The sequence below is a fragment of the Eubacterium oxidoreducens genome, from assembly GCF_900104415.1.
Classification (GTDB): Bacteria; Bacillota; Clostridia; order Lachnospirales; family Lachnospiraceae; genus Eubacterium_C; species Eubacterium_C oxidoreducens.
This window is the reverse complement of sequence record NZ_FMXR01000021.1, coordinates 1-40,887: the sequence shown is the minus strand read 5'-3', so window position 1 is coordinate 40,887 and position 40,887 is coordinate 1. Positions and strand designations below refer to the sequence as shown.

Sequence of the window (40,887 nt, the reverse complement as noted above, 5' to 3'; positions counted from 1 at the left end):
TAGCAAGCATGAAGAACAACATAGACGAAATCAATGGATGGCTCTATCACAGAATACGTATGTGTATATGGAAACAATGGAAGAAGCCCAAGACAAAGGTGCGAAATCTGATTAAGATGGGTGTGCCTAAGGACTTGGCACATATGGCTGGCAACAGTCGGCGTGGATATTGGTTTACCACACATACAGTCGCAGTCAACATGGCGATGACAAAAGATAGACTGATAAACAGTGGCTTCTATGATTTAGCCACAGCCTATCAGTCTGTGCACGTCAACTATTGAAAACGCCGTATACCGAACGGTACGTACGGTGTTATGAGAGGACGGGAGCTAGTCACTCCCTCCTACTCGATTTTGCAATGTATTCATAACCATCGGGTAATCATTATGCTTGTCCTGAGATCAGCCAAGGTACAGGCTGAGTCTCGAAGACGTTTTTATGATTCAGTTTTGAGATGGCAATCTGTACGACTTCCATATCCTGAATGTTGTATTTTTTAAACAGTTCCGGAATGGAACTTAAGATATCAAGTTCTAAGGTATAGATGACAAACTGCATCTTTGGATTGATTTCAAGAAGATTTTTGATTTCATTTTCCAGATTCTGCGTTGCCACGATAAAAGCCAGTGATGGAGCAGGATGTTCCTTTAATGTAGCAACTTCACAGTCGGAGATAATCTCGACGTTGTGAAGTCCGAACCTGGATAAGTTGTCTTCCATGGTCTCGCGATCACCCCTAGCATATTCAACGGCAATGATAGTTCCTTCGTTGGCAATCATAGCAGCTTCAACGGCAATACTTTCACCGCTGATGATACAGATGGTATCGTTCTCATCGATGTGTAATTCGCCCATGATGACGGTACGAATCTCATGGCCGACATAACGAATTGGACCGTTGGAGAAACTGTCATTATCCAGACCGATCTTATAGACACTTTTGGCATTGTCATTTCGAATCAGCATGACGCAAGGTCCGTCAATCTCGGTATTGATGCAGTCGCCGAGTTTTTCACAAGTACATCCCTCCATGGTCGGCTGAGCAGAAGCTTTTAGCCAGATGGTACAATCCCCAAGTCCCGCAGACCACAAATCATAAAAGAAGTTCTTATGGATTTCGTTTGCTAAAATCAGCACAAAACGCTTGGATTCCACGGTTGGAATGATGTTTCGTTTTTTCTTGCTGATATCGAGAATCTTTACCTTCTCAAGATTTACGTCGGTTTCCCGGGAAAAGTAACTAAGCCAGCTTAATATAATATCATTCGTAAAGATAGAAGTGTTATCAGACATTGTAAAATACCTCCTCTAGTAAATTTAATTAAGTATAGCATGAAATACAGGAAATGAAAATGTAACGGTTGACAGGAAAAGCAGGTTTCGTGCAATATAAAAATGTCAACCTACGACAACCGAAAGGATTTATTTATGAATTGGTTATTACAAGGACAGGTTTATAAGGGAAAAAGGTTTCAGGGGTTTTCCGCTTCGGTATTGAAACTTTTTGCAATAATATGTATGCTGCTGGATCATATAGGTGCCTCTTATATCGAGGAAGGCATCTATTCGATTAGTGATACGCTTTCGCAGCAGCAGTTGGAACATTGGATTATGCTAGATAGCATGCTTCGAATTATTGGACGCGTGACATTTCCGATAATGGCTTTTTTTATTGTGGAGGGATTGTTTAAGACAAGAAACGTGAGAAACTATATTCTTCGGCTGGGAGTCTTTGCGTTTATTTCAGAGATTCCATTTGATTTGGCAATCGAGAACAGTTTGCTTGACTTCGAACATCAAAATATCTTCTTTACCCTGGTGATTGGGCTGATGGCGATTGCCATTGCACAAAAGCTGTCACAAGAACTTTTCCTGGCAAGGCTTGTACCGATTGTGATAGCAATGATAGTTGCCTATGCATTAAAGACGGATTATGGAGCGGAAGGAATTGCAGTGATTGCGCTGATGTATGCCTTCTATCAGATCCGATTGTCCAAAGAGGCGATTGGAGCGATTTATATTGCAACGGAGATTGCAAGGCCACAAATCGCCGTGGGGTCGGCAATCTATGCAGTACTTATGTTTTTCTATAATGGCAAACGCGGATTTAACATGAAATATTTATTTTATGTCTTCTATCCGGCACATCTGTTAATACTGGGTATGATACTAAGGGTCAAATTCTAAATCCAGCCACCGTCAAATCGTATGATCTGGCCGGTTAGATAAGAATTGGCGGTTGCGACAGAATAAATCATCTCGGCGGCGCTTTTTGCAGATGCAAAGCGACCGGCCGGGATTTCTTCTTTTAGAGCCTCTCGTTCTTCCTTAGAAAAGCAATGGTTCATTCGGGTGTCAATGACACCGAGTGAGACGGCATTGACAGGGATGTTGGATGGTGCAAGTTCCTTGGCCAGCGCTTTTGTCAGAGCGTTGACCCCGCCTTTTGAAGCACTGTAGACAGCTTCGCAGGAGGCACCGACTTCTCCCCAGACGGAGGTGACATTGACAATGCGTCCACTGCCCTGCGAAAGCATTTTGGGAATCGCCTTTTGACAGCAGGAAAAAACGCCTCCAAGGTTGGTGTTCATCACCCGGGCGTAGTCTTCATAGCTCATATCCTGCATAAGACCTATGTAGGATACGCCGGCATTGTTAATCAGTACATCAATCCGGTCAATCAGAAAAAACATTTCTTCGACCTGCTTAGGATCACTAATGTCATAAAGAAGTGGTGTGGCATGAAGCGTATTGCAGACATCACAGAGCGCGCTGGCATCGTGCGCACCGTTTAGGTATAGCTTATAACCTTCTTGTGAAAATTTTTCTGCAAGTGCTTTACCAATGCCATGGGAAGCTCCTGTGATGAGTACTGATTTTTGCATATTGTGACCTCCTGCTATTTTGTGTACATTTTACAATGCATCCAAAATTCTTGCAAATTTACTTTCCTAACATTTGCGTAAATGGTATAATGGTATCAGGTGATAGCGAACGCTTTTACCAATATATCGTAAAGGGGCTGATTTTTATGCAAATCACAATTACAGGAAGAAACATCGACTTAACAGAAGGTCTGAAAGCAGCCGTTGAAGAACGCCTTGTTAAGCTTGAGAGATATTTATCTGCGGATACACAGGTGAATGTTACTCTTGATTCTCAAAAAGGTCGTAACAAGATGGAGGTTACGATTCCGATGAAAGGAACCATTCTTCGTACAGAGCAAGTCAGCGATGATATGTATGTAACCATTGAGTTAGCAACAGAAGTATTGGAAAGACAACTTATTAAATATAAGAATAAGATGGTAACTCATTATCAAAGTGGAGCAAATCTTAAGCAGGAGTTTATTGATTCTGATACAGAAGATGATGAGATTAAGATTGTTCGTACCAAGAGATTTGGAATGAAACCAATGTTTGCTGAGGATGCATGTGTGCAGATGGAATTATTAGGACATGAGTTCTTTGTATTTCGCAATGCAGATACCGATGAAGTTAACGTGGTTTATAAGAGAAAAGATGGTGCATATGGTTTGATTGAGCCGGAATGCTAGATTGAACCTTAAGCAAAGCATGAAATCAAAAGCTGTCGCAATAACTGCGGCAGCTTTTTTGTTGTCAAATCATTTCCATGATATGAAAGGCCATCAGCAGCCTTAAGCGCACGTCTAATCTGGATAAATCAATCTTTAAGATATCAGAGACTTTTCCCAGTTTGTAATTAACCGTATTGCGGTGTACATATAATTGATCGGCTGCTTCTTTTACACTTCCGTTGTGATCCAGGTAGCACTTTAAGACTTCACACAGGTCGCCGTCGTTAGCGCGGTCGTAGGCAATTAGCGGCTCTAGAGTCTGATCTAAATAGTCGTGTAAGATGTCGCGATTTTCAATGCCGAGCAGCAGCTGGTAGATGCCAAGCTGCGGGTAAAAGAAGACATTCTTATCCAGTTTTTTATTCTTTTGCAGGTTCTGAATCGAACAAGCCTGCATGTAGCTCTTGTTCAGGCAACGAATTGACTTGGTCAGCCGTCCGACGCCGAGCGTGAGCTCTTCGTCCGGAAGCAGCAGGCTACGAGCTCTTTCGTACATATCCTGAATAAAATGAATCAGTTCGTCCTGTGTGTAATTTCCAACGACGATTAACAGCTCCTCGCCTTTGGTAAAGACAGAAAAACGTTCATAGTGCTCATGCCTGGCATGGTGGTCGAGAGCCTGTACAAGACGCTCTAGGCGGTAGGTGAGATTTTGCTCCTTGCTATTGGAAGACAACGTCATCACACTGACCGCATATTTCCAGTCGGGATTAAAGTTCCTTTGCGAGAGCGGAACAAGATACAGCTCCTCCTGGTCAGGGAAGAACATCGCATTTTTAAATGCAGATGCCGATTCAAGGTTTCGCTGGTCTTCTTTTGTAATGCTAAAGCAGATCAGCCGCATAATCTCGGCGAGATGCACCTTCCAAGGCACTGTAAACAGGGGAAGGTCATGTTCATCGCAAAAGTCTAACACTACTTGCGGAACTTCTTCAATAAACGGCCCGATGTTCACGATAATGCCGGCCGCATCATGTTTGTGAATCTCCGTAATCAGCGCGAGCAGCTGGTTTTCGTCGTCGCAGACCCCAAGACCTGTGATGATGGAGATTTCGCCGCCTTCCAGGAAAGTAGACGCTTCGAGCGTTTCAATCATGTGCACCCAGCTGACAAGGTGGTTTAGTCCTTTCTCGCCGGCGCGAAGCGTAATATCCATGTGTTGTATTTTCTTCATCAATCGATCCAATTCTAATGCCATATACCATCAACTTCTTTCCATATAATAAAAAAAGACAAAGCGTCGGATGACGTCTTTGTCTCATACTAGAGGCATTCTATCATAAATAGATACGAAAGACAATTTGTTTTTGTATAATAGACCAAACTTATTTGGGCCATGATTTATTGTTCCAAAAGCGCGGAAAAATATACTAGGTAGTAGGACAAGAAAAAAGGAGGACGTTATTATGACACCAAATGAGATAAAAGAAAATGCAAAAAAATACGTACTGCAGTCATGGAGTAAGCAAAAGGATCTAAATCCGATTCCGATTGAAAAGGCAGAAGGAATCTACTTCTATGACTATGATGGAAATCGATATACCGACATGTCATCACAGCTTGTGAACTTAAATGTCGGATTTGGAAATGAGCAGATTAATGAAGCAATTAAAGAGCAGGTAGACAAGTACTGCTTCGTCGGCCCGGCTTATGCGGCAGAGCCGAGAGTAAAACTTGCGAAGATGATTATCGACAGACTGCCGGAAGAATTCGGCAAAGTTTTCTTCACCAATGCCGGAGCCGATGCCAATGAGAATGCAATTAAAATCGCGCGTATGTATACGGGAAGAAAGAAGGTATTTTCCAGATATCGAAGTTATCATGGATCATCCTTTGGAGCCGGCAACTTAACCGGAGAGCCAAGACGCTATCCGCTTGAGCCAGGCATTCCGGGATTCGTTAAATTCTTTGATCCATATCTTTATAGAGAAGGAATTGAATTTGAATCAGAAGAAGCGGCAAGCAAGTATTACATCGGAAAATTAAGAGAGCAGATTATCTATGAAGGCGCTGACAATGTAGCGGCAATCGTGGTAGAGACGATAACAGGGTCTAATGGAATCATCCTTCCGCCAAAGGGCTACCTTCCGGGTATCCGCAAGATCTGCGATGAGTTTGGAATTATGATGATCTGCGATGAAGTTATGGCAGGATGGGGCAGAACCGGTAAGCTGTTTGCATTTGAAAATTATGATGTGGTACCGGATATTGTGACATTTGCCAAAGGCGTAACCTGCGGATATGTACAGCTTGGAGGCGTAGCGGTTCGTTCTAAGATTGCAGAGTATTTTGATGATCATCTGTTATCCTGCGGCCTGACATATTCCGGACATCCGCTGGCTTGTGCGGCAGGTGTTGCCTGTGTACAATACTATGAGGATGCTAAGATTTTGGAGAATGTTAATACAGTCGGCGCAGCCCTGGCAAAAGAGCTTGATTCTTATAAAGAAACCTATCGCTGCGTGGGTGATGTTCGTCACATCGGCTTATTCTCCTGTATCGAACTTGTAAAAGATAAAGAGACGAAAGAGCCAATCGTTCCGTATGGAAAGGACGAACATAAGACGATGCCAAAGATTATCGGCATGCTGAAAGAACGCCGCTTTATGACCTATTCACATGAAAATATGATTTTCATCTGTCCACCACTGATCATCACAAAGGAGCAGCTTTTAGAAGAACTTGAGAAGATGAAAGAGGTATTATCAATTGTGGATGAGACGATGCTAGATTAAAGAAAGAAGGAAGATATCATGTCGCATTTTTTTATACCGAATCACGTATTTACCGGAGAAGACGCTTTACAACAGGCGCTTCCTTATATGAAACAACTTGGAGAAAAAGCGCTGATTGTAACAGGACCGCACGTCGGAAAATCACCGATGGTAGAAAAGCTAAGAGAGGGACTTGAAGAGATCAACATTGCTTATAAGCAGTTTGATGAAATCAGCACAGAGCCGGACGACACAATGATTCAAAAGGGCGTGGCCATCTATCAAAAGGAAAAGGCGCAGTTTGTGATTGGAATTGGCGGAGGTAGTCCGTTAGATGCGGCAAAGGCGATTGCTGCTATGAGCGTCTTAGGCGGTGAGATTGCAGATTATATGGGAAAGGAAATTGAAGGAGAGATTCCGGGAATTGTGGCAATCCCGACAACGGCCGGAACCGGGTCTGAGGCAACAAGATTTACTGTAATAACAGATTCGAAAAAAGACGTAAAGATGCTGCTTAAGGGCGATAAGCTGATTCCGGATATTGCGGTACTGTGCGGGGAGAATACACATGACATGTCAAGAAAAGTGACGGCGATGACCGGCATGGATGCCTTGACACATGCGGTGGAAGCGTATACCTCAAGATGTGCCTCGCCGCTTACCGATGTGTATGCCAAAAGCGCGGTGAAACGAATAATGAAGTATCTGCCGATTGCCTATCAAAACGGGTATAACGCGAAAGCGAGAGAGCAGATGACACTGGCAGCATATGAAGCCGGTGTGTGTATCAATAATTCATCGGTAACGCTGGTACATGGAATGTCGAGACCAATCGGCGCACTCTTTCATGTGCCACATGGCATGAGTAATGCCATGCTGCTGGATGCATGTTTAAACTGGGCCATGGACGGAGCGACGATGCGGTTTGCCCGGCTTGGCGAAGAGATTGGCCTAAAAGAAGAGTCGGATGAGAAACTGGCGCAGGCATTTTTAGCACAGATAAAAGAGCTGGTTTTACTTCTTCAGATTCCAACGCCAAAAGAGTATGGAATTAAGCAGGAAGACTGGGAAGCTGTCATAGATAAGATGGCGACGGATGCAATCGCATCCGGTTCACCGGCAAATACAAGAAAAGAAATAACGAAGGAAGATTGCATCAAAATCTATCAGTCTCTATACGATTTGTAATCAACGCACAATTTTCTTTGTGCCGCGATGTATAGAAGCACAAAGAAAAGCAAGATATACTTCTACGTAGAAAAAGAAACACAGCAACGGCGCTGATACGCCTAAGCTGTGTTTTTTTATGATCTGGATGGAGGAATGAATATGGTTACAGGAAAGAATACAGCAATTGAGATAAAAGATTTAAATGTTACATTTCAAGATAATTCCGGAAATGATGTCAGAGCTTTAAAGGAAATTAACCTGGATATTGAAGAAGGCGAATTCGTGGCACTGCTTGGTCCTTCCGGATGTGGAAAGACAACGCTTCTTAGAACAGTAGCGAACCTGCAAGAGCCAACAGACGGCAAGGTCAGAGTTCTTGGTAAGACGCCAAAGGAAGTACGATTGGAAAAGAAATTTGGATTCGTCTTTCAGGCACCGGTATTGCTGGACTGGAGAACCGTTTCTAAGAATATCGAGCTTCCGATGGAAATTATGTCGTATGAAAAGGAAGAGCGCAAGCGAAGAACCAAAGAGATGTTAGAGCTTGTTGGGCTGGGAGAATTTGCACAGCATTTCCCGCGTCAGTTATCAGGAGGAATGCAGCAGCGTGTCAATATTGCAAGAGCATTTGGTCTCAGACCGGAAATCTTGTTAATGGATGAGCCGTTTTCAGCTCTGGATGAATTTACCAAGGAAAAGCTTCACATCGATTTGCTGAGAATCTGGGAGCAGACGAATAAAACGATTTTATTTGTCACACATAACATCCAGGAAGCCGTATTTTTATCCACCAAGGTATGCGTGTTATCACCGCATCCCGGAAGATTATCGGCAGTCGTCGACATTGACTTACCAAAAAGAAGAGAACTTGAGATGAGAGAAACCCCTCATTTTAATGAACTGGTTACCAAGGTAAGAAACAGTTTTGAAGGAGGAAGTTATTAATGCGGAAATTCAAAGGATTATTAGAAAAGAAATGGTTTTCGACCATCTTCTGGATTATCCTTCTTGCCGCTGGATGGGAGATCGCCGCGGTATATGTGGGATACGTAAAAAGAACACCGGAAAATATATTGCCTCATCTGTATCAGATTGTGGCGGCTGCGATTTCCAAAGATCCGGTATCCGCGGATATGACAGCAACCGGCCTTGTGCTTAGCGCAGCGGCGGCCACCATCCTTCGGGCAGTAGTTGGTTATGTAATCGGAATGATAGTCGGATTTATCCTGGCAGTGCTGATGAAGATGTCAGGAATTATCGAGAAGATGTTCTTCCCGTATCTGATGCTGATATTACTGATTCCGGTTCTTGGTATGGCACCGATTGTGCTTGCCGTAACCGGAGATATTGATAAGAGCCGTATTATCATTGCGGCAATCCTTAGCTTTTATCCGGTGGCAACGAATACTTTGGCAGGACTTAAGTCTGTGCCAAAGGAGCAGCTGGATCTGATGTTCATCTACGCGGCAAAACCGATTGAAGTATATAAAAAGGTGCTACTGCCAACGGCAGTTCCGTATATCTTCTCCGGACTTAAGATTGCCGCACCGATGGCAATCACCGCATCCATACTGGTGGATACGTTGCAAGGAGATGGCGGACTTGGCTGTATCTTATCGCAGTCATTAAAACATGCCATGAGTATCTATGTATTCTGGCTGATTGTGTTTTTCAGTGCATTTATCGGAATCGGAAGTACCTATCTGCTTGGTGGAATAGAACAATTCATGTTGCCGGAGAACCGTAATAAGAGAAAAATCAAAAGGAAGGTGATGAAAGATGAGCGCAGAAGTCTACAAGAAAAAGAAGAGCTTATATGCCAGAGCAAAATCTAGTAAGAAGGCACAGGCAGCAGGAACCATCATCTTTCCGGCAATCTTAGGAGCGGTGATCTTCATCCTGTGGCAGAGCCAGGGCTTACATAAGATTTTAAACACGGATTTGTTCATCCTGCCACTGCCAACGAAGATTATCTCCTTAATCGGAAGCAACTTCGCAGACATCATGGTCAACGTAAAGACCACTCTCATAGAGGTAATTGGTGGATTGGTGTTCGGATGTCTGTTGGGATATCTGGTGGCAATCGCGGCGGCGAGCAAGCCAAATATCGGCAAGGGAGGACTCGCAGTGCTTGGTGCATTTGCCTCTGTGCCGGTCGTGGCACTGGCTCCGGTTATGAATAACTGGACCAAGGATGTGTCAAGTGAAGCCGAAGTTCGAAGCATGGTAGCCAAGATTATTGTAATCGCACTGATAACGGGAGCGAACATGTGCCTGAATTCCTATCGGGGGCTGATAAACCTGCCGCCGTATGCAGAGGATCTGATGGCAACCTATGCGGCGAAAAAGAAGTGGGTACTCTTAAAACTTCGCATTCCAAACTCGCTTCCATATGTATTTGTGGCACTTAAGATTGCAGTTCCATCCGCGATTATGACAGCCATTGTTAGTGAGTATTTTGCAGAATACATATCGGGAGTTGGAAGAGAGATTCGGGAAAATATCGTACTTGCCCAGTATACAACAGCCTGGGCGTATATCATGATTGCCTGCGTAATCGGCGTAGGCGCATACATATTACTAATGGTTCTAAGTAAAGCAGTGCTTAAGAATTATCCAAAACAAGGTTAAACCGGGAATCCCGTTTGACAATATAGAAAAAAGTAGGAGGACAAACGTATGAAAAGAAGAATGAAAAGAATTGTAAGTTTGGCATCGGTTGTAGTGATGGGCGCATCAGTATTTACAGGATGCGGATCAAGTAAGGAAGAGACAACGCAGACAGGAAGTTCTGCGGAGCAGTCATCTGCAGCAGAACTTTCCAGTGAAGATATTATTAAGGCAGCAGCGGAAAATGGAAGCGTCGGTAACTGGGGACTTGGCAATGAATACGAAGTACTTGCCTTGTTATCCAAGTATGATCTTGGAAGCGATTATCTAAGCCAGGACTTTACGATGGATGGTTTTGATGATGACTCAATCACACTGGCATCTGCTATGACTTATAACGAGCTTGGCCTTGTAAAAAATGATTACGACGGCGGATACGGATATGGAGACAGCGTTGAGTATATCGACATGAACGATGAAGGCGTGGCAATGCTTGAAGACAATATCTTCTGTACCGAAGATTTTGCGAAGGAGAATCCAAATACAGTGGCAGCATTCTTATATGCTTCCTTAAAGGGCTGGGAGTATGCAGTGGAAAATCCGGAAGAAGCAGCTGAAATCTGCTACACCTATGGTTCTTCCGTATCTGCTGAACACCAGGCGTATATGGCAGAAGAAGTTGCCAAACTGGTTACCACAGATACACAGGGAGAGACCGTAACAGATATCGGTAATATGGACGAGGATGCTATGCAGCAGACACTCGATATTGCCAAGGAATACATTTCCCTGGATGATTCGGATGCAGATGCAGCGCTTCAGTCATTAACACTAGATGACATCCGGGATAGCTCTTATCTGGAAGCAGCCAAGTCTTCTGATGGCACATTTGACGTAGAAAAATCCGAAGTATCCATTCAGCTTAAATGGCTTCCGGATGCACAGTTTATGGGCTACTACGTAGCACTTGATAAAGGATATTACAAAGAAGTCGGCTTAGATGTAGAGATCGTTGCAGGTGGCGGAGATATCGCAGAGACAACTGCTGTTAACAACGGCACGGTAGACTTTGGTGTAACCTGGGTATCAAATCTTGCTTCGGCCAATGCAGGTGGAATGAATCTCGTTGAGGTTGCACAGATTTTCCAAAGATCAGGACTTGTACTGGTATATAAGCCGGAGAACTTTGAATAAACAGTAAAGAGGTGAAAAGACATGGACATGATATTAAAAGGTGGCCGCGTGATCACCGCATCAGACAGTTTTATAGCAGATGTAGCCGTGAAGGATGGCAAGATTGTGGCAATCGGAAAGGAGCTATCCGATACCGCAGATAAGGTGGTAGATGTTACCGGGAAGTATGTACTTCCCGGAGCCATCGATGCACATACGCATATGGCGATGCCATTTGGCGGAACGGTGTCTTCTGATAGCTACCTGTCCGGAACGAGAGCTGCGGTATGCGGCGGTGTAACAACCATCTTCGACTATCCGGTTCAGCATAAGGGTGAGACGATACTCGGACTGTGCGGCTCAAAGGATGAAGTCTTAAAAGAAGAAGCATGCTGTGACTACGCATTTCACTGCTGTATTACCGATTTAAATGACGGGGATATCTTAAATGAGATGGAGCAAGCTGTGGAAAAAGGCATCACCAGTTTTAAGTGCTTTTTGGTTTATAAAAAAGAAGGCATGATGGTTGATGATGGAACGTTGGCAAGACTTTTACTTCGTGCCAAAGAGCTTGGCGCTATGATTAATGTTCATGCCGAGAATCCGGATCTTATCGATCTTCGAACAGAGCAGTTTCTAAGAGAAGGTAAGACTAGTGCCTGGTATCATTATCTGTCCCGTCCGGAATTTGTAGAGGCGGAGGCAGATAAAAGAGTTGTGCATCTGGCAAGTCATCTTGATACGCCGGTTTATATTGTTCATATGGCGGATGAAGAAGGACTTGAAGCTTGCATAGAAGCAAAGAAAAAAGGGCATGATATTTATGTTGAGACTTGTCCGCAGTATCTTGAATTTACCTGTGATGTTTACAAAAGAGAAGACGGACGAAACTTTGTATGCTCACCGCCAATGAAAGGGCAGGCATCTCAGGATGCTCTTTGGAGAGCCATTAAGGCAGGTTTGATTGATACAGTGGCAACGGATCACTGTCCATTTCAAAGTTACGAAAAGGATTGGGGCAAGGATGATTTCACCAAGATTCCAAACGGCTGCGCGGGCGTAGAAAACCTGTATCCGTATATGCTTAGTGCGGCAAATGAAGGGAAGTTGTCATTTGAAAAAGTGGTAGAGCTGTGTGCTACAAATGTTGCGAAGATCTTTGGATGCACAGATAAGGGTTCTATTGCAGTCGGGAAAGATGCGGATCTTGTGGTCTATGACCCGGAAAAAGAATTTACCATCAGCGCAAGCAACATGCATTCGGATTGTGATCATACCATCTGGGAAGGCAAGAAGTTACATGGTTATCCGGTGCAGACCTATCTTAGAGGTCAGCTGGTGTATGACAACGGTGAGTTTGTCGGAACACCGGGCATCGGAAGATATATAAAACGCGCAAAGTATTCTAAGAAATAAAACGAAAACGGAGGAGATTAGTATGGCATATGAAAACATAAAGATTAGGGAGGAAGCCGGTCGATGTTTGCTTTGCCATGAGCCGGCCTGTACAAAAGCATGTGATGGGAAGGTAGCGGTGGATGAAATTGTTCGCTCGCTTCGATTTGAAAATGAAATCGGCGCTTACCGCAAGTTGAAGGCATCCGGATATGACAAGGACGGTATTCAAAAAGCGATGGCGGCCTGCACAAGAGGAAAAATCGATCGTCCGGTTGACCTTAAGATGATATTTGAGTCATTAGAGTCCAGGCAGGAAGATGTTAAGACGGATGGCGTTGATTTATCGATCGACTTTTGCGGGATTCCCTGTGAAAATCCATTTTTCTTATCCTCCTCTGTTGTCGGTAGTAATTATGAGATGGTGGCAAAGGCATTTGACATGGGCTGGGCCGGCGTTGCCTTTAAGACTATTGGATTTTTTAAGCCGGATGAAGTGTCGCCGAGATTTGCAGCGCTTACAAAGGAACAGACACCATTTGTCGGATTTAAGAACTTAGAGCAAATTTCAGACCACTCATTGGAGGAGAATCTGTCTTATCTTCGTCAATTGAAACGGGATTATCCGACCAAGATTATTGTGGCATCCATTATGGGGCGCAATGAGGAAGAATGGGCGAAGCTGGCAAGCAGGATGGAAGAAGTTGGAGCTGACATTATTGAGTGTAACTTCTCTTGCCCACAGATGGTGGGAGACGGTGTCGGAAGCGATGTCGGAACGAATGAGGAATTGGTTCGAAAGTATACCGCGGCGGTTAAGTCGGCTTGTTCCATTCCGGTCCTTGCCAAGATGACACCGAATATTACCTGCATGGAAGATGCGGCTTATGCTGCTGTGCAAGGAGGCGCAGACGGAATTGCAGCTATCAATACCATCAAAAGCATTATGAATGTGCATCTTGAGAGCGGGATGTCAGAACCGGTAGTGTCCGGTAAGACTTCAGTCGGCGGCTATTCGGGAAAGGCCGTCAAACCAATTGCATTAAGGTTCATCTATGAGATGAAACGGGATGAGAGAATTAAGAAGATTCCCATCAGCGGAATGGGCGGTATAGAATCGTGGCGTGATGCGATGGAATTTTTAGCTCTGGGATGCGAGAACCTGCAGATTACCACATCGGTTATGCAGTACGGATATCGAATTATTGAGGATCTAAAAGAAGGGCTTAGCCTGTATCTTGCCAAGAACCGGATAAAGCGCGTGCAGGACATTGTAGGATGCGGACTTTCCTCCATTGTTCCAACGGAAGAACTAGACCGAAAAACCATTGAATATCCAAAGTTTGATAGAGATACCTGCATCGGATGTGGAAGATGTTACATTTCCTGCTATGACGGTGGACATCAGGCACTTGAGTTTGAAGCTTCAAAAGGGCCGAGACTTTTACCGCATAAGTGCGTTGGATGTCAGCTGTGCAAACTGGTCTGTCCGGTCGGGGCAATCACGAGTGGAACCAGAGTAAAGAAGAAGGAGTGATAGATATGTATACATGTAGTATAGAAAGAATGAAAGACAAGATTGAGACATTTTCCAAATACGGGGACGCCGGACATGGTGGTATTACAAGATATTCCCTTTCGGAGGATGCTTTAAAGGCTCGAAAGGAATTTGAAAAAAGAATGACAGCCATTGGCGCGATCATAGAAGTGGATGATGTAGCCAATATCTATGCAACACTTCCGGGTAGCGATCCGGATGCCAAAAGAATCGTTATGGGTTCTCATTGTGATTCCGTGAAAAATGGTGGAAATTATGATGGAATTTTAGGCGTCATCTCTGCGATGGAAGTGTTAGAGACGGTACATGAACATAACATTCCTCACAAGCATCCGCTGACAGCCATGATCTGGACCAATGAGGAAGGCTCGTTATATCCGCCGGCTATGATGTGTTCCGGAATTGTCTGCTATGATTACTTGCCGGAGGACATCAGAAGTAAGTTCTGCTATGACGATATGATGGTTTCGAAAAGCGTACTTGATGGAACAAAGACGTTTGGAGAGGCACTTGAGAAATCCGGCTACAAGGGAGAGAAAAAGTATCGTCTCTCACCGGACAATTACGAGTGCATGTTTGAGACGCATATTGAGCAGGGACCAATTCTTGAAGATGCCGGCAATTCCGTTGGCATTGTAGACTGTGTGCTTGGAATGTTCAACTATCGAATTCGCTTCTTTGGTCAGACAACACATGCGGGTACATTTCCAATGCCTAAGAGACGAGATGCGCTCCTGGCTGCTTCACAGGCACTTGTTTATCTACATGAAGAGATTGATAAGCTTGGATATTCGGATTTAGTATATACGACCGGTGAAATTGTGTGTCATCCGTGTGTACATACTTGCGTGCCGGATTACGTGGATGTTTCCTTTGATGCGCGTCATGAAGATCCAAAGGTGCTTGCCAAGGTAATGGAAATCTTAAAGTCTTGCACCACAAAGACCTGGGCAGGCTGCAGCTGTGAGATTGAAAAGGCATGGAACCGTGATACCGTCTATTGGGATAAGGAACTTGTCGGTTATGTAAAGGAAGCGGCTGAGGAGATTGGAGTATCGCATCAGTATATTCACTCCGGCGCCGGACATGACGCACAGTTTTGTGCATATATGCTGCCGACAACGATGATCTTCGTACAGTCCAAAGAAGGTCTGTCTCATTGTGAAGATGAATATTCAACACCTGAGGATTGTACGAACGGAGCAAGCGTTATGCTTCATGCAGTGCTGAAAAAAGACAAACAGTAGAAATGGGGGCTGCGATGTGGAGAACTATGTGATTACAATTGCCAGAGGATTTGGAAGTGGCGGTAAAGAAATCGGTATGATGCTTAGCGAGATGCTGAATATCCCTTGCTATGAAAGGCAGATTCTGACAATGGCTTCCGATTTTAGCGGGATTGAGGAAAGCGTATTCGTGGAAACCGATGAGAAGCTTCGCGGCAAATATATTGCCAATGCGCTCAGAAAGATGCCGCTTTCTAACGTCTTAGAGCCCTGGGAAAAAGGCTTTATGTCAGACATTAACGTATTTAATGTGCAGGCCGAAATTATTCGTTCCCTTGCAAGAACGCAAAGCTGTATTATTGTAGGAAAGTGTGCCGATGATATTCTAAAGGATTATCAGAATGTAGTGAGTGTCTACATAGAAGCGCCGCGGCGATTCTGCGTCAACAACATCCGAAGTAAGCTCCATGTATCGGTGGAGCGTGCTAATCAGATGATCAGTAGTACCGACCGCAACCGCGCAAAATATTACAGCTATTATACGGGCGGAAAGGAATGGACCAATCCGGTCAATTACGATCTGGTGCTTAACACGGAGCGAGTCGGAAAGCAGCGATGCGCACAGATGATTGCACAATATGTAAAATTAAAATTTGCGTAAAGAAATGGACACATGGACATAGATTTTGTTCATGTGTTTTTTTTCGACTATCGAACCCTCGTCAGAAGCGAAAGCAACACTTTTGGGGAAGACATTTAAAGTGCTAATCTTTTCTTAAAATTAGATAAATTGGAACTAGGCATAGACTTTCCGAAAAAAATTTCCTATAATAAGACGTATTATTGCGAAAATATGATATGGATGTCCGCGACAGAAAAACAATTGACCGCGGAATAAGGAAGGGTGAAACCAGTGAAAGAAACAATTGAAATCAGATGGCATGGCCGAGGAGGTCAGGGTGCTAAGACAGCAGCCTTGCTCTTGGCGGATGTAGCCTTTGAGACAGGAAAGTATGTACAGGGTTTCCCGGAGTATGGTCCGGAGAGAATGGGTGCGCCGATTACAGCGTATAACCGTATTAGTGATAAAGAGATTCGCATGCATGCGAATATTTATGAGCCGGATTATGTGGTCGTCGTTGACGAGACATTGTTAGAGGCTGTTGATGTTACGAAAGGGCTTAGCGAAGAAGGTGCAATTGTTATTAACACGGCTAAGAAGATGGATGAGATTACGCCGCATTTGAAAGGGTATAAAGGAAACGTATACTTGATCGATGCGAGACGTATTTCTATAGAAGCATTAGGAAAATATTTTCCTAATACACCAATGCTTGCAGCAATTGTGAAAGTCTGCGGCGTGATGGATGAGAAACGTTTTATAGAAGAAATGGAGAAATCATTTTCACATAAGTTTGCTTCTAAACCAGAAGTCATTGAAGGAAATATGAAAGCACTTAAGTTGGCGCTTTCGGAGGTGTAAAATGGCAACAGATATTTCAAAGTTACATGAAAAGGTTCGATATCAGGATTTGACGGAAGGAATGGGAATTGCAGGTTCCGGGAATTCCGTTCAGTTTAACACCGGTGAGTGGAGAACGATTGATCCGATTTATTATGCAGATAAGTGCAGACAGTGTCTCTTATGTATTCCGGTCTGTCCGGATTCGTCAATTCCGGTAATAGATGGTAAGAGAACGGATTTTGATTTTGAACATTGTAAAGGATGCGGAATCTGCGCAAAAGTATGTCCGTTTGGAGCAATTGAGATGGGAGGCGAGAAGTAATGGCAAAAAAAGACAGAATGTCAGGAAATGAAGCAGTTGCACTCGCGTTAAGACAGATTAATCCGGATGTTATGGCCGCGTTCCCAATTACACCATCTACAGAAATTCCACAATATTTTTGTGATTTTGTGGCAAATGGACAGGTGGATACCGAGTTTATTCCGGTAGAGTCGGAGCATAGTTCTATGAGTGCTTGTATCGGTGCAAGTGCAGCAGGAGCAAGAGCCGTTACAGCAACTTCTTCTTGCGGACTTGCCTTTATGTGGGAGTTGTTATATGTGGCAGCATCGGATCGACTTCCAATTGCAATGGCGGTAGTAAACAGAGCGCTCACAGGACCAATTAATATTAATGCAGATCATTCCGACAGTATGGGTGCAAGGGATTCCGGTTGGATTCAGATATATTCCGAAAATAATCAGGAAGCCTATGACAACTTTGTACAGGCTTATCGGATCAGTGAGCATAAAGATGTAAAACTGCCGATTATGATTTGTCAGGATGGATTTATCACATCGCATGCAATTGAAAATATTGTGGTCTTAGAAGATGATGTGGTTAAGAATTTCGTGGGTGAGTATGAACCTGGAAATTATTTGTTAAATGAACAAGACCCATATGCGGTAGGACCATATGCGACGGCGCCATATTATTTCGAAGCAAAAAGAGCACAGGCAGAAGCAATGAGCCATGTAAAGGACGTCGTTTTAGAAGTCGCAAAGGAATATGAAAAGATTTCCGGTCGTTCGTATGGACTGTTTGAGGAGTATCGCATGGAAGATGCAGAGTATGCGTTTGTTATTATTTCCTCAGCAGCAGGAACGGTAAAGGAACTGGTTGATCGCATGCGGGATAAAGGAATCAAAGCCGGCGTAGTGAAGGTAAGATTGTTCCGTCCGTTCCCGGGAAAAGAATTGGCACAGGCATTAGCAAAGGTAAAGGCCATTGCGGTAATGGATCGTGCAGAAAGTTTTTCGGATATGGGAGGCCCGCTTGGGGCAGAACTTCGAAGTGCCCTTTATACGCAGCGTCTTAATATTCCGGCAATGAATTATATCTATGGTCTTGGCGGAAGAGATCTATTAGAAGAACATATAGAGCAGATTTTAAGCGAACTTGCACAGCTCGCACAAAGTGACGAGCCAATCGACGGATATCGTTTCGTTGGAGCAAGAGATTAAGGAGGTAGGCGAGATGGCATATAATTTTCGAGAGACGATGAGTAAGCCGGAACGTTTGGCTCCGGGACATAGAATGTGTGCGGGTTGTGGAGGATCGATAGCAGTGCGTAACGTGCTTCGAGGACTTCATGACGAGGATCATGCAGTGATAGGAAATGCAACAAGCTGTTTGGAAGTATCAACATTTATTTATCCCTATACTTCCTATGCAGACAGTTATATTCACAGTGCATTTGAAAATGCAGGCGCAACCATGAGTGGTGTTGAGACGGCATATAAAGCACTGAAGAAAAAAGGTAAGATCAAGGGCGATTATAAGTTCATTACATTTGGCGGTGATGGCGGAACCTATGATATCGGTTTGCAGTCATTGTCCGGGGCGGTTGAACGCGGACATGATTTTACTTATGTGTGTTATGATAACGGGGCTTATATGAATACCGGTATCCAAAGATCTTCTGCAACACCAATGTATGCAGATACAACCACAACACCGGTAGGAAGCGAATCGGCAGGTAAGCCACAGTATCGAAAGGATCTTGCAGAGATTCTTTCGGCACATCATATTCCATATGTGGCGCAAACAACATTTGTGCAGAATTTTAAAGATTTGCATATGAAATCAGAAAGAGCGATTTATACGGAAGGTCCGGCGTTTTTAAATATCATGGCACCATGTCCAAGAGGTTGGCGTTATGATACACCGGATATTATGGATATCTGTAAGGCAGCAGTTGAGACCTGCTACTGGCCGCTTTTTGAAGTAGTCGATGGAAAGTGGATATTGAGTTATGAGCCGAAGAAAAAGCTTCCGATTGAGGAATTTTTAAAGTCACAGGGAAGATTTAAACATCTGTTTAAGAAGGAAAATGAACATCTTATTGAAGCTTTCCAAAAAGAAGTGGATCGAAGATGGGAACAACTTCTTGCACGATGTGATGACTAGGCTTGATTGGAGGATAATGAGGCGATGAATATAGTAGTGTTGGCCGGAGGATTGAGTACAGAAAGAGATGTATCATTAATCTCCGGAACAAATATAGCAAAAGCATTAAGACGTAATGGACATAATGCGTTGTTGCTGGATGTGTTTTTGGGCATTCAGGCAACCGAGGAAGAACTTGAACATATTTTTGAAAAAAGTGAAGAAGTATCTGCAGATGCCGGGAAGATTAAAGAACAGTCTCCGGATATTCGTGCAGTCCGCCAAATGCGTTCGCAGGACGATGGCGGCGATGGTTTCTTTGGCCCAAATGTGCTTTCTCTTTGTAAGAGAGCCGATCTTGTATTTATGGGACTTCATGGAGAAGATGGAGAAAATGGTAAGATTCAGGCTTGTTTTGATCTTTTGGAGATTCCATACACAGGAAGCGGCTATATGGCCTGTGCACTTGCGATGGACAAGGGGCTTACCAAGACTCTTTTGATGACGGCAGAGATTCCGACACCGATGGGAATTACGATTTCCGACAAACAAAAGTATGTGGATGTGAAATATACAGGGATTGATTTGCCGTGTGTAGTAAAGCCTTGTTGCGGAGGTTCTAGTGTTGGAGTATCTATTGCGCATACAAAAGAAGAATTTGATGCGGCATTGGCTCAGGCCTTTAAATACGAGGATGAGGTTGTTGTCGAGCAGTATATAAAGGGACGTGAATTCTCAGTGGCTGTTATCGATGGAGAAGCACTTCCGGTAATAGAGATTGCACCAAAGGAAGGTTTTTATAATTATGAAAATAAATACCAGGCAGGTGCGGCAGTCGAGACTTGTCCGGCTGATCTTCCGGACAATATTGCACATCAGATGCAGTCTTATGCCAAGGAAGTTGCCACGGGGCTTGGACTTAATACTTATGCCCGCATGGACTTTTTGCTGGATGAGCAAAATGAGATGTATTGTTTAGAAGCAAATACGCTTCCGGGAATGACACCGACATCCCTGATGCCTCAGGAAGCAAAGGCAGTAGGGGTTGATTTTGACCAGTTGTGTGAGAATATTATACAGGTTTCACTTAAGAAATATACGGATTAACTCAGTCGGAGTACAAGCTCCGACTGAGTTAAACGCTCCGCGAGGATGCACACGGATTCGGACAGGAATTTGTCTGCTGAAGCAGACCCGAATCCGGCGCGCAAGACTCGCGAGCGAGTCTTGACTAGAGGCCGGCATAAAGCGCCGGCCTTTTATCCATTAGGGAGGCAAATCATGAAAGCGCTTACATTAGAGCAGGTAGCATACGCTTGTAAGGGGCAATATTTTGGAAGTGTAAAAGATCAAGAAAGCATTATTACAAGCGTGACAACGGACAGTCGTAAAGCCGTAAGAAACAGTTTGTTCATTCCGCTTAAAGGAGCGAAAGCAGACGGACATGATTATATTGAAAGTGTGGTATTAGGCGGAGCAGTCTGCCTGAGTGAACGAAAACTTTCGCAGGCGGAAGAACCATATATTTTGGTTGAGTCAACCTATCAGGCCCTCAAGGATCTTGCACAGTATTATCTTGCGCAATTAGATCTTCCGGTTGTAGGAATCATTGGCAGTGTCGGCAAGACCAGTACGAAGGAAATGGTTGCATCGGTATTAGAGCAAAAATATAAGGTTTTAAAAACCGATGGGAATTTCAATAATGAAGTAGGTCTTCCGCTTACGATATTTCGCATTGAAGAAGAACACGAAGTTGCAGTGTTAGAGATGGGAATCTCAGAGTTTCACGAAATGGAACGCCTTGCGAGAATTGCGAATCCGGATTATGTGGTAATGACCAATATCGGAGCATGTCATCTGGAGAATCTGATTGATCTTGATGGGGTATTAAAGGCAAAATCCGAAGTTTTTGATGTTGTAAAAAAGCCATTGCAGGCAGTTGTAAATGGAGACGATGAAAAGCTTCGTACGTTGGAAAATACAAAAGCAGGACATCCGGTATTCTTTTGCAAGGATGTAAAAAGCGTGGAGCAACTCAAGGCGCAAAGAGTAGATGAACAAAGAATATTCTTTGCAGATGAAGTGAAAAGTCAAGATGCATATTCAATCAGTGCCAGGCTTCACATTCCGGAGCAGACAATTGCTGTTACGATTCCGATTCCGGGAGAACATAACGTGTCAAATGCTCTAGCGGCAGCCGCAATTGCAATGGAATTTCATCTGACACCAGAGCAGATTAAGAACGGAATCGAGAGTGTGAAAACCATTTCCGGAAGAAGCAATCTGGTGAAAGTTGGTGAGATAACGGTAATCGATGATTGTTATAATGCCAATCCGATGTCGATGAAAGCATCTCTTAGCGTGCTTTCTAAGATGCCAAAAAGACGGATTGCGGTACTTGGAGATATGGGGGAACTTGGAAAGAATGAGCACGAGCTTCATTACGAGGTAGGACAATACGCTTCGCAGCAACAGATTGATGCTCTTTTTGTCTGCGGGGAACTTTCGGCAAAGATTGCAGAAGGGGCAAAAGACTTAAAGGTAGTTAGAAGTTATGAAAATTTAACGAATCTCATCGACGAACTGTTATCTTACATAGAGCCGGGGGATACGATCCTTGTGAAAGCATCACATTTTATGCAGTATTCGAAAGTGGTAGAAGCGATTACGAAAGCATTTGGTTAGACATTTGCAATTAGATGAAATTTGTGGTAGTATCTTTCATGCTAGCACAATTGTGCACCACAGAAATACAGAGGATGAAAGATATGGAAGAAAAGCAGAGATTCTATGTACTAAGAGAAAAGGCTGTTCCTGAAGTACTATTAAGGGTAATCGAAGCGAAATGGCTCTTAGATTCCGGGCGTGCTCAGTCTGTGCAGGAGGCTACAGAAAGAGTGGGAATCAGCCGAAGCTCTTTTTACAAATATAAGGAAGATATTTTTCCGTTTCACGATAATGCGAAAGGAAGAACCATTACACTCGTTATGCAGATGGATGATGAGCCGGGGCTTTTGTCGGATCTTCTTAAGGTCGTGGCAAATGCGCGAGCAAATATTTTAACAATTCATCAAAGTATTCCGGTTAATGGAATCGCCTCTTTGACCTTAAGTGTCGAGGTGCTTTCGCAGACTTCGGATGTGGAAGAGATGATGCAAAGAATCGAAAGTAAACAAGGAATACATTCCGTTAAAATCTTAGCAAGGGAGTAATACTATGGTAAATGTTGCAATTTTAGGCTATGGAACCATCGGTTCCGGAGTCAAAGAAGTAATCGAAACAAATAACAAGAAGCTAGTTAAACACATTGGAGACGATATCCGGGTGAAATATGTATTAGATCTTCGTGATTTTCCGGGAGACCCTGTGGAGAAGATTTTAGTACATGATTATAACGAAATCGTAAGCGATCCTCAAGTGGATATTGTGGTAGAAGCAATGGGAGGCGTAGAACCTGCATATACATTTGTAAAGCAGGCGCTTGAAGCCGGAAAATCAGTTGCAACCTCTAATAAAGCGTTGGTTGCAGAAAAAGGTGCGCAGCTCCTTAAGATCGCGCAGGATAAAAATGTCAACTTCCAGTTCGAAGCAAGTGTAGGTGGCGGAATCCCTATTATCCGTCCATTGAACTGCTGTCTGACGGCTGATGTGATAGAGGAAATTACAGGTATCTTGAATGGAACAACAAATTACATGATGACGAAGATGTATTTTGAGGGTTCAGAATATGCGGATGTGTTAAAGGAAGCACAGGCGAAAGGATATGCGGAGGCAGATCCGACAGCGGACGTGGAAGGTTATGATGCCTGCCGTAAGATTGCAATTTTGACGTCACTTGTTGCCGGTCAGCAGGTAAACTTTGAGCATATTCATACAGAAGGAATTTCGAAGATTACCGCAACCGATATTAAATATGCCAAGGCGATGGGACGTGCAATTAAACTTCTTGCAACAAGTAAGAAGATTGGTGACAGCTATATGGCAATTGTGGCACCGCGTTTATTAAAAGAAGATCATCCGCTTTATGGCGTAAATGATGTATTTAATGCAGTATTTGTTCATGGTAATATGCTTGGAGACGGCATGTTCTATGGAAGCGGAGCAGGAAAGCTTCCGACAGCAAGTGCTGTTGTGGCAGATGTTGTGGAACTTGCAACTAATTTGAATCGTCATCTTTATGTAGAATGGGACGAAAAGGAATTAGAGCTGGTTGATTATAAGCAATCTTCGAGTCGTTTCTTTGTCAGAACAACGCAGGATAAAGAAGCAGTGGAAAAAGCATTTGGCAAGGTAGAATATATACAGGCCGAAGGCGTAACCGGTGAAATCGGATTTTTGACGGAAGAGATGACGGAAGCGGAGTATGATAATAAAGTGCAGGGATTAAACGTTGTGCAGATGATTCGTGCATAAACAGGAGGATAACATGTTAATAGTAAAGAAGTTCGGTGGCACATCAGTTGCCGACAAGGAACGAATCTTCAATGTGGCGAAGCGATGTATTGAAGATTACAACAAGGGAAATGATGTCGTTGTGGTATTATCCGCAATGGGAAAGAGTACAGATGATTTGCTGGCGATGGCAGCGGATATCAATCCGGATATGCCGAAAAGAGAAGTTGATATGCTTCTTGCTACAGGTGAGCAGACTTCGGTTGCGCTGATGTCTATGGCAATGAGAGCACTTGGAGTACCGGCGATTTCGTTAAATGCATTCCAGGTAGCAATGCATTCAACATCAACTTACGGTAATGCAAAGTTCAAAAGAATTGATACCGATAGAATTCAACATGAGATTGATAATCGTCGTATCGTTATTGTTACCGGTTTTCAGGGAATTAATAAATATGATGATATTACAACACTTGGACGAGGCGGTTCAGATACAACGGCCGTTGCTCTTGCAGCAGCGCTTCACGCAGATGCCTGCGAGATTTACACGGATGTAGAGGGTGTTTTCACGGCAGATCCTCGTAAAGTTCCAAATGCCAAGAAGCTTCCGGAAATCACATATGATGAGATGCTGGAAATGGCTACACTTGGAGCGCAGGTATTGCACAATCGTTCAGTGGAGTTGGCAAAGAAATATGGAGTACAGCTGGTTGTTCGTTCTAGCTTAACTACAGCAGAAGGAACCGTAGTCAAGGAGGTAACTAAAATGGAAAGCATGGTCGTAAACGGAATCGCGACAGATAAAAATACAGCAAGAATCGCAGTCATCGGACTTCAGAATACACCGGGAGTCGCATTTAAAGTATTTAACATTCTCGGAAAGAAGAATATTAACGTAGATGTTATCTTACAGTCTATCGGACGTGATAATACAAAGGATATTTCATTTACCGTGTCTGAAGAACAGGCTGATGAAGCAATGGAAATCTTAGAAGAAAACAAAAAAGCACTGACAGCAGATCATATTGAGTGTGATAAAAATGTTGCCAAGGTATCTGTAATCGGTGCCGGAATGCAGACAAATGCAGGTGTTGCATCTAAGATGTTTGAAGCATTATACAATGCAGGCATCAACATTCGCATGATTTCTACTTCTGAGATTCGTATTACAGTATTAGTAGATGAGGATTGTGCAGATCGAGCTACAAAGGCAGCACATGATATGTTTATTGAGGACTAATCGTATTGCATTTCGAAAAGGGGCGAAATGATGGGGAAAGAAGAGTTTGGAGGCAATCATGAAAAAGGTAAAGAAGTTATTAATGATGTTGCTTGCCGTCTGCGTGCTGGTGACGGCTACATCGGTAGCAGTTCCAACAACACAGGCACAGGCAGCGACAAAGTATTATATCAAGGTAAATCGAACCACCAATGTAGTAACCGTATATAATGCTTCTACCAATAAGGCGGTAAAAGCAATGACTTGTTCTTGTGGAGGTTCGAATACACCGCTTGGAACATTTTATACAAAGGCTAAGTATCGCTGGAAATTGTTGGATGGACCAAGTTACGGTCAGTACTCAACGAGAATCACGGGAAGCGTGTTATTCCATTCCGTATGGTATTATTCACAGTCCAAGAACAGTCAGTCGACCGTGCAGTATAACAAGCTGGGTACAACGGCATCTCATGGATGTGTCAGATTGACGGTAAAGGATGCTAAGTGGATCTATGATAATTGTTCTGTTGGAACGAAGGTAATTATTTTCGCCGGTTCTTCTAGTGACGATCCGCTTGGAAAGCCAGAGACGATGAAGGTTAGTACGGCATCGAGAACAGGTTGGGATCCTACCGATCCGGATTCAGCCAATCCATATAACAAAAAGCAGCCAAAGATTAATCTTAAGAAGGTTGCAAGAACCATTAATTATGGAAGTACATGGAAGAAACTTAAGAATGTGATAGCTACCAGTTCGACCGGAAGCGATATTACCAGTGATGTGGTCGTGAAAGGAAAAGTGAACACCAACAAGCTAGGAACATACAAGATTACTTATAAGGTAACCGATTTGCTTGGTCATACAACCAAAAAGACAATCAAGATTAAGGTTGTCGACAATAAGAAGGCTAAAATCACATTGTCTAAGACATCTGTTACTAAAGAATATAATTCTACTTATAAAGTCAAAAGCTATATGAAAGCGACGACCGTAGATGGAACGAATCTCAAATCTAAGGTAGTGGCATATGTAAAGAAGCCGGGCGCAAGTAAGTACACGAAAGTGACGGCGGATACGATGATTTTAAATAAGCTTGGTACTTATAAGATTAAATTTAAAGTGACCAATCCACATAATAAGAAAAAGACAACAAGTAAGGTTATTTCAGTTAAGGTTAAGGATACAAAGGCACCTATCTTAAGCGGTGTTGTATCAGCTGCTGAAGCTAAGACGGGAGAGGCTGTCAATCTTTTAGATGGAATAACAGCCAAGAAAGTCAGCGGTAAGGATATGACAAGCAAGATTTTAGTCTATGTATCTTCTGATGGAGGAAGCACTTATTCTTCGGCACTTAGTACAGATGAGGCTAAGGCCTATACCTTTGCCGAAGCCGGCACCTATACGATTAAGTATGTTGTAACAAATGGTGTAAGTAATGCATCAACGACGAAAACAACGACTTATACGGTAACGGATCCGGAATAAAGCGATAGGATACTGTGAGGATTTCCCGATGCCTATGATTGGGCATCGGGATTTTTTTGAAATTTCATTCAAGTCATGATAAAATTTGACAAAATTTTTTAGTACTCAAAAGCGGCGCACGCTCGTGACTTCAGTCATGAGTTAGCCGCCCCACGGGTAGCCAATACACTTGGAATATTTATATACGCATGGTATAATATAAATATGGATAAAAATACTATATTTACTATGTCTAAAGATGTTACATATGGTCGTGGATATGTATATTCCTTGCAGTATCATATTGTATGGACTACAAAATACAGAAAGTCCATATTTATAGGTGCAATTGAAACCGATGTGAAAAACTATCTGATTAAGACACTTAAATCTTTAGATATGAACATCGTTGCAATGGAGATAATGCCTGATTATATACATCTGCTTGTAGATTGTAAACCGCAGTTAAGGCTTTCAGATGCCATTAAAATACTTAAAGGCAATACTGCAAGATGGCTTTTTCTCAATCACCCTGAGATAAAGAAACAATTATGGGGTGGGCATTTATGGAATCCGTCATATTTTGTAGCGACCGTAAGCGACAGAAGTCTTAAACAGGTCACAGACTACATCAATTCCCAAAAGACTAAGTAGGAAGGAGGTTCTGCGGGTTGCGTATATATACTACATACAAGGTTAAGATTAAGCATTACAACCATATATTCAAAGACACTATTAAGATATACCGCGATGCCGTGGACTATCTCATAAATGTATGTCTTGAAAACTGGGATTCCATATCCATGTATAAAGGACAGAATAGACTAACATATATCGAAGTACTTATACATTCTACGAAAGAAAACCCTGTTCCAAAGTATGACTTTGATGAAAAATTTTATAAAATACCAAGCTACCTGCGTCGTAGCGCTATTAACGAGGCTATTGGTAAAGTTTCATCATATAAAAGCAACCTTGTCAACTGGCAGAACAACCCTGTTGGCAAAAAGCCATCATATCCAAAAGCAGGATATGTGTTCCCTTCGATGTATCGTACTGTAATGTATAATCAGACTGACGATTATATAGCGCAGGTAAAAGTCTATATCCGTAACACATGGGATTGGATAACCATAGACCTTCGTAAATCGGATATGGATTATATATACAGACGTTGTAAAAATCGTAAACAGTGTGTTCCTACGCTTCAAAAGCGTGGTAAGAAGTGGTTTTTAGATTTCCCATTTGAGGAAAAAGTAACGCTTTGCGATACAGTGGTTTATGATTCGACTGTTGTTGCCGTAGATCTTGGTATCAATACCGCAGCTACGATAAGTGTGATGCGTAGTGATGGCACTATTCTCGGAAGATATTTTTGCAAGCTTCCCAAAGAAACAGACCATCTTATGCATAGCATAAATCGTATTAAGAAGGCACAACAGTATGGTAATTATAAAACACCACGACTTTGGGCTAAAGCCAAAGGCATTAACCATGACATTGCCGTTAAGACGGCAAATTATATCATGGATATAGCTGTCCTTTATAATGCCGATGTAATAGTATTCGAGCATTTAGACAAGAACGGCAAAGTCCGTGGTTCTAAGAAACAAAAGCTCAAAATGTGGCGCAGTCAGGAAGTACAGTCTGTTGTAACAAATAAGGCTCATAGACTCGGTATGAGGATAAGCCATGTCTGCGCATGGGGAACATCTAAATATGCTTATGATGGCAGTGGTCGTGTACTCCGTGGCAAGAATGGTGGTTTTAGTACCTACGAGCTGTGCAGATTCCAAAATGGCAAAACCTATAACTGTGATTTATCTGCATCATATAACATCGGTGCAAGATATTTCATTAGAGAGATCCTAAAATCCTGTTCGGAGACGGACAGGTTGGACATTGAGGCTAAAGTCCCTCAGTGCTCTAAGAGAAGCACCTGTACATTTTCTACGTTAATTAGCTTAAATGCAGAGCTTACAGCCTTAGTGGTGTAAGTATCTGAGTTTTTGCTGTATGGTAGGAATGTAGTCCGCCCGCCTAAAGCAGGCAGGTGCCGTAAGGCACCTATTGGAAGCACGCGACTTTAGTCGTGTGAGGCTTCACGCGAGACGGATTATTTGACGAAATGGAAGGTAGAAAGTTATGAATGAATCTAGCAGGTCGTTTATGAATGCGGCGCTTGCGCTAAGCGTTGTTGGCTTAGTAACTTGTTGCTGCGTCTATACAAGTTTTATCTGCGGCGCACTGGCGATTATATTTGCGTTTTTATCAAAGGGAAATCAAGACAGGCTTGCTCCAATGGCAAGAAGAAGTGTGATGATAGCGGTTATTTCCTATGTGTTTGCAGGTGTAGTGATCGCATTAAGTCTGGCATCTATAATCAGTCACTACGGTAGTCTAAGTTATATCGTGGAAAATTATGATGCAATTTATCAAGATCTTCTCAACCAGGCACAAACATTACAATAATGAAATGTGGCCGACCAGGAGAAAGAGATTTTTTATTATCCAGTTTGCGATGGTAACGATTAAAAGGATCCACAGATAACGGGCATGTGCATGAAGCAAAGGTGTATGGCCTTTGGATATAAGATGGATGCTGTTTGTGATCATATAAATCAAATAGCCAATGAAAAACAGTGGGACAACCGGGTGGTAGAAGAAAGATTGGATGAATCTACCGTGAAAAAAGGCAATTACAGCTCTGGTTCCGCCACACCCCGGGCAATAGTATCCGGTCAAGGTGTGGAAAAGGCAAGGTGACAGATGAAACCACTGTCCAAACAGCCGATTGCTGATTAGGAAGAGTGCACAGGCGATTGCCAGAATAAGACCGGTTAGATATATAGTTTTATCAATTTTTGTTAGTCGCTTCTTTTTCATGATTAGAAAGGATATCCTTATGAAATTAAAGTTTTCAGAATATAAAACAGATGCAAGAGCGATCCTTGATGGCAAGTATTCTCTTGCCGCAGGCAGTGCTTTTGTTTTATTCTTGATTATTTTTTTGTTACAGATGCCATTTGCCATTATGTTGGCAAATGCTACGTCTTATATGACGATTATAACCACAATTGTGGCGGATTTTATTATTGAACTTTTGGGTATGATGCTGTTTATAGGATTGAAACAGATCCATTTGTCGCTGGCAAGAGGCCGGGAGACTACAATTAAGGATTTGTTTTATGCGTTTCACAATCAGAGTAATCAGCTAACTAAGATAGCCTTGTTTTTTTCGGTTATCAATTACATCTTTCAGGCACCGCGTCTTGTTTGGGCTGCGCTTGCACAGTCCTATGTAAGTACGACGATGTATTATCTGGTAATGCTGATTATGTATCTGGTGTGGGCAGTCATTTACCTTGCAGTGATTTTGAATCATGCAGTTGCATTTGAGTTGTGCCTCGATCATATTGAGTATAAAGTATCTGATGCTTTGCGTCAAAGCAGACAGATCATGAAGGGGCGAAGGATGCATTATTTTTGGCTTCATGCAAGCTTTATCGGAATGTATATTCTTGGCCTGATTTCAATGATGATTGGTTTTTTGTGGGTAATCCCCTATATTGTTCAGACACAGGAGTGCTATTATCTACAGCTGGTTCGGGGGATGGACCGGCAGCAAGATGGTGCTGATGGCCTTGAACAGATTGTCTAGGCAGGATAATGATAAGTGAAGGAGTAGAAACATTGGATATTATTACACAACTTGCTAAGGAACTTGATATTAAAAACTGGCAGGCGCAAGCTGCCGTAAATCTGATTGATGAAGGAAATACGATTCCTTTTATCGCACGTTATCGAAAGGAAGTTACCGGTTCACTTGATGATGAGGTACTTCGTAAATTATCAGAACGTCTGACATATCTTCGTAATCTTGATGAGAAAAAGCAGCAGGTTCTTTCTAGTATTGAGGAGCAGGGCAAATTAACGCCTGAGCTTAAAGCGCAGATTGAGGCGGCTATGACAATGGTAGTGGTGGATGATTTATATCGTCCTTATCGGCCAAAACGTCGTACTCGCGCTATGATTGCGAAGGAGCGCGGATTAGAACCATTGGCAAATGTGATATTGCTGCAGATGACTGCTACCCCGATTGAAAAGGAGGCAGAACAATATCTTAATCCGGAAAAGGAGATTGAGACGATTGAGGATGCAATAGCCGGTGCGCTGGATATTTTGGCAGAAGCGATTTCGGATGAAGCGGATTATCGAATCCGAATCCGTGAGATGACGATGAAAAGTGGATGGATAACTTCAACGGCTAAAGATCCTGAAACAGAGTCTGTCTTTGAGATGTACTATGACTTTGAAGAGCCGATTAAAAAACTTGCCGGCCACCGCGTGCTTGCATTAAACCGCGGTGAACACGAGAAGATTCTGACGGTGAAGGTTAACGCGCCGGAAGAAGACATTATCAAATATCTTGAGCGTAAGGTTATTACGCGTGACAATAAATACACGACTCCATTTTTGCAAAATGCAATCGCAGACAGCTACAAGCGTCTGATTGCGCCGGCCATTGAGCGTGAGGTTCGCTCTGAACTTTCGGAAAAAGCGGAAGATGGCGCAATTGAAGTATTTGGCAAGAACTTAGTACAGCTTCTTATGCAGCCGCCAATTGCCGGTCGTGTGGTCCTTGGGTGGGATCCGGCTTTTCGTACCGGGTGTAAGCTTGCTGTTGTGGATGAGACCGGCAAAGTGCTCGCAACCAAAGTCATTTATCCGACAGCTCCGCAAAGTAAGGTGGAAGAGTCGAAGCGTATCTTAAAGCAAATGATTGAGAAATACAACATTTCATTAATTTCACTAGGTAATGGTACGGCTTCACGTGAGTCCGAGGCAATCATTGTTGAGTTGCTTAAGGAAATTCCGCAGAAGGTAGAATATATTATCGTGAATGAATCCGGTGCTTCGGTATATTCGGCAAGTAAGCTTGCTACGGAAGAATTCCCGAATTTTGATGTGGGACAAAGAAGTGCAGCTTCCATGGCGAGACGTCTTCAAGATCCACTCGCGGAACTGGTCAAGATTGAACCGAAGGCGATTGGAGTCGGCCAATATCAGCATGATATGAATCAAAAGAAACTGTCGGAGGCACTTGGCGGTGTCGTGGAAGATTGTGTAAATAAGGTCGGTGTAGACCTGAATACGGCTTCAGCTCCGCTTTTGGAATATGTGTCAGGAATTTCTAAGGTGATAGCGAAGAATATCGTGACATATCGTGAAGACAACGGAAGATTTTTAACACGTGCGCAGCTTTTGAAAGTCGCCAAGCTTGGTCCGAAAGCCTATGAACAATGCGCCGGTTTTTTGCGTATTGCACAGGGCAAGAATCCGCTTGATGCAACCGGTGTGCATCCGGAAAGTTATGATGCTACAAAGACACTTTTGGAAAAACTGGGTTATCAAAGTGAAGATCTTGCCAAAGGAGCATTAGTCGGTATTTCAAAGAAGATTACGGATTATAAGAAACTTGCACAGGAGCTGGGAATTGGTGAAATCACCCTACGCGATATTGTAAAGGAATTGGAAAAGCCGGGGCGCGATCCTCGTGAGGATATGCCAAAACCAATCCTTCGCAGTGATGTCTTGGAAATGAAGGACTTAAAAGAAGGTATGGTTTTGAAAGGTACCGTGCGTAATGTGATTGACTTTGGTGCATTTGTGGATATCGGAGTGCATCAAGATGGTCTTGTACATATCTCGCAGCTTTGTGACAAATATATTAAGCATCCACTCGAAGTGGTCAGCGTTGGCGATATTGTGGATGTGAAGGTGCTGGCGGTAGATGAAAAGAAGGGAAGGATTTCGCTCACAATGAAGGGTGTCTAATTCGCACTCCCTAAGCGAGGGGATTGAGTTTCTCCTGAGAATACGATTTCTCCCCGCACCGACCCGCCGCTAATCAAAATTTTTCTGCGTATCTTTTGATTTGCCCGCCACCGTCCGTGTTCTGCTAGGATTGTTGTGGTTAGATTACAAGAAATGGCTCGTTGTGTTTACAACACAACACGAGTTCTAAAAAACAGGTGACCTTGCAAGCAAGCTTGCAGTCACCTGTTTTTTATTCCTCTGTCTGCTTACGCAGACGGGCCATTTCTTTCCGATATCGGAGGCAGCCCCGGTTCGGTTTGGCGAGCATCAGATACTCGAAAAATTTTGGCGGCTCTCGATGTGCGATGTCGAAATGTATTCCTCAGTCGAAAGCAAGGTTGTGTGATCTTGCTGAGAATCTGTTCCGGATGGAAACTCCCAGCTGCCGAGCGAGGGAGCATCCTCCTCACCCAATCCTAAATAGATTCGAATTCTTCCACAATCTCCTTAGACGGCGGAGCCGTCGCAAGAGAGACCACAATAATCAGTACACAAGAAACGATGAACGCCGGAAGCAGCTCATAGATATCCCAGCTGCCGCCGAGAGGACGGATGGCGAACTTCCAAATGAAGACCATAGCCCCACCGCTGATTAAGCCGGCAAGTGCACCATTGCGGTTGCAACGTTTCCAGAACAATGAAAACAACATCAAAGGCCCAAAGGATGCGCCGAAACCAGCCCATGCAAAAGAAACAATCTTAAATACCGAACTGTCCGGATTAAGTGCAAGTAAGACACCGATAATGGCAATTACAAGAACCGTAAGACGAGCAGTAAGCATGGCCTTTTTCGGTGAGATCTTAAAACCGAAGAAGTCGGAAATCAGATTCTGAGAGACACTAGAAGCTGCAGCAAGAAGCTGAGAATCTGAAGTCGACATCGTACAAGCCAGGATACCGGCAAGCGTTAAGCCGGCAACCAAAACGCACAGAGCACCATTTTCACTTAAAATCATGGCAAGTTTAATAATGATGGTTTCAGACTGTCCGGATTCTGTGAAGGTCTCAATTAAACCTTCCTTTGAAACAGAGTATCCGACGATACCGATTAAAACAGAGATGGCCATAGAAATAACCACCCAAACGGTAGCGATACGTCTGGAAATCTTCAGTTTGTCCTCGCTTTCTGTTCCCATGAAACGAAGCAGGATATGCGGCATACCAAAGTAACCAAGTCCCCAGGCAACCGTCGATAAGATTGTAATCGGTTTATACGGGCTGCTCTCACCGGATACCGGATCGTGCGTTTCAAAGAAACTTAGGTAACCATCCAAAGAATGCGCGTTGGAAACCACATTGTCCCAGCCACCTGCAACATGGATGCCAAAGATGACAATAGCAACAAGGGCAAATGTCATAACGATACTTTGAATCAAATCCGTGGTGCTGGCTGCAAGGAAACCACCAAGAGCCGTATAGGCAACAATGATGATGGCACTGATGATCATGGCCGGCAAGTATGGAACGCCAAATAAACTACTGAATAACTTTCCGCAGGCTGCGAAGCCGGAAGCGGTATAAGGAACGAAGAAGACAACAATCAGCAAGGCACTGATGGCAAGCAAAGATTTTGATTTGTCACGGAATCGATTAGAAAAGAATTCCGGAATCGTAATCGAATTGTTGGCCTTCGCACTGTAGCGACGAAGTCGTTTGGAAACCAGCAGCCAGTTCAGATAAGTACCGACCGCAAGACCGATGACGGTCCAGCCGACATCTGCCACACCGGACAGATAGGCAAGTCCCGGAAGACCCATCAGAAGATAACTGCTCATGTCGGAAGCTTCCGCACTCATGGCAGTAACTAAAGGACCAAGCTTTCTACCACCTAAATAAAAATCATTTACATCTTTGTTTCGTCTAGAATACAAGATGCCCACCAAGACCATAAAGAACATATACACGATCATGACGAGCAGTATTCCGATTACATTTCCACTCATAAAATCTCCTCATCTAATTTTTAGTTTATACAATGCAACATTATAGCATGAAATGTAGAGGGGATGCAAAAAAGCAATTTACAGAGACTTTTCTTTACACAACCTTGACTTTTTTTTTTAACAAACATATAATACCTTTTGAAAAAATTTATATGGAGATTAGTGTGAAAAAATTAAAATTATTTTCAATACTATTATGCATTATTTTTTTATTAAGTTTTTCACTAACAGTTTATGCTGCCGAAAAGCCATTTACTTATAATTTTAGGCATGAGCTTACAATGAATGGACATTTTAAAGCTAAAAAAAGCAGTGCGACTTTTTCCATTCATACTACCACAAATAAAAGTAGCTCAAATTATTTCACCATAAAGCAATTCAAATATCATCCTTTTAATAACAATGAGTATGTTACAAAAAAAACAATATATTGTAAAAAGAACTCAGACGGTGATTGTTCTTTTAGTACAAAAAAGGACACAAGCTATACTTATGAATTTTGGAAAGTTGAAAACGGAAAATATATAGTAGGTTCCGGAACATTAAAATACTAAATGGAGGATTTTATGATTGGATCACAATTTATTGCCGTTTTCTTTGGATTTATATTAGTTAATTTTGTATTTATTGGAGTCCTTAATTCCGATTTCAAAAACAAACAATACTTATCTTTATGCGGCTGTATTTTTTCATTAATGATTATAGTATGCATTTGTTTTTTTCCATTTCCATTCCAAAGCGAACTTATAGAATCGATGATTGATGGAAATGAAGGACTTTCCAATAATTTTATTCCGCTCAAATCAATAGTATTTATAGTCAAAGATTCTATAGAGTTTAAGGTGTACGGTATGATATTTTATCAAATTTTTGGAAACATATTACTATTTATGCCATTGGGCTTTTCGCTTTTTTGTTATTTGAAAGAAAAAAATAAATTTTTCAAAATTCTATGTTGTGTTTTATTTACAAGTGTCTTTGTAGAAGTGGGACAATGTTTTTTTAACACTATGATTGAAGTAAACTATAGAAGCGTTGATATTGATGACATATTATTAAACACTCTTGGTGGCATCTTAGGTTTTCGCTTTGCATATTCAATCATTCCTAAATTTAATCATTTACTTAACAAAACAAAAAAAGAGTGTATGAAAAAATTTCTGTAAATGTATAAGTACAAGGTCTTCTATGGTACACTAACCAAAGGAGGCCTTTTATGATGGCAAAGAAAGAAAAGAAACCAATTCACCATGTTCAAATGACTGATGGAAAACGTCAGTTCATCCAACAGCTCCTTCAGGAGTATGATATTGAATCCGCTCAGGATATCCAAGATGCTCTTAAGGATCTTCTTGGAGAAACTATCAAAGAAATGATGGAATCCGAGATGGACAATCACCTTGGCTATGAACGTTCAGAGCGCGTAGATCGCACGGAATACAATAATTATCGCAATGGAACAAAGCCTAAGAAGGTTAATTCCAGCTACGGTAGTTTTACTATCGATGTTCCGCAGGATAGAGAGTTAACCTACGAACCACAGATTGTAAAGAAACATCAAAAAGATATCCAATAGAAATACATATTCTTTCAGTCCGTCCTCTCTGGTTGTTTCATACACCCTACGAGAATAATTAACCTCTCCATAGACGGTTTTTATTGTTGTTTTTCGAAGTCCTTTATTACGATACGCCTCTACATCCCTTGTTTGCATTAGATGCTCATCATATTTCTCAAGGAAATCTTTTGTAAAAGACTTTCCCCATTCACATACCATTTTAAAAATTTCTTCTTCGATTTCCTTGAATGTAATTCCCTCTTCGTTTAACATTGTAATCATCATACAGCTCCTTCGTATTTTTTCTGGACAATTAAATACTAAAGAATTTCTGTATGATTTGGAAGTGGCCATCGGCCTCTTCCTTCTTTTTTGCCAATTATAATTTTACTCTATGAAGGAAGGACTAATTATGTAAAATCGATTGCAAGAAAAAGAGGATTGTGATAACATAGTCAAAGTAAAAGAAATAGAGTTCTTCGGGGCAGGGTGAAGCCGCAAGGCAATTCCCGACCGACGGTGATACCACGTAGATGGGTAAGTCCGTGAGCGATAAGCATGAGCCGGTGAGAATCCGGAACCGACAGTACAGTCTGGATGTGAGAAGAAAGCAGATGCGTTGCATTGCATGTAATCCCCCGAGTCTTTAGCTCGGGTTTTTTTATTCCAAATATAGGAGGCGGATAGAGTGAAGCAAAAAGAAGAATACATGGCCCGCGCACTTGAACTTGCCAGACAGGGAATGGGACATACTTCTCCAAATCCAATGGTTGGCTGCGTGGTAGTGAAGGATGGTCGAATCGTATCAGAAGGATATCATGAGCGATACGGGGAATATCACGCAGAGCGAAATGCGCTGCTTCACTGCGAAGAAGATGTTACGGGAGCGGAATTATATGTAACACTTGAGCCATGTTGCCATCAGGGAAAGACACCGCCATGTACAGATATCATAATGGAGAGAAAGATTGGAAAGGTCTATGTCGGAAGCATGGATCCGAATCCGCTGGTCGGAGGAAAGGGCGTACAGCTCTTAAGAGATCATGGTATAGAAGTGGAAACCGGAATCTTAGAAAAGGAATGCTTAGAGCTTAACGAAATCTTCTTTCATTATATACAGACGAACCTGCCCCTTGTGGCAGTCAAGTATGCAATGACGCTTGATGGAAGAATTGCCAGCGCAAGCGGAGACTCTAAGTGGATAACGAAAGAAAAAGCGCGCGAGCATGTGCATGAACTTCGAAAACAATACAAGGCCATTATGGCAGGAATCGGAACCGTACTTGCAGACGATCCAATGCTAAACTGCAGAATCTGTGAAGGCGTCGATCCGATTCGCGTCATCTGTGATTCGAAACTAAGAATTCCGATGGATGCGCAGATTGTAAAGACGGCACATGAGATTCCGACGATGATCTATGCAGCAGCTGGAGCAGATGGAAAGAAGAAGGCGCAGCTAGAAAAAGCCGGCATTCGCGTGATTGTGCAAGAACAGGAAACGCAGGTGAATCTGAAAAAAGTCATACAAAGTCTTGGCGAAGAGAAGATTGACAGCGTCTTAGTAGAAGGCGGCGGCGAGATTCACGGAAGTTTGATCAAAGAAGGTCTTGCAGATAAAGTTTATGCATATATCGCTCCGAAAATCATCGGAGGCAGTAAGGCTAAAGGGCCGGTGATGGGGGAAGGAATCCGGAAGATGTCACAGGCCGCGCAGCTAACAGATGTCAGGATGCATGAATTTGACGGTGACTATATGATAGAAGGAACAATAAAGAAAGCAAGGTGATCAGATGTTTACAGGTATTGTAGAAGAAGTGGGAACACTGATTAATATTAAAAAGGCAGCGAAGTCGTGTGTGTTAACCATTGGGGCTGATAAAGTGCTTGAGGGCACACAGATTGGCGACAGCATTGCGCTTAATGGCGTATGTCTGACGGTTACCACAATCGGGAAAGGCAGCTACACTGCGGATGTGATGCATGAAACATTGTCTAGAAGCAGCCTGTCGGAACTTACGGCGAAGACGCCGGTCAATTTAGAAAGAGCCATGAGCGCTGAAGGGCGTTTTGGCGGACATATCGTCTCCGGTCACATTGACGGAACGGGAACGGTTTGTGGCATTGAAAAAGACGACAATGCTATCTGGTATACGATTGCAGCAGACGCATCGATTCTTCGTTATGTTGTAGAAAAAGGATCCATAGCTATTGATGGCATTTCACTGACCGTAGCGTATGTGGATGATAGTTGTTTTAAGGTTTCTATTATCCCGCATACACAGGCAGAGACGAATCTGTATACCAAGAAGGTAGGTTCACTCGTTAACTTAGAGTGTGACATTATAGGAAAATATGTTGAAAAGTTGATGCAGCCGGCACCACAAGAAGAAAAAACGGCGGGCGGCATTACAAAAGAATTTTTGTTGGAGCACGGATTTTAAGGAGGAATATTTAGATGAAAGAAGTAGCACCAATCGAGCAGGCGCTCGAGGATTTAAGAAACGGAAAGTTAATCCTGGTAATTGACGACCCGGATCGTGAAAATGAAGGCGACTTAATCTGCGCCGCAGAATATGCAACACAGGAAAATGTGAACTTTATGGCATCCTACGCCAAGGGATTAATCTGTATGCCAATGAGCGGTCAGATGTGCGATGACTTAGACCTTGGCCAGATGGTAGATGTGAATACAGACAATCACTCAACTGCATTTACGGTATCGATTGACCATGTTGATACGACAACCGGTATCTCGGCAGCAGAGCGTTCCATCACAGCACTTAAGTGCGTGGAAGATGGCGCAAAGCCGGAAGACTTTAGACGTCCGGGACATATGTTCCCGCTTCGTGCACGCGAGGGCGGTGTTTTAAAAAGAACCGGACATACCGAAGCGACGGTTGATCTTGTCAGACTTGCCGGATTAAAAGAATGCGGTCTGTGCTGTGAGATTATGAGAGATGACGGAACCATGATGCGTACACAAGAACTCTTAGAGTTTGCAACAGAGCATGACATTAATGTATTTACCATCGCAGATTTGGTAAAATATCGTCTTGACAGAGAGTCGCTCGTACAGCGTCAGGCAACTGCCAAGCTTCCGACAAAGTATGGAGAGTTTACAATTCATGGATATGAAAATAAGTTAAATGGGGAGCATCATGTATGCCTGGTAATGGGAGATATTACACCGGATGAACCGGTACTTTGCCGTGTGCATTCAGAGTGTCTGACAGGAGATGTCTTTGGCTCTGCTAGATGTGACTGTGGAGAACAGCTTGATGAGGCAATGAAGATGATTGCAGAAGAAGGAAAAGGAATCTTACTGTATCTTCGCCAGGAAGGAAGAGGCATTGGTCTGATTAACAAGTTAAAAGCATATAAGCTTCAGGAAGAGGGTTATGATACGGTAGAAGCGAACATTAAGCTTGGATTTGCACCGGATCTTCGTGAATACGGAATCGGCGCACAGATTCTGCGTGATGTGGGAGCAAGCAAGCTTCGTTTGTTAACAAACAATCCGGAGAAGATATCAGGATTATCCGGATATGGTATTTCCATTGAAGAACGCGTACCAATCCAGATTAAAGCCCAGAAGTTCGATGAGTTTTATTTAAAGACAAAGCAAAATAAGATGCATCATATGACAGATTATAAATAAAAAAGAATCAGGAGGAATTATATCATGAACAAATTAGAAGGAAAATTAATTGGACAGGGAATGAAAGTCGGTATCGTGGCAGCGAGATTTAACGAGTTTATTGTATCGAAGCTGGTAAGTGGAGCAGAAGATGGACTTGTGCGTCATGGAGTTGCAGATGGTGATATTGATCTTGCATGGGTTCCGGGCGCGTTTGAACTTCCGATTGTAGCACAGAAGATGGCACAGTCCGGCAAATATGACGCTGTCATTGTGTTAGGTGCTGTAATTCGTGGAGCAACAAGTCATTACGATCTTGTATGTAATGAGGCTAGCAAGGGGGTTGCACAGGTTGGTCTTCAAAGCGGCGTTCCAACACTCTTTGGCATTGTGACAACGGATACGATTGAGCAGGCTATTGAACGTGCCGGAACCAAAGCCGGAAACAAGGGATATGATTGCGCATGCTCTGCAATTGAGATGGTGAATTTAATTAAGAATAATTTCTAGGAAAAGAGCGAGTCTTGACAGAGCTGTAGAACGCAGATTTTGCGTTTTGCAGCTCTTTTTTGCGAAAATCATGTCGAAAAAGTTGATAATTATGCATAGACGCAGCGCCCAAAATATGTTTGTGTTATAATTTTTTTGTTAAATGTATTGAGATTTCAAAAATTATAGGGGGGAGAATATGGCAAAAAAAATAATTACTGTAGTAATCATTATAGCAGTTGCCCTAATAGGCGGATATGTTATAAATTCAAATATTTCTAAACAACCTGAGTTAGGAACATATGGAGTACGATGGATTGTTCAAAATGATGATGCGATGTATGGAGGATTAGAGGGTGATGAGTCGTTAATATTATCATTTAAAGATGAACAGACATGGGAAATAAAGGAAGAAGCGGGGACGGAGAGTGGAAAATATAAAGTAGAGGATAATCGATATGTGTTTGAGACGTATGATGGATATGTGTTTTCGTGCTATCAAAAAGGTGGACAGCTAATTGCAGATGTTGATTTTCCATCAGATGAAGATTATCCGGACAGTTATAATGTGTTTGAAAAGATTGACTAAAAAGGTCTTGACGAATAAACAAGTGTCTTGTGAAGAGCAAGACACTTGTTTGCATTGTGCGCCTAGCGGCGCACGTTTCTAACGGGTTCAAGTCCCGAATCCGCCCGGTAGTGGGAAGGATATAGCCGAAGGCAAGGGTGTCCGCCGCGAGGTGGAATCTGAAGGAAGCTGGATGTGGGGAACACACTAACCCACGGGCAAATCTCTGGTCTGACGAACAGAAATCTCATACGAGGTTATGCATGAGGGTAAGGCTGCAATCCAAGTCGAAGCCCAATAACTACACGGAATCATGCATGATAAATGAGGCAGATGGATGGAGAGGAAGAAACGTGTGGTACCTAGGGAGGTCTGTGTGAAATGCTCTGAAAGGAG

Annotated in this window: 41 protein-coding genes, 1 pseudogene and 1 riboswitch; of the genes and pseudogenes, 36 read left to right on the top strand and 6 right to left on the bottom strand. The window is 42.8% G+C overall.

Annotation, left to right across the window (positions count from 1 at the left end; all coding sequences use genetic code 11):
* Window positions 1-284: group II intron maturase-specific domain-containing protein (locus tag BLS20_RS12445; RefSeq protein WP_090174694.1), on the top strand; the 284-nt coding region annotated here is incomplete at its 5' end.
* A gap of 103 nt (window positions 285-387) precedes the next feature.
* Here BLS20_RS12445 and BLS20_RS12440 read toward each other — a convergent pair.
* Entirely contained in the window at window positions 388-1,296 is a 909-nt protein-coding gene (locus tag BLS20_RS12440; protein ID WP_090174690.1) for a precorrin-6B methylase, read from the bottom strand.
* Between the two features lie 135 nt (window positions 1,297-1,431).
* Between BLS20_RS12440 and BLS20_RS12435 the strand changes: the two genes are divergently transcribed.
* The gene (locus BLS20_RS12435) at window positions 1,432-2,190 is read left to right on the top strand and encodes a TraX family protein (protein WP_176762412.1); all 759 of its coding nucleotides are present in this window, start codon (window positions 1,432-1,434) and stop codon (window positions 2,188-2,190) included.
* On the opposite strand, the gene ymfI is transcribed toward BLS20_RS12435, so the two are convergent.
* Window positions 2,187-2,888, bottom strand: coding sequence for an elongation factor P 5-aminopentanone reductase (gene ymfI, locus BLS20_RS12430; protein ID WP_090174688.1), 702 nt, complete (start codon window positions 2,886-2,888; stop codon window positions 2,187-2,189). The two genes, BLS20_RS12435 and ymfI, sit on opposite strands and share 4 nt — an antisense overlap.
* A 146-nt stretch (window positions 2,889-3,034) precedes the next feature.
* Between ymfI and hpf the strand changes: the two genes are divergently transcribed.
* Entirely contained in the window at window positions 3,035-3,559 is a 525-nt protein-coding gene (gene hpf / locus BLS20_RS12425) for a ribosome hibernation-promoting factor, HPF/YfiA family (protein WP_090174687.1), read from the top strand.
* Between the two features lie 64 nt (window positions 3,560-3,623).
* On the opposite strand, the gene BLS20_RS12420 is transcribed toward hpf, so the two are convergent.
* Window positions 3,624-4,799 carry a PucR family transcriptional regulator gene (locus BLS20_RS12420; RefSeq protein ID WP_090174686.1) on the bottom strand — a complete coding sequence of 392 codons (1,176 nt, stop codon included), beginning with the start codon at window positions 4,797-4,799 and terminating at the stop codon, window positions 3,624-3,626.
* Window positions 4,800-4,968: 169 nt separating this feature from the next.
* Here BLS20_RS12420 and BLS20_RS12415 point away from each other — a divergent pair, with 169 nt between their 5' ends.
* From BLS20_RS12415 to BLS20_RS12305, 23 genes are all read left to right on the top strand, one after another.
* Window positions 4,969-6,336, top strand: coding sequence for an aminotransferase class III-fold pyridoxal phosphate-dependent enzyme (locus BLS20_RS12415; RefSeq protein ID WP_278286172.1), 1,368 nt, complete (start codon window positions 4,969-4,971; stop codon window positions 6,334-6,336).
* A gap of 15 nt (window positions 6,337-6,351) precedes the next feature.
* Window positions 6,352-7,503 (top strand): iron-containing alcohol dehydrogenase, encoded by a 1,152-nt coding sequence (locus tag BLS20_RS12410; RefSeq protein ID WP_423230187.1) that lies wholly within the window; start codon window positions 6,352-6,354, stop codon window positions 7,501-7,503.
* A gap of 141 nt (window positions 7,504-7,644) precedes the next feature.
* The gene (locus tag BLS20_RS12405; RefSeq protein WP_090174683.1) at window positions 7,645-8,430 is read left to right on the top strand and encodes an ABC transporter ATP-binding protein; all 786 of its coding nucleotides are present in this window, start codon (window positions 7,645-7,647) and stop codon (window positions 8,428-8,430) included.
* Window positions 8,430-9,320 (top strand): ABC transporter permease, encoded by an 891-nt coding sequence (locus tag BLS20_RS12400; RefSeq protein ID WP_090174682.1) that lies wholly within the window; start codon window positions 8,430-8,432, stop codon window positions 9,318-9,320. The genes BLS20_RS12405 and BLS20_RS12400 overlap by 1 nt, the downstream gene beginning before the upstream one ends.
* Entirely contained in the window at window positions 9,265-10,116 is an 852-nt protein-coding gene (locus BLS20_RS12395) for an ABC transporter permease (protein WP_090174681.1), read from the top strand. Before BLS20_RS12400 ends, BLS20_RS12395 begins: the two co-directional genes overlap by 56 nt.
* Window positions 10,117-10,164: 48 nt before the next feature.
* Window positions 10,165-11,289: an ABC transporter substrate-binding protein gene (locus tag BLS20_RS12390; protein ID WP_090174680.1), complete on the top strand. Its 1,125-nt coding sequence runs from the start codon at window positions 10,165-10,167 to the stop codon at window positions 11,287-11,289.
* Between the two features lie 21 nt (window positions 11,290-11,310).
* Complete coding sequence (hydA, locus tag BLS20_RS12385) at window positions 11,311-12,684, top strand: dihydropyrimidinase (protein ID WP_090174679.1); 1,374 nt, start codon at window positions 11,311-11,313, stop codon at window positions 12,682-12,684.
* Window positions 12,671-14,200, top strand: a complete 1,530-nt coding sequence (preA, locus tag BLS20_RS12380; RefSeq protein WP_278286171.1) for an NAD-dependent dihydropyrimidine dehydrogenase subunit PreA — start codon at window positions 12,671-12,673, stop codon at window positions 14,198-14,200. Before hydA ends, preA begins: the two co-directional genes overlap by 14 nt.
* Before the next feature lie 5 nt (window positions 14,201-14,205).
* Window positions 14,206-15,468, top strand: coding sequence for a Zn-dependent hydrolase (locus BLS20_RS12375; RefSeq protein WP_090174677.1), 1,263 nt, complete (start codon window positions 14,206-14,208; stop codon window positions 15,466-15,468).
* Window positions 15,469-15,484: 16 nt separating this feature from the next.
* Window positions 15,485-16,108, top strand: a complete 624-nt coding sequence (locus BLS20_RS12370) for a cytidylate kinase-like family protein (protein WP_090174676.1) — start codon at window positions 15,485-15,487, stop codon at window positions 16,106-16,108.
* 252 nt (window positions 16,109-16,360) lie between these two features.
* Complete coding sequence (locus tag BLS20_RS12365; protein WP_090174675.1) at window positions 16,361-16,930, top strand: 2-oxoacid:acceptor oxidoreductase family protein; 570 nt, start codon at window positions 16,361-16,363, stop codon at window positions 16,928-16,930.
* Between the two features lies 1 nt (window position 16,931).
* Window positions 16,932-17,234, top strand: coding sequence for a 4Fe-4S binding protein (locus BLS20_RS12360; protein WP_090174674.1), 303 nt, complete (start codon window positions 16,932-16,934; stop codon window positions 17,232-17,234).
* On the top strand, window positions 17,234-18,415 hold the full coding sequence (gene porA, locus BLS20_RS12355; RefSeq protein WP_090174673.1) for a pyruvate ferredoxin oxidoreductase: 1,182 nt from the start codon (window positions 17,234-17,236) through the stop codon (window positions 18,413-18,415). The genes BLS20_RS12360 and porA overlap by 1 nt, the downstream gene beginning before the upstream one ends.
* 13 nt (window positions 18,416-18,428) lie before the next feature.
* Entirely contained in the window at window positions 18,429-19,361 is a 933-nt protein-coding gene (locus tag BLS20_RS12350; protein ID WP_090174672.1) for a thiamine pyrophosphate-dependent enzyme, read from the top strand.
* Between the two features lie 24 nt (window positions 19,362-19,385).
* Complete coding sequence (locus tag BLS20_RS12345; RefSeq protein WP_090174671.1) at window positions 19,386-20,447, top strand: D-alanine--D-alanine ligase family protein; 1,062 nt, start codon at window positions 19,386-19,388, stop codon at window positions 20,445-20,447.
* A 174-nt stretch (window positions 20,448-20,621) separates the two neighbouring features.
* A complete protein-coding gene (locus BLS20_RS12340; RefSeq protein WP_090174670.1) occupies window positions 20,622-22,025 on the top strand; it encodes a UDP-N-acetylmuramoyl-tripeptide--D-alanyl-D-alanine ligase in 1,404 nt (467 codons plus the stop codon).
* Between the two features lie 83 nt (window positions 22,026-22,108).
* Complete coding sequence (locus tag BLS20_RS12335) at window positions 22,109-22,552, top strand: ACT domain-containing protein (RefSeq protein WP_090174669.1); 444 nt, start codon at window positions 22,109-22,111, stop codon at window positions 22,550-22,552.
* 4 nt (window positions 22,553-22,556) lie between these two features.
* Window positions 22,557-23,753 carry a homoserine dehydrogenase gene (locus BLS20_RS12330; RefSeq protein ID WP_090174668.1) on the top strand — a complete coding sequence of 399 codons (1,197 nt, stop codon included), beginning with the start codon at window positions 22,557-22,559 and terminating at the stop codon, window positions 23,751-23,753.
* Between the two features lie 13 nt (window positions 23,754-23,766).
* Complete coding sequence (locus tag BLS20_RS12325; RefSeq protein WP_090174667.1) at window positions 23,767-24,972, top strand: aspartate kinase; 1,206 nt, start codon at window positions 23,767-23,769, stop codon at window positions 24,970-24,972.
* A gap of 58 nt (window positions 24,973-25,030) precedes the next feature.
* Entirely contained in the window at window positions 25,031-26,437 is a 1,407-nt protein-coding gene (locus BLS20_RS12320) for a L,D-transpeptidase family protein (RefSeq protein WP_090174666.1), read from the top strand.
* A 228-nt stretch (window positions 26,438-26,665) separates the two neighbouring features.
* Entirely contained in the window at window positions 26,666-27,070 is a 405-nt protein-coding gene (gene tnpA, locus BLS20_RS12315; protein ID WP_143010272.1) for an IS200/IS605 family transposase, read from the top strand.
* Between the two features lie 17 nt (window positions 27,071-27,087).
* Window positions 27,088-28,413: an IS200/IS605 family element transposase accessory protein TnpB gene (locus BLS20_RS12310; protein ID WP_090174664.1), complete on the top strand. Its 1,326-nt coding sequence runs from the start codon at window positions 27,088-27,090 to the stop codon at window positions 28,411-28,413.
* 148 nt (window positions 28,414-28,561) lie between these two features.
* Complete coding sequence (locus BLS20_RS12305) at window positions 28,562-28,888, top strand: hypothetical protein (RefSeq protein ID WP_143010271.1); 327 nt, start codon at window positions 28,562-28,564, stop codon at window positions 28,886-28,888.
* On the opposite strand, the gene BLS20_RS14105 is transcribed toward BLS20_RS12305, so the two are convergent.
* Entirely contained in the window at window positions 28,880-29,302 is a 423-nt protein-coding gene (locus BLS20_RS14105) for a DUF2752 domain-containing protein (protein WP_176762411.1), read from the bottom strand. The two genes, BLS20_RS12305 and BLS20_RS14105, sit on opposite strands and share 9 nt — an antisense overlap.
* 19 nt (window positions 29,303-29,321) lie before the next feature.
* Between BLS20_RS14105 and BLS20_RS12295 the strand changes: the two genes are divergently transcribed.
* Together BLS20_RS12295 and BLS20_RS12290 are read left to right on the top strand one after the other, a co-directional pair.
* Window positions 29,322-30,077 carry a DUF975 family protein gene (locus BLS20_RS12295; RefSeq protein WP_176762410.1) on the top strand — a complete coding sequence of 252 codons (756 nt, stop codon included), beginning with the start codon at window positions 29,322-29,324 and terminating at the stop codon, window positions 30,075-30,077.
* 32 nt (window positions 30,078-30,109) lie between these two features.
* On the top strand, window positions 30,110-32,254 hold the full coding sequence (locus tag BLS20_RS12290; protein WP_278286170.1) for a Tex family protein: 2,145 nt from the start codon (window positions 30,110-30,112) through the stop codon (window positions 32,252-32,254).
* Between the two features lie 458 nt (window positions 32,255-32,712).
* On the opposite strand, the gene BLS20_RS12285 is transcribed toward BLS20_RS12290, so the two are convergent.
* Window positions 32,713-34,239 (bottom strand): sodium/proline symporter, encoded by a 1,527-nt coding sequence (locus BLS20_RS12285; protein ID WP_090174660.1) that lies wholly within the window; start codon window positions 34,237-34,239, stop codon window positions 32,713-32,715.
* A gap of 152 nt (window positions 34,240-34,391) precedes the next feature.
* On the opposite strand from BLS20_RS12285, the gene BLS20_RS12280 reads away from it, so the two are divergent.
* The 3 genes and pseudogenes from BLS20_RS12280 to BLS20_RS12270 all read left to right on the top strand — a co-directional run.
* Window positions 34,392-34,793, top strand: coding sequence for a hypothetical protein (locus BLS20_RS12280; protein WP_176762409.1), 402 nt, complete (start codon window positions 34,392-34,394; stop codon window positions 34,791-34,793).
* A gap of 12 nt (window positions 34,794-34,805) precedes the next feature.
* Entirely contained in the window at window positions 34,806-35,405 is a 600-nt protein-coding gene (locus tag BLS20_RS12275; RefSeq protein ID WP_176762408.1) for a VanZ family protein, read from the top strand.
* A 53-nt stretch (window positions 35,406-35,458) separates the two neighbouring features.
* Window positions 35,459-35,809, top strand: a pseudogene (locus BLS20_RS12270) (transposase); the annotation flags it as partial.
* Here the strand turns inward: BLS20_RS12270 and BLS20_RS12265 are convergent.
* Entirely contained in the window at window positions 35,765-36,016 is a 252-nt protein-coding gene (locus BLS20_RS12265; protein WP_341443238.1) for a UPF0236 family transposase-like protein, read from the bottom strand. The pseudogene BLS20_RS12270 and the gene BLS20_RS12265 sit on opposite strands and share 45 nt — an antisense overlap.
* Before the next feature lie 252 nt (window positions 36,017-36,268).
* Window positions 36,269-36,410, top strand: a riboswitch (FMN riboswitch).
* A 75-nt stretch (window positions 36,411-36,485) separates the two neighbouring features.
* Between BLS20_RS12265 and ribD the strand changes: the two genes are divergently transcribed.
* The 5 genes from ribD to BLS20_RS12240 all read left to right on the top strand — a co-directional run bounded on the left by ribD (window position 36,486) and on the right by BLS20_RS12240 (window position 40,512).
* Window positions 36,486-37,583 (top strand): bifunctional diaminohydroxyphosphoribosylaminopyrimidine deaminase/5-amino-6-(5-phosphoribosylamino)uracil reductase RibD, encoded by a 1,098-nt coding sequence (gene ribD / locus BLS20_RS12260; protein WP_278286169.1) that lies wholly within the window; start codon window positions 36,486-36,488, stop codon window positions 37,581-37,583.
* A 4-nt stretch (window positions 37,584-37,587) separates the two neighbouring features.
* Window positions 37,588-38,238: a riboflavin synthase gene (locus BLS20_RS12255; protein ID WP_090174657.1), complete on the top strand. Its 651-nt coding sequence runs from the start codon at window positions 37,588-37,590 to the stop codon at window positions 38,236-38,238.
* A gap of 14 nt (window positions 38,239-38,252) precedes the next feature.
* Window positions 38,253-39,455: a bifunctional 3,4-dihydroxy-2-butanone-4-phosphate synthase/GTP cyclohydrolase II gene (locus tag BLS20_RS12250; protein WP_090174656.1), complete on the top strand. Its 1,203-nt coding sequence runs from the start codon at window positions 38,253-38,255 to the stop codon at window positions 39,453-39,455.
* A 24-nt stretch (window positions 39,456-39,479) separates the two neighbouring features.
* Window positions 39,480-39,944 (top strand): 6,7-dimethyl-8-ribityllumazine synthase, encoded by a 465-nt coding sequence (ribH, locus tag BLS20_RS12245; RefSeq protein WP_090174655.1) that lies wholly within the window; start codon window positions 39,480-39,482, stop codon window positions 39,942-39,944.
* 178 nt (window positions 39,945-40,122) lie between these two features.
* Window positions 40,123-40,512, top strand: coding sequence for a hypothetical protein (locus BLS20_RS12240; RefSeq protein ID WP_090174654.1), 390 nt, complete (start codon window positions 40,123-40,125; stop codon window positions 40,510-40,512).
* The last annotated feature ends 375 nt before the right edge of the window (window positions 40,513-40,887 follow it).

Excerpts from the sequence above, each read along its gene's own strand:
- BLS20_RS12250 (WP_090174656.1), top strand. The coding sequence starts at position 38,253 with ATGAAAGAAGTAGCACCAATCGAGCAGGCGCTCGAGGATTTAAGAAAC.
- BLS20_RS12405 (WP_090174683.1), top strand. The coding sequence starts at position 7,645 with ATGGTTACAGGAAAGAATACAGCAATTGAGATAAAAGATTTAAATGTT.
- BLS20_RS12420 (WP_090174686.1), bottom strand. The coding sequence starts at position 4,799 with ATGGCATTAGAATTGGATCGATTGATGAAGAAAATACAACACATGGAT.
- tnpA (WP_143010272.1), top strand. The coding sequence starts at position 26,666 with ATGTCTAAAGATGTTACATATGGTCGTGGATATGTATATTCCTTGCAG.
- hpf (WP_090174687.1), top strand. The coding sequence starts at position 3,035 with ATGCAAATCACAATTACAGGAAGAAACATCGACTTAACAGAAGGTCTG.
- hydA (WP_090174679.1), top strand. The coding sequence starts at position 11,311 with ATGGACATGATATTAAAAGGTGGCCGCGTGATCACCGCATCAGACAGT.
- BLS20_RS12295 (WP_176762410.1), top strand. The coding sequence starts at position 29,322 with ATGAAATTAAAGTTTTCAGAATATAAAACAGATGCAAGAGCGATCCTT.
- BLS20_RS12390 (WP_090174680.1), top strand. The coding sequence starts at position 10,165 with ATGAAAAGAAGAATGAAAAGAATTGTAAGTTTGGCATCGGTTGTAGTG.
- BLS20_RS12280 (WP_176762409.1), top strand. The coding sequence starts at position 34,392 with ATGGAGATTAGTGTGAAAAAATTAAAATTATTTTCAATACTATTATGC.
- BLS20_RS12325 (WP_090174667.1), top strand. The coding sequence starts at position 23,767 with ATGTTAATAGTAAAGAAGTTCGGTGGCACATCAGTTGCCGACAAGGAA.
- BLS20_RS12360 (WP_090174674.1), top strand. The coding sequence starts at position 16,932 with ATGGCAACAGATATTTCAAAGTTACATGAAAAGGTTCGATATCAGGAT.
- ymfI (WP_090174688.1), bottom strand. The coding sequence starts at position 2,888 with ATGCAAAAATCAGTACTCATCACAGGAGCTTCCCATGGCATTGGTAAA.
- BLS20_RS12375 (WP_090174677.1), top strand. The coding sequence starts at position 14,206 with ATGTATACATGTAGTATAGAAAGAATGAAAGACAAGATTGAGACATTT.
- BLS20_RS12265 (WP_341443238.1), bottom strand. The coding sequence starts at position 36,016 with ATGGTATGTGAATGGGGAAAGTCTTTTACAAAAGATTTCCTTGAGAAA.
- BLS20_RS12395 (WP_090174681.1), top strand. The coding sequence starts at position 9,265 with ATGAGCGCAGAAGTCTACAAGAAAAAGAAGAGCTTATATGCCAGAGCA.
- BLS20_RS12440 (WP_090174690.1), bottom strand. The coding sequence starts at position 1,296 with ATGTCTGATAACACTTCTATCTTTACGAATGATATTATATTAAGCTGG.
- porA (WP_090174673.1), top strand. The coding sequence starts at position 17,234 with ATGGCAAAAAAAGACAGAATGTCAGGAAATGAAGCAGTTGCACTCGCG.
- BLS20_RS14105 (WP_176762411.1), bottom strand. The coding sequence starts at position 29,302 with ATGAAAAAGAAGCGACTAACAAAAATTGATAAAACTATATATCTAACC.
- BLS20_RS12255 (WP_090174657.1), top strand. The coding sequence starts at position 37,588 with ATGTTTACAGGTATTGTAGAAGAAGTGGGAACACTGATTAATATTAAA.
- BLS20_RS12335 (WP_090174669.1), top strand. The coding sequence starts at position 22,109 with ATGGAAGAAAAGCAGAGATTCTATGTACTAAGAGAAAAGGCTGTTCCT.
- BLS20_RS12345 (WP_090174671.1), top strand. The coding sequence starts at position 19,386 with ATGAATATAGTAGTGTTGGCCGGAGGATTGAGTACAGAAAGAGATGTA.
- BLS20_RS12435 (WP_176762412.1), top strand. The coding sequence starts at position 1,432 with ATGAATTGGTTATTACAAGGACAGGTTTATAAGGGAAAAAGGTTTCAG.
- BLS20_RS12340 (WP_090174670.1), top strand. The coding sequence starts at position 20,622 with ATGAAAGCGCTTACATTAGAGCAGGTAGCATACGCTTGTAAGGGGCAA.
- BLS20_RS12330 (WP_090174668.1), top strand. The coding sequence starts at position 22,557 with ATGGTAAATGTTGCAATTTTAGGCTATGGAACCATCGGTTCCGGAGTC.
- BLS20_RS12400 (WP_090174682.1), top strand. The coding sequence starts at position 8,430 with ATGCGGAAATTCAAAGGATTATTAGAAAAGAAATGGTTTTCGACCATC.
- BLS20_RS12285 (WP_090174660.1), bottom strand. The coding sequence starts at position 34,239 with ATGAGTGGAAATGTAATCGGAATACTGCTCGTCATGATCGTGTATATG.
- ribH (WP_090174655.1), top strand. The coding sequence starts at position 39,480 with ATGAACAAATTAGAAGGAAAATTAATTGGACAGGGAATGAAAGTCGGT.
- BLS20_RS12350 (WP_090174672.1), top strand. The coding sequence starts at position 18,429 with ATGGCATATAATTTTCGAGAGACGATGAGTAAGCCGGAACGTTTGGCT.
- BLS20_RS12275 (WP_176762408.1), top strand. The coding sequence starts at position 34,806 with ATGATTGGATCACAATTTATTGCCGTTTTCTTTGGATTTATATTAGTT.
- BLS20_RS12320 (WP_090174666.1), top strand. The coding sequence starts at position 25,031 with ATGAAAAAGGTAAAGAAGTTATTAATGATGTTGCTTGCCGTCTGCGTG.
- BLS20_RS12305 (WP_143010271.1), top strand. The coding sequence starts at position 28,562 with ATGAATGAATCTAGCAGGTCGTTTATGAATGCGGCGCTTGCGCTAAGC.
- BLS20_RS12240 (WP_090174654.1), top strand. The coding sequence starts at position 40,123 with ATGGCAAAAAAAATAATTACTGTAGTAATCATTATAGCAGTTGCCCTA.